This is a genomic window from Arenibacter flavimaris (genome assembly GCF_030291335.1).
Lineage (GTDB): Bacteria > Bacteroidota > Bacteroidia > Flavobacteriales > Flavobacteriaceae > Arenibacter.
Genome location: NZ_JASWIM010000007.1, coordinates 115,344 through 159,161, shown reverse-complemented (window position 1 = coordinate 159,161; position 43,818 = coordinate 115,344). Strand labels below are relative to the sequence as shown.

The 43,818-nt window shown below is 39.9% G+C and carries 48 protein-coding genes (1 of these 48 cut by a window edge); 17 read left to right on the top strand and 31 right to left on the bottom strand.

The genetic code is table 11. The features are described 5' to 3' along the window. Positions 1–153 precede the first annotated feature (153 nt). A complete protein-coding gene (locus QSE00_RS08580; protein ID WP_110355276.1) occupies positions 154–549 on the bottom strand; it encodes an acyl-CoA thioesterase in 396 nt (131 codons plus the stop codon). 361 nt (positions 550–910) lie between these two features. On the opposite strand from QSE00_RS08580, the gene QSE00_RS08575 reads away from it, so the two are divergent. After that, entirely contained in the window at positions 911–1,324 is a 414-nt protein-coding gene (locus tag QSE00_RS08575; RefSeq protein ID WP_110355500.1) for a glyoxalase, read from the top strand. Positions 1,325–1,329: 5 nt separating this feature from the next. On the opposite strand, the gene QSE00_RS08570 is transcribed toward QSE00_RS08575, so the two are convergent. Continuing rightward, the gene (locus tag QSE00_RS08570) at positions 1,330–2,019 is read right to left on the bottom strand and encodes a DUF2461 domain-containing protein (protein WP_286105618.1); all 690 of its coding nucleotides are present in this window, start codon (positions 2,017–2,019) and stop codon (positions 1,330–1,332) included. A gap of 91 nt (positions 2,020–2,110) precedes the next feature. Here QSE00_RS08570 and epsC point away from each other — a divergent pair, with 91 nt between their 5' ends. Next, positions 2,111–2,905, top strand: coding sequence for a serine O-acetyltransferase EpsC (gene epsC / locus QSE00_RS08565; RefSeq protein WP_110355501.1), 795 nt, complete (start codon positions 2,111–2,113; stop codon positions 2,903–2,905). Next, positions 2,895–3,779 carry a cysteine synthase CysM gene (gene cysM / locus QSE00_RS08560; RefSeq protein WP_286105617.1) on the top strand — a complete coding sequence of 295 codons (885 nt, stop codon included), beginning with the start codon at positions 2,895–2,897 and terminating at the stop codon, positions 3,777–3,779. The genes epsC and cysM overlap by 11 nt, the downstream gene beginning before the upstream one ends. A 21-nt stretch (positions 3,780–3,800) precedes the next feature. Here the strand turns inward: cysM and corA are convergent, their stop codons facing one another. After that, on the bottom strand, positions 3,801–4,895 hold the full coding sequence (corA, locus tag QSE00_RS08555) for a magnesium/cobalt transporter CorA (protein WP_110355279.1): 1,095 nt from the start codon (positions 4,893–4,895) through the stop codon (positions 3,801–3,803). A 142-nt stretch (positions 4,896–5,037) separates the two neighbouring features. Beyond that, on the bottom strand, positions 5,038–5,823 hold the full coding sequence (gene truA, locus QSE00_RS08550) for a tRNA pseudouridine(38-40) synthase TruA (RefSeq protein ID WP_286105616.1): 786 nt from the start codon (positions 5,821–5,823) through the stop codon (positions 5,038–5,040). Positions 5,824–6,075: 252 nt separating this feature from the next. Between truA and QSE00_RS08545 the strand changes: the two genes are divergently transcribed. Continuing rightward, the gene (locus QSE00_RS08545; protein ID WP_110355281.1) at positions 6,076–6,558 is read left to right on the top strand and encodes a hypothetical protein; all 483 of its coding nucleotides are present in this window, start codon (positions 6,076–6,078) and stop codon (positions 6,556–6,558) included. Between the two features lie 11 nt (positions 6,559–6,569). Here the strand turns inward: QSE00_RS08545 and QSE00_RS08540 are convergent, their stop codons facing one another. Both QSE00_RS08540 and QSE00_RS08535 read right to left on the bottom strand, forming a co-directional pair. Next, positions 6,570–8,039: a magnesium chelatase gene (locus QSE00_RS08540; RefSeq protein ID WP_110355282.1), complete on the bottom strand. Its 1,470-nt coding sequence runs from the start codon at positions 8,037–8,039 to the stop codon at positions 6,570–6,572. A gap of 89 nt (positions 8,040–8,128) precedes the next feature. Next, the gene (locus QSE00_RS08535; protein WP_286105615.1) at positions 8,129–9,271 is read right to left on the bottom strand and encodes a vWA domain-containing protein; all 1,143 of its coding nucleotides are present in this window, start codon (positions 9,269–9,271) and stop codon (positions 8,129–8,131) included. A 78-nt stretch (positions 9,272–9,349) separates the two neighbouring features. On the opposite strand from QSE00_RS08535, the gene QSE00_RS08530 reads away from it, so the two are divergent. Both QSE00_RS08530 and QSE00_RS08525 read left to right on the top strand, forming a co-directional pair. Next, positions 9,350–10,165, top strand: coding sequence for a DUF1853 family protein (locus QSE00_RS08530; protein WP_286105614.1), 816 nt, complete (start codon positions 9,350–9,352; stop codon positions 10,163–10,165). 127 nt (positions 10,166–10,292) lie between these two features. After that, positions 10,293–10,682 carry a hypothetical protein gene (locus tag QSE00_RS08525; protein WP_146216276.1) on the top strand — a complete coding sequence of 130 codons (390 nt, stop codon included), beginning with the start codon at positions 10,293–10,295 and terminating at the stop codon, positions 10,680–10,682. Positions 10,683–10,799: 117 nt separating this feature from the next. Here the strand turns inward: QSE00_RS08525 and QSE00_RS08520 are convergent, their stop codons facing one another. The 20 genes from QSE00_RS08520 to QSE00_RS08425 all read right to left on the bottom strand — a co-directional run bounded on the left by QSE00_RS08520 (position 10,800) and on the right by QSE00_RS08425 (position 31,328). Beyond that, positions 10,800–12,212 carry a Gfo/Idh/MocA family protein gene (locus QSE00_RS08520; RefSeq protein WP_286105613.1) on the bottom strand — a complete coding sequence of 471 codons (1,413 nt, stop codon included), beginning with the start codon at positions 12,210–12,212 and terminating at the stop codon, positions 10,800–10,802. Between the two features lie 124 nt (positions 12,213–12,336). Then, entirely contained in the window at positions 12,337–12,972 is a 636-nt protein-coding gene (hisIE, locus tag QSE00_RS08515) for a bifunctional phosphoribosyl-AMP cyclohydrolase/phosphoribosyl-ATP diphosphatase HisIE (RefSeq protein ID WP_258364785.1), read from the bottom strand. A 7-nt stretch (positions 12,973–12,979) separates the two neighbouring features. Next, positions 12,980–13,735, bottom strand: a complete 756-nt coding sequence (gene hisF / locus QSE00_RS08510) for an imidazole glycerol phosphate synthase subunit HisF (RefSeq protein ID WP_110355287.1) — start codon at positions 13,733–13,735, stop codon at positions 12,980–12,982. A 96-nt stretch (positions 13,736–13,831) separates the two neighbouring features. Continuing rightward, positions 13,832–14,560, bottom strand: coding sequence for a 1-(5-phosphoribosyl)-5-[(5-phosphoribosylamino)methylideneamino]imidazole-4-carboxamide isomerase (gene hisA / locus QSE00_RS08505; RefSeq protein ID WP_286105612.1), 729 nt, complete (start codon positions 14,558–14,560; stop codon positions 13,832–13,834). Positions 14,561–14,593: 33 nt separating this feature from the next. Next, positions 14,594–15,190, bottom strand: a complete 597-nt coding sequence (gene hisH, locus QSE00_RS08500) for an imidazole glycerol phosphate synthase subunit HisH (protein ID WP_110355289.1) — start codon at positions 15,188–15,190, stop codon at positions 14,594–14,596. 104 nt (positions 15,191–15,294) lie between these two features. After that, complete coding sequence (gene hisB, locus QSE00_RS08495) at positions 15,295–16,467, bottom strand: bifunctional histidinol-phosphatase/imidazoleglycerol-phosphate dehydratase HisB (protein WP_286105611.1); 1,173 nt, start codon at positions 16,465–16,467, stop codon at positions 15,295–15,297. A 4-nt stretch (positions 16,468–16,471) separates the two neighbouring features. Further along, positions 16,472–17,530, bottom strand: coding sequence for a histidinol-phosphate transaminase (gene hisC, locus QSE00_RS08490; RefSeq protein WP_110355290.1), 1,059 nt, complete (start codon positions 17,528–17,530; stop codon positions 16,472–16,474). 68 nt (positions 17,531–17,598) lie between these two features. Then, a complete protein-coding gene (hisD, locus tag QSE00_RS08485; RefSeq protein ID WP_286105609.1) occupies positions 17,599–18,882 on the bottom strand; it encodes a histidinol dehydrogenase in 1,284 nt (427 codons plus the stop codon). A 2-nt stretch (positions 18,883–18,884) separates the two neighbouring features. Beyond that, positions 18,885–19,316, bottom strand: coding sequence for a GNAT family N-acetyltransferase (locus tag QSE00_RS08480; RefSeq protein WP_286105608.1), 432 nt, complete (start codon positions 19,314–19,316; stop codon positions 18,885–18,887). A 7-nt stretch (positions 19,317–19,323) separates the two neighbouring features. After that, the gene (hisG, locus tag QSE00_RS08475; protein WP_286105607.1) at positions 19,324–20,181 is read right to left on the bottom strand and encodes an ATP phosphoribosyltransferase; all 858 of its coding nucleotides are present in this window, start codon (positions 20,179–20,181) and stop codon (positions 19,324–19,326) included. Between the two features lie 241 nt (positions 20,182–20,422). Then, complete coding sequence (locus tag QSE00_RS08470; RefSeq protein ID WP_110355294.1) at positions 20,423–21,238, bottom strand: prohibitin family protein; 816 nt, start codon at positions 21,236–21,238, stop codon at positions 20,423–20,425. A gap of 12 nt (positions 21,239–21,250) precedes the next feature. Beyond that, positions 21,251–23,284, bottom strand: coding sequence for an ATP-binding cassette domain-containing protein (locus tag QSE00_RS08465; RefSeq protein WP_286105606.1), 2,034 nt, complete (start codon positions 23,282–23,284; stop codon positions 21,251–21,253). Between the two features lie 144 nt (positions 23,285–23,428). After that, positions 23,429–24,178 carry a 3-oxoacyl-[acyl-carrier-protein] reductase gene (gene fabG, locus QSE00_RS08460; protein ID WP_110355296.1) on the bottom strand — a complete coding sequence of 250 codons (750 nt, stop codon included), beginning with the start codon at positions 24,176–24,178 and terminating at the stop codon, positions 23,429–23,431. A gap of 187 nt (positions 24,179–24,365) precedes the next feature. Then, entirely contained in the window at positions 24,366–25,238 is an 873-nt protein-coding gene (gene sucD / locus QSE00_RS08455; RefSeq protein ID WP_031444162.1) for a succinate--CoA ligase subunit alpha, read from the bottom strand. Positions 25,239–25,311: 73 nt separating this feature from the next. Beyond that, positions 25,312–26,244, bottom strand: a complete 933-nt coding sequence (locus tag QSE00_RS08450; RefSeq protein WP_110355297.1) for a UDP-3-O-(3-hydroxymyristoyl)glucosamine N-acyltransferase — start codon at positions 26,242–26,244, stop codon at positions 25,312–25,314. 48 nt (positions 26,245–26,292) lie between these two features. Beyond that, a complete protein-coding gene (gene efp, locus QSE00_RS08445) occupies positions 26,293–26,859 on the bottom strand; it encodes an elongation factor P (RefSeq protein ID WP_110355298.1) in 567 nt (188 codons plus the stop codon). A 6-nt stretch (positions 26,860–26,865) separates the two neighbouring features. Then, a complete protein-coding gene (gene lpxA, locus QSE00_RS08440) occupies positions 26,866–27,651 on the bottom strand; it encodes an acyl-ACP--UDP-N-acetylglucosamine O-acyltransferase (RefSeq protein ID WP_110355299.1) in 786 nt (261 codons plus the stop codon). 4 nt (positions 27,652–27,655) lie between these two features. Then, positions 27,656–29,056 carry a bifunctional UDP-3-O-[3-hydroxymyristoyl] N-acetylglucosamine deacetylase/3-hydroxyacyl-ACP dehydratase gene (locus QSE00_RS08435; RefSeq protein ID WP_110355300.1) on the bottom strand — a complete coding sequence of 467 codons (1,401 nt, stop codon included), beginning with the start codon at positions 29,054–29,056 and terminating at the stop codon, positions 27,656–27,658. A gap of 2 nt (positions 29,057–29,058) precedes the next feature. Then, complete coding sequence (lpxD, locus tag QSE00_RS08430) at positions 29,059–30,075, bottom strand: UDP-3-O-(3-hydroxymyristoyl)glucosamine N-acyltransferase (protein WP_110355301.1); 1,017 nt, start codon at positions 30,073–30,075, stop codon at positions 29,059–29,061. Between the two features lie 23 nt (positions 30,076–30,098). Further along, the gene (locus tag QSE00_RS08425) at positions 30,099–31,328 is read right to left on the bottom strand and encodes an HD domain-containing protein (RefSeq protein WP_110355302.1); all 1,230 of its coding nucleotides are present in this window, start codon (positions 31,326–31,328) and stop codon (positions 30,099–30,101) included. A 37-nt stretch (positions 31,329–31,365) separates the two neighbouring features. Here QSE00_RS08425 and porX point away from each other — a divergent pair, with 37 nt between their 5' ends. The 6 genes from porX to QSE00_RS08395 all read left to right on the top strand — a co-directional run bounded on the left by porX (position 31,366) and on the right by QSE00_RS08395 (position 36,071). Further along, positions 31,366–32,910 carry a T9SS response regulator signal transducer PorX gene (porX, locus tag QSE00_RS08420; protein ID WP_286105605.1) on the top strand — a complete coding sequence of 515 codons (1,545 nt, stop codon included), beginning with the start codon at positions 31,366–31,368 and terminating at the stop codon, positions 32,908–32,910. Between the two features lie 60 nt (positions 32,911–32,970). Beyond that, positions 32,971–33,381 (top strand): tRNA (adenosine(37)-N6)-threonylcarbamoyltransferase complex ATPase subunit type 1 TsaE, encoded by a 411-nt coding sequence (gene tsaE / locus QSE00_RS08415; RefSeq protein ID WP_286105604.1) that lies wholly within the window; start codon positions 32,971–32,973, stop codon positions 33,379–33,381. 211 nt (positions 33,382–33,592) lie between these two features. Beyond that, complete coding sequence (locus QSE00_RS08410; RefSeq protein ID WP_146216277.1) at positions 33,593–33,781, top strand: hypothetical protein; 189 nt, start codon at positions 33,593–33,595, stop codon at positions 33,779–33,781. Between the two features lie 91 nt (positions 33,782–33,872). After that, positions 33,873–34,430, top strand: coding sequence for a hypothetical protein (locus tag QSE00_RS08405; RefSeq protein ID WP_110355306.1), 558 nt, complete (start codon positions 33,873–33,875; stop codon positions 34,428–34,430). 57 nt (positions 34,431–34,487) lie between these two features. Next, a complete protein-coding gene (locus tag QSE00_RS08400) occupies positions 34,488–35,687 on the top strand; it encodes an alanine dehydrogenase (protein WP_110355307.1) in 1,200 nt (399 codons plus the stop codon). A 3-nt stretch (positions 35,688–35,690) separates the two neighbouring features. After that, complete coding sequence (locus tag QSE00_RS08395; protein WP_286105603.1) at positions 35,691–36,071, top strand: DUF4258 domain-containing protein; 381 nt, start codon at positions 35,691–35,693, stop codon at positions 36,069–36,071. Here QSE00_RS08395 and QSE00_RS08390 read toward each other — a convergent pair. After that, positions 36,068–37,234: a proline dehydrogenase family protein gene (locus QSE00_RS08390; protein WP_110355504.1), complete on the bottom strand. Its 1,167-nt coding sequence runs from the start codon at positions 37,232–37,234 to the stop codon at positions 36,068–36,070. The genes QSE00_RS08395 and QSE00_RS08390 overlap by 4 nt on opposite strands. Positions 37,235–37,326: 92 nt before the next feature. On the opposite strand from QSE00_RS08390, the gene aroB reads away from it, so the two are divergent. Next, complete coding sequence (gene aroB, locus QSE00_RS08385; protein ID WP_286105601.1) at positions 37,327–38,388, top strand: 3-dehydroquinate synthase; 1,062 nt, start codon at positions 37,327–37,329, stop codon at positions 38,386–38,388. 116 nt (positions 38,389–38,504) lie between these two features. Next, positions 38,505–38,831: a hypothetical protein gene (locus QSE00_RS08380; protein ID WP_286105600.1), complete on the top strand. Its 327-nt coding sequence runs from the start codon at positions 38,505–38,507 to the stop codon at positions 38,829–38,831. Between the two features lie 2 nt (positions 38,832–38,833). Here QSE00_RS08380 and QSE00_RS08375 read toward each other — a convergent pair whose 3' ends face one another. The 3 genes from QSE00_RS08375 to QSE00_RS08365 form a co-directional block, all read right to left on the bottom strand. Next, positions 38,834–39,349: a DinB family protein gene (locus tag QSE00_RS08375; RefSeq protein ID WP_286105599.1), complete on the bottom strand. Its 516-nt coding sequence runs from the start codon at positions 39,347–39,349 to the stop codon at positions 38,834–38,836. 126 nt (positions 39,350–39,475) lie between these two features. After that, a complete protein-coding gene (locus QSE00_RS08370) occupies positions 39,476–39,955 on the bottom strand; it encodes an Lrp/AsnC family transcriptional regulator (RefSeq protein ID WP_031444145.1) in 480 nt (159 codons plus the stop codon). A 112-nt stretch (positions 39,956–40,067) separates the two neighbouring features. After that, complete coding sequence (locus tag QSE00_RS08365; protein ID WP_286105597.1) at positions 40,068–41,168, bottom strand: M14 family metallopeptidase; 1,101 nt, start codon at positions 41,166–41,168, stop codon at positions 40,068–40,070. Between the two features lie 300 nt (positions 41,169–41,468). Between QSE00_RS08365 and QSE00_RS08360 the strand changes: the two genes are divergently transcribed. The 3 genes from QSE00_RS08360 to QSE00_RS08350 are packed head-to-tail and all read left to right on the top strand — an operon-like array spanning position 41,469 to position 43,092. Beyond that, entirely contained in the window at positions 41,469–41,852 is a 384-nt protein-coding gene (locus QSE00_RS08360; RefSeq protein ID WP_286105622.1) for a helix-turn-helix transcriptional regulator, read from the top strand. A 50-nt stretch (positions 41,853–41,902) separates the two neighbouring features. Beyond that, positions 41,903–42,283 carry a DNA topoisomerase IV gene (locus QSE00_RS08355; protein WP_110355314.1) on the top strand — a complete coding sequence of 127 codons (381 nt, stop codon included), beginning with the start codon at positions 41,903–41,905 and terminating at the stop codon, positions 42,281–42,283. A gap of 2 nt (positions 42,284–42,285) precedes the next feature. Next, complete coding sequence (locus QSE00_RS08350) at positions 42,286–43,092, top strand: TerC family protein (protein WP_286105596.1); 807 nt, start codon at positions 42,286–42,288, stop codon at positions 43,090–43,092. A 336-nt stretch (positions 43,093–43,428) separates the two neighbouring features. Here QSE00_RS08350 and QSE00_RS08345 read toward each other — a convergent pair whose 3' ends face one another. Next, positions 43,429–43,818, bottom strand: the 3' portion of a protein-coding gene (locus QSE00_RS08345) for a sterol desaturase family protein (protein ID WP_110355316.1). It continues 567 nt past the right edge of the window; the window shows 390 of its 957 coding nt (coding positions 568–957); its start codon lies beyond the right edge, outside the window; its stop codon occupies positions 43,429–43,431.

Below are 43,818 nucleotides of genomic sequence, written 5' to 3'. Positions count from 1 at the left end.
CCCATCAGGAACTGGGGCATTATTTTAAATCAGTTCCTTACGATCTATGAAAAAAGGGTCAGACTTTAGATAAAGGTCAAACCCTGGTTATTTTTAACTTACACAGTTTACGGGATAGTGTCTACAGGAGGTGGCGAAAACGTATTCCGTTAACTAAACCTCCGAAGCCAAACGGTCCCTTACAAATTCAATTCTGGTTTTTCCATGTGGTTTTGGTTTTCCATCTGCCCCTAGATTTACCATTATGATATTGTCTACCGTTACAATAGTTTCCCGGGTCATTTTGTTACGAACCTCACAGTTAAGGGTCAGGGAGGTCTTTCCAAATTTGACCACGTCTATGCCTATTTCAACTATATCACCTTTTAATGCAGTGCTCATAAAGTTTATTTCGGACATATACTTGGTAACTACCCTTTTGTTTTCCAATTGTATAATGCTGTAGAGCGCGGCTTCCTCGTCTATCCAAGCAAGTAATTTGCCTCCAAATAGAGTACCATTGGCGTTCAAATCCTCTGGTTTTACCCATTTTCTTGTATGAAATCTCATAGTATCTAATATTTTTCAGCAAAATTAGCAAAGAAATTTGCCCTAATGCACTCCTCCAAGAGAAATGTAATCCGATTTAGATAAATCTAAATTACATCTTAATTTTTTGTTCAATTTGGGAATTAATACGGGTTATAATCATTAGATTCCTATAATCCACAGTTACCATTTCAATAGGAATATTCCTAAATGGGTTGTGGTCCAATTATTATGGTGGATAGTTGAACTTATTGCTTATTCGATATTTTCAAGGTTTTGGCACCCGTTTAAAGTATCACTGTTCATAACCTCGTTAAAAACTATATGGAATTGGCCCATTAGTACAAATGCTAATACCTACCTTTATAAAAACACCAATGATATGAGCGATAGGTCCCATAGTCTTTTGGAAATTCGTCCTATAATCCCTTCAGCCAAAGTAACGGAAAATATGAGCAGTGATGAGAGGTTTCAGAACCAAACCTTACGTCCTGTAATTAAAATGCAAAACGCCTTACTTCTCTTGGTTTTTCAGAATTACATCGCTAAGCACAAAAATAGTTTTTATGGGCTGGGGCAGAACAAACGACTCATTTTCATAGAAAATGCGATCCAAAAGGACATTAAGTTTAGAAATTCGCTTAAAGGCATTATCATAGGGCAATTTACTGCGGAGGAGTATGAACTGTACATACTTAATTCCTCCTCTTTAAACAAACGCATGATGCAAATGGTCATTGAGCGTATTAAGGATCAGGTTCAATTTTTTGAAAAAGCCTCGCTTCAAGCAGTATAGTACTTTTATTCCACCAGTGATTCCCCATTGAGGTTGGTGGTAAGTATGTCGCTCATCAGGTTGAAATAAGGCCTTATCTCTTGGTAAGCAGAGTCGACATTCGCCATAAAATCGGGCGACATAACTTCCTTGTCGGAAAAATTCTTCACAAATATGAATTGTTTTCTTTTGATCAGATCAATATTGGGATGGTCTTTATGGAAGCCCGAGGGAGCGGTTTTTAATTCATCACCTTGCATTCCGCCCCAGACTTCCTTAAAACTTTTCTGGTTCATTATAGTGCGTATTTCGGTGGCATCGGTTTCAAACTCCTTCCTAATTCTAAGGAGGTCTTCCTTGTTGGGACCCCAAAACCCCACGGCAATAAAAGTTTCATTGGGTTTTAACCGCAGATAGTAGCCGCCCCTCAGCCGTTGGCCAGCCCTGGAATAGGACCCGGCAAAATGGGTCTTGTAGGGTGTTTTGTCCTTGGAGAAGCGGACATCCCGATAGATACGAAACATCTTTAATTTTTCAATGTCGTCATGAGCCTTCAATTTATCCATTAACGCGGTATAAAAACCCTTGACCTCGGTTTCCAGCGCCTTGAATTCGGTTTTGTGCTCCGTAAACCATTCCCTGGAATTGTTTTTTTTTAGATTTTCCAAAAATTGAAATACATCTTTCGTAATTAGCTGCTGTTGTATACGACTCATAACACATTATCTTTGTGCTAAAGTTAACCAATTTAGCACAAGCTGATTTTGAAATAATGGTTAATTTTGAATGTATAATCAAAAAGTGCAAATGGATAAAGCATCTATAATAAAGAATATTAAGGAACATAAAAATCAGCCTAACCTGAGGTTTGAACTTAAGGAAAGGACTGAGCTGTTTACCAATCGTTTGTTTTACACCCTGTTCGATATAGATACACCGGTAGATGAAAATCTGGACCTATTGGAAAAGGAATTTGATGCATTGGTAGACCTGGCCTGTTGGCAGGTAGACAAACCCTGCCAAAGGATTTGGGCAAATTATGTGGTGCGACTACCGGAAATTCTGGAAAAATTGAATCTGGATGCCGAGGCCATTGTCAATTGCGATCCCGCTTCCCTATCCATAGAAGAAGTATATATGGCCTATCCCGGTTTTTATGCCATTGCCATTTACAGGCTGGCCCATGAACTTTATATTGATGGCTTTCCCTTGGTTCCCAGATTAATGACAGAATACGCCCATAGACAGACGGGTGTGGACATTAACCCAGGTGCGCAAATAGGAAATTCTTTTTTCATTGATCATGCCACAGGGGTGGTCATAGGTGAAACAGCGGTAATAAAAAATAATGTAAAAATCTACCAGGGAGTAACCCTGGGAGCTTTATATGTTGCCAAAAAATTGCAGAAAACAAAACGTCATCCCACCATTGAAAACAACGTTACTATCTATGCCAATGCCACTATTCTAGGAGGGGATACGGTAATTGGAGAGAATTCCATAATTGGAGGAAATGCATGGTTAACAGAATCGGTGCCTGCCAACTCCACAGTCTATCATTCTCCAGTAATCAAAATAAAAACACTTCCACATGTCTCATAGTATTTTGGATATTATAGGGAATACTCCCTTGGTAATATCAAAAGTTATCAATACCAATCCCAAGGTTAAACTTTTTTTTAAATTGGAGGGTAACAATCCCGGAGGTAGCGTTAAGGACCGGGCCGCCCTCAATATGATAAAGGAAGGTTTGGAAAGGGGCGATTTTGATGTAGACTCCAAACTGATAGAAGCAACCAGTGGAAACACGGGAATTGCGCTGGCCATGATAGCTGGAATTTATGGCTTGGATATAGAATTGGTAATGCCGGAAAATTCCACCAAGGAAAGGGTACAGACCATGAGGGCCTATGGCGCCAAGGTAACCCTTACCCCTGCCGATGTAGGCATTGAAGGTGCAAGGGATTATGCCGAGTTGAAGGTAAAGGAAGAAGGTTACATCATGATCAACCAGTTCTCCAATGATGATAATTGGAAGGCGCATTACAAGAGTACCGGTCCTGAAATTTGGAGGGATACCCAAGGGGAAATAACCCATTTTGTGTCGTCCATGGGCACTACCGGGACTATAATGGGGACATCCACTTTTTTGAAGGAAAATAATTCCAGAATTCAAATTGTGGGGGTGCAACCTGCCGACGAGGCCAAAATACCAGGGATTCGCAAATGGCCCCAGGAATATCTTCCTAAAATATTTGATCCCACGAAAGTGGATACTGTTATGGAGGTTAACGAGCAGGAAGCTAGGGATATGGCGAAGCGTTTGGCCAAGGAAGAAGGTATTTTTGCAGGTATGAGCAGTGGTGGCGCTGCCGCTGCCTCAGTAAAATTGGCCGAAAGTCTGGAAGAAGGAATAGTTGTTTCCATTGTGTGCGACCGCGGCGACCGATATCTTTCCTCCGATCTGTTCGATTAAAGGGAAGCATTAGGTTCTAATTTACAGCCATCCCTTCTTTTTAAAATAAAATAGAAGGCCTATAAAGATTGCAATCATGAGCCCCCAAACATAGAAATACCCATTGGGGTACTTTAATTCTGGGATATATTCAAAATTCATTCCATATACCCCAACAATAAAAGTAAGGGGGATGAAAATAGTGGCCATTATGGTCAGTACCTTCATCACCTCGTTCATTTTATTGCTCATATTGCTCATATACATTTCCATGAGGCTCATGGACATCTCCCTTAATATATTTAGACTTTCGTTTATTTCTATACAATGGTCCAAGGCATCCCTTAAAAACAACTGGGTGTCTTTTGTAATCAGGACGTGTTCACTATCTATCAATTTATGGATCAACTCCTTCATAGGGTAGATATATCTTCTAATCCTCAGGACTTCTTTCTTCAGGTCTTGGACGGCATGGGCTGTTTTTGGAGTGGGGTTTTCATAAACTTCTTCCTCCAAGGCGTCTATTTTGTGGTTAATGTTTTCCAGAACCACAAAATAATTATCTATAATGGCGTCCAAAAGAGTGAAAAACAAATAGTCCGCAGGCTTGCTTCTTATTCGTCCGGTTTTGGCTCTTATCCTATCCCTGATACTATTGAAAACATCGTCCTGCATTTCCTGAAAAATGAGAACCGTATTCTTCATTAAAACAATGGCCACATGTTCGGTCACCATTTCATTGTTTCCATCCAAATAAAGCATTTTAAAAGCCCCAAAAATGTAGTTGCCGTATTCATCGATCTTTGGTCGCTGATGGGTGTTTACGGCATCCTCCATAGTAAGGGGGTTTAAGGAAAAGGCTTTTCCTAGGTTCTCTATAAACTTTTCATCACTTATTCCAATAACATTGATCCAGGAAATTGAGGGCGATTCCTGGAAGGCAACGATCTTGTTAAAACTCTCGGTGGAGTAAGCATCATACCCTGATTCCAAAACGCCATTTTCATCGTACTCCATTACGTTTACAGTACTCTTGGCTCCTTCCCTATTACCTAGGTAGGTTACGGTTCCCGGAGCCTTCCCGGTTTTGGCAAGTCTTTTTGACTGTCTTTTATGTGTGGATTTTTTTTTGGTCATTGGTTGGAATCTTAATAATACCCTTGCTGAAATTATGTTGTTGCTACTAATTTATGCATTCCAGCCCGTCCATGAATGAACTCCTTGAAAAATTACCTAATTTTTTTTTTGGGTTTTTCTTTCGTAGGAAATGGGATTGCCACTATTGGAACTGTAGATCATTTAACACCAGTCCGGATCCTGGGGCAACATAGGTTAGTAAAGTATTGTTATCCTTTTTCAAAGATTCTTTAATGTCCATTGCAGTAAGTTCTCCCTTGCCAACCTGAATCAAAGCCCCCATAATCATCCTAATCTGATACCGCATAAAACCTTCCCCCGTAATATGCAGGGCGTAACTTGCCTCAGGAAAAAAATTGGCCTTTAAGAGTTCATTCTCTTTTATGACACACGATTCTATGGTCCGTACCACTTTGGTGTTGGGTTGTAGTCGGGCCGTATACGACGAAAAATCATGGGTGCCAATAAATATCTGGGCACAATCCGACATTAAATCCAGATCCAGTTCGTCTATAATGTTTGCTAAAAAGGGCGCACAAAAGGGATGGTTTTTTTGTCCAAAGGAAAAGAGATAAACATATTCCTTTAGTTTACTTTCTTGGATGATATTGAAGTTTTTATCGACCTGTTCTATACTGATGATACGGATGTCCTGGGGTAGGTTTACATTAAATTCATGCATAAACTCCCGAAGGTTCTCCAAGGGATCCTTATCCAGGAATAGTTCAAAGGCCGTGTTTAGGGCCGATACTTTGGCATCTGTACGTCCGGCACCCAAGACTTTGAATTTGGAATTGGGCAAAACAAATTTTAAGGTCTTTACCAACATACCCTCCACCGTCTTTTGATCGGGTTGCTTTTGCCAACCGCTGTAACGGAAGCCCAAAAATTGAAGGTGGATTAAATAGTAAAAACGGGGTGTTTTCATTTTATTCTATATGTTGTTTTATCAAATCCTAAGAAAACCTAGGCAAAGATAGGTAAGGAAGATCGGTTTTAGGATTGATCCCTGAATGCATTTAAAAATATATTTGGCATGAGTTCATCGTACTTTTCGGTACTTCGTCCGAGCCCCCTTTTTTCTATCTTAAATTTCTATATGTTCAACGAAATTTTGTTTAACGAATATGATTTTAGTTGTAATTATGTTGAAAATTATCCGAAATCTTAAACCTTAATTATGGAAAATTCCGTTAGAAGAACCACTCCCCAAATTAATATTGTCCTCACCATTATTTCACTGGTATCCTTAATTATCCTTGGCTTTTATAGCATGTATGGAAATATCTTTATTTTCAATAGGGTAGAGAGTTATATTTTTCCCGTACTATCATTGATCCACTTTCTTTATTTATATGTACTCTGGTTTAAGATAACGGAAAATGAATATCCGGATATGATCATGAAAAATATTGAGTATATCATGTATGGAATCTTACTGGCCTATGGATATAATATTTATGAAACTTTTTTAATTCTTGGCTCCCAAAGTGAATTTCAAGGCCATGTTATACCAAGTTCCTTCGTACCTATGGGCTTTTTGATTATCGCATTACAAAGTCTATTGGTGGTTCTTACTGTTTGGTCATTTGTAATTAGAATACAACGGGTGGGCAAATATGATTTTGATTACCTAAATAATCATATTGATGCCTGGGAGTAAAATATGCCATTTTACAATCCGCTTATAAAGCTACCGTAAACATCTTTTATTTGATAGCCTATAGTGTAACGTTGCTTACTTAGTTTTTTATGGGCAACCAGTCCCCACAACACCAATTCCTTCAAAAAATAGGTATCTTCCTTTTTTATGTCTGGTTGATATTTTGTGATCAATTGTTGAAGTGGAACAATGCTATCCAGCTTTTCCTTGTAGTCCTTATCGGTGGCATCATCCAACAAATCAAATCCTTCCCCATCAAAGAACCAACTAACCAATTCATCATAAGGACTTTCGGCATCCTTGCGTTCCAATTTATCTATCTTTGGAAAATAATTTAGGAAGAGCGACTTCACTGCATCATCTATCAATATTTCCGCAACGCTGCCCGAACCTTCCTGTTCCCCTTCGTAAACTAGTTCAATCTTACCGATTATGGACGGAATGACCCCCATAAAATCGCTCAGCCTTACCATAGTGGTTTTTTGGCCATTCTTCAATACCCGACGTTCAGCGGTACTCATTAAATTTTCGAAGGAAGTAATGCTCATCCTGGCGCTTATACCACTTTTGGCATCTACATATTCACTTTCCCTAGCCTCCCTGCTAATTTGTTCTAGGAGATCTTTGGCCAAGTCGGGCACATAAACGACTTCACTTTGACGCTTGTCCAATTTGGATTCCTGCTCCGTAATTTTACGGGCGGTTTCTATATCCTCAGGATAGTGTGTTAAAATCTGGGACCCGATCCTGTCTTTTAACGGAGTTACTATACTGCCCCTATTGGTGTAATCTTCCGGGTTTGCCGTAAATACAAATTGCAGGTCTAGAGGTAAGCGAAGTTTAAATCCCCTTATTTGAATGTCGCCCTCCTGTAAGATATTAAAAAGGGAGACCTGTATCCTTGCCTGTAGATCAGGTAATTCATTGATTACAAAAATACAACGGTTGGCACGTGGGATCATTCCAAAATGTATAACCCGGTCATCGGCATAGGACAACTTTAGATTGGCAGCTTTAATGGGGTCAACATCGCCTATTAGATCGGCCACCGTAACATCTGGGGTAGCTAATTTTTCATAAAATCGATCATTTCTGTGGAGCCAGGAGATGGGAGTCAGATCCCCGTGTTCCTTAATAGTTTCAGTGGCATACCGAGAAATGGGACTAAAGGGGTCATCATTTATCTCGGAGCCGGAGATGATTGGAATATACTCGTCCAATAAATTTACCATTAACCTTGCCAAACGTGTTTTGGCTTGTCCCCTAAGCCCAAGTAGATTAATGTTGTGTCTAGACAATATTGCCCTTTCCAGCTCCGGTACAACGGAATTTTCATAACCCCAAACCCCTGGAAAGGTAATTTCATCCGACTTTATTTTGTCAATAAGATTTGCTCTTAACTCATCCTTTATTTTTTTTGTTTTGTACCCTGCCTTTCTAAGCTGTCCTAGATTGGTAATTTCCTTATGATTCAATTTCATCTGTAAGTTTTTATAATTTGGCCATCCTGTCTACTTTGGTCGACAGGGAGTGGTGCACAACGGCTTATTCCAATTTTTTTTATCCTTAATTATCCCTTTAATCTTTTTCTTCTATTCTGTTCGTAATCCTCAAAAATCATTTCACCAAGTCCCTTTAGGCCGGTAAAGAAAGCCTTTCCCTTATTAGCTTCTGTAAAATGCCTCACAAACTGTGTTAAATACGGATCTTTGGCAATCATGAAGGTGGTTATGGGAATATGGAGTTTTCTGGCCTGTCTGGCCATGTTGTAGCATTTTTCCACGATATAATCGTCCAGGCCTACACTATTTTTATAATAGGTGCCATCGGCCAATTTAATGCAGCTGGGTTTGCCATCGGTAATCATAAAGATCTGCTTGTTCGTATTTCGCTTCCTACGGAGCATATCCATCGCCAATTGCAATCCTGCAACGGTATTGGTATGATAGGGTCCTACTTTTAGATAAGGCAGGTCCTTAATAGGAATGGGCCAGGCATCGTTGCCAAAAACCAAAATCTCCAAGGTGTCCTTAGGGTATCGGGTCGTGATAAGCTCTGCCAAGGCCATGGCGACCTTTTTTGCCGGTGTAATGCGGTCTTCGCCATAGAGTATCATACTATGGCTGATATCGATCATGAGGACCGTGCTCATTTGGGCTTTGAATTGGGTGTCCTCCACCACTAAATCCTCCTCGCTTAAATGGAAATTGCCAATACCGTGGTTTATCTGGGCATTTTTTAAACTTTCGGTCATGGAAATCCGCTCTAAACTGTCTCCGAATTTATATTCCCTGTATTCGCCCATATGCTCATCGCCCCTACCCGATAAGCCGGTTTTGTGATTCCCCGAACCACTTCTTTTGATCTTGCCGAATATTTGATTCAAGGCCGCTTGCCTAATAATCCGTTCCATCTTGGCGGTTATGGACAAATCTGCCTCCTTCCCCCCCGTGCCATCGCCATCACCTTCTTTGGGATCTTCTCTCAGATATCCTTTGGCCTTAAGGTCTTCTATAAAATCGTCAATGGTATAATTCTCATCGGTAAGTTCGTATTCATTGTCCAACTCCCTTAGCCAATCCAAGGCCTCATCCACATCTCCCGAAGTATGTGTAATCAGTTCCTTGAAAATATCAAAAAGCTTTTCGAAAGGAGTTTGCTCGGGGGCTTCATAGGTAGAAAACCTAAACCCTTTTCTTTTATTAATACCCATACTATAAAATTACTTAATTTGGTCAAGACCTTTTCCTTTTTAAAGAAAACTTAACGGTTTACCTAATATTAGCATCACTTGGATCATAAAAATCTTTCATATTACAGGGCATTTTTTAAAACTCCTCCACTTTGGATAGGGGAATTGGAAGGTTTGAGGCAATTTGTGCTTCCAGAATTAAATTTTGAAAACCTGGAGATGGGGCGGTTACCTTCCAATGTAAGGTTAGGACATAAAATAGAACACATTTTTCTAAAGCTGATCCAACACTCAGCCCAATACAATGTTATTGCTCACAACATTCCCATAAGGAAGGAAAAAACAAGTTTGGGGGAAATAGATTTTTTATTGCAAGATGTTGATAGTCATAAATTTATGCATGTTGAGTTGACGTATAAATTCTATGTGGTAACAGGGGAGGTAACAAAGATTGAATGCCAATTGATTGGGCCAAACAGGAGCGACTCCTTCCTGGCCAAGAAAGAAAGGATTGTAAATCATCAGATTCCGCTTCTGAGAACTCCTGAAGCTACCTCTGTTTTGCAAGGGTTACATATAACGGCTTCGGAATTATTGCATCGGGTGTGTTTTAAATCCCAAATATTTATCCCATTTACGACGCGTGAAGTGGATTTGGCTCCCTTTAATTCCGATTGTATTTGTGGCAGATGGATTCCTTTACAACAATTTAAGAGCCCTTGGTTTTTGGAACAACGTTATTATCTACCATCCAAGCCCGAATGGCTTTTGGAGCCGCATCAAGGTGTTGATTGGTTAGGCCATAATGAAATACTGGATTTGATTTCAATTGGGTTGGAAAATAAAAAATCTCCCTTATTATGGATGCAATCAGCTGATTTTACCATTGAAAAACTTTTCATTGTATGGTGGTAGATCCAATTAAAATGGGGGAGTAATAATGGGGTATGTAACCTGTGTAAAAATAATAGAAATAGGATGTCCCAACAATATAGGCAATAATGATTCGTTTTCTTTAGACAAATCTTATAAACCCACACCTATGAAAAAAGTTTATTTGTTGTTTTTTTCATTGTTTGTCTTTTCCATGGCACAGGCAAAGGACGACTGTGAATTAATTTATTCTACCGCATCCTATGCCCTTAATCATGCTAAAAGCGCTTTAAAGGCGAACAACTTTGATCATCAGAAATACTATTCGGGCAAGGCCTTGGAGTCTTACGAAAAACTATTTAAGCTATTGGAAGGGAGTCAATGTGAAGGACTGTCGGAAAAAGTTCAGGACATTATAGCAGATGCTTTAAAGGCTGCGGAACCCGCTGACTGGGATAGAGGACGTTATTACAGTAAAAAGGTGTTCACCAGTACCCAGGACCTTATAAGTTATATGGATGGTAGGACCGAGGTTGCAGGAGTAGACGGCACAGAGTAATTATCCGGGAACAATACCTTTACCTTAATAAAAAAAAAGTCATTGCTTTTCCGGTCAACAAAATACTAAGTTGAACAGGTAAACAATGACTTTCCTTTTTTTTATGCAGTAGGGCCTTTAGCCTACAATATCCAAAGGTGCTGTGGTTTTCCAATTGCCCCTGGTAAAATCCGGAAATTCTTGTGGTGCTCCATTTTGGGCCACGGATGCTTCGCTCAAGGTACCTACGGCACTCCAATAACACCCTTCATAAACGTTCTGATCCAATGGTTGTCCATTTCTAAGGCACTCGATGATTCTATACCTCATTATAAAGTCCATTCCGCCATGTCCGCCCATTTTGGTGGCCAATTCTCCCAATCGCACGTATAGTGGATGTTCGTATTTTTCGAAAATCTTTTGCAATTGCTCGCCTTCTGCCCACTCATGGTGGTTGTCCGGGCCACCTTCCACTCCACCTTCCAAGGCAATCCGGGTAGGGAAACCTGTCAAGGTTCCTTTTGTGCCTTGTATCAGGTTGTGTCTGGTATAAGGTCTAGGGCTAGTTTCGTCCCATTGTACCATAATTGTCCTACCCATGTGGGTTTTAACAATGGATGTATTTATATCCCCACCCTTAAAGTCCAACTTATTCCACTTGTGGTCTGCCGGAAAATTCTTGGCAGCATATAGATTACGACCTTTACCTGGAGAAGAAAAGGAATTTATAAATTTGAAATTATCCTCTCCCCTGGCCAAATTCATGTATTGTGCTACTGGCCCCAGTCCGTGGGTAGGATAGAGATTGCCATCGCGATTGGCATAATGATAGGTACGCCAAGACCCCGTTCCGCGTTCCACTTCCTTCATTTGTGATCTTAATTCGTGGATATAGGCAGCTTCTCCGTGTAGCAATTCGCCAATAACACCTTTTCGGCACATATTTAAGTAGAGTAGTTCTTCCCTGCCATAGTTGACGTTTTCCATCATCATACAATGCTTTTGGGTTTTCTCCGAGGTATCCACTATGTCCCACATCTCTTGGATGGTAAGGGCCAGTGGTACTTCAACAAAAACATGGGCCCCACTTTTCATAGCTTCTATGGCCATAGGTGCATGCAATTCCCATGGGGTACAAACAAAAACGGCATCTGGCTTTTCCTTTTTCAACATCTTTTTCCAGTCGTTCTCCCCATCGGTGTACAAGGTTATTTTCTTGTGCCTGGTGCCACCACCATTTTCCTTGCATATGTTTGCCGATTTCTCGGCAAGATCTTGGTACAAATCACTGATAGCTACTACTTCTGTCCCCTCAATGGCCGCAATTTGATGTGCATGTCCAGAACCTCGAGCACCTACACCTATAAAGGCGCATTTTACGGTTTCCAATTTAGGGGCTGAAAATCCGCCCATATACTTGGCACCATATAATGGTTCCGGGGTATTATAGGGGCTGTTACCGGTGATTGAATTGGACCATGCCGGGGTCATTGCCAAACCCACACCAGCAATGGATGTTTTTCTAAGAAAATCCCTCCTATTTGATTTCATACTTTAAACTCTTGATGTTATTGATTATTCCTTGGAATTTTTGAAGATAAGTTAATTTATTTTACCAAAACAAATCAAGTTGGAAATTGCACAATTTTCGAGTCATATGAAAAATATTTAAAAACTAATGCCGAGACTCTAGAACCTTAACGATGTCCTGAAGTTTAAATCCTTTTGCCTGTAACAAGATTAGGTAATGGAACAAGAGATCGGCGCTTTCCTCCTTGAACAGTTGGTCGTTATCGTCTTTGGCCTCAATGACGACCTCTACAGCCTCTTCGCCTACTTTTTGGGCAACTTTATTAATCCCGCTTTTAAAGAGTGAGGAAACATAGCTAGGTTTAACTCCCTCGGGAATCCCGACCTTTCCCTCTGCTTGTTCTTTTCTATTTTGAATAATGCTTTCCAATTCTGATAGAAATCCAAAGGAGGTATCGTTTCTTTCGCCCCAGCAGGTATCGGTTCCCTTGTGACATGTTGGTCCTACGGGAGCCACCATTACCAATAGGGTGTCATTGTCACAATCCAATTTAATATCCACTAGATTCAAAAAGTTTCCGCTTTCCTCCCCTTTGGTCCACAATCTGTTTTTAGTGCGACTAAAGAAGGTTACTTTACCACTGTCCACAGTTTTTTCGTAGGCCTCTTGGTTCATATACCCGAGCATAAGTACATTTTTTGTAAGTGCGTCCTGTATTATGGCCGGTACTAGGCCATCGTTGTTTTTGTTAAAGTCTATGTTCATGATTTTGGATTCCATTAGGGTTTTATAATCTAACCGGTATATTATTTCTTTTCAACTCTGCTTTCAAGTCCTTGATCTCGATTTCTTTGAAGTGAAACACGCTGGCCGCCAAAGCGGCATCTGCCTTGCCCTCCATAAATGTATCCGTGAAATGTTGCATATTTCCGGCACCGCCCGATGCTATAATGGGTATATTCAATTCGGTGGATAATCGGGCCAAAGCTTCATTGGCAAATCCGTCCTTAGTACCATCGTGGTCCATGGAAGTAAAAAGGATTTCACCGGCCCCACGGTCTTCCACTTCCTTTGCCCAGGTAAAAAGATTTAGGGTTGTAGGTACCTTCCCTCCTACCAAGTGAACAATCCATTCCCCATTTATTTGTTTGGCATCTATGGCAACCACTATGCATTGTGATCCAAATTTGGCAACCAGGTCGTTGATCAATTGAGGATTTTTTACAGCCGATGAATTTATGGATACCTTATCCGCTCCATTATGCAGTAATATATCTACGTCTTCCACAGATGAAATACCACCGCCAACAGTAAACGGAATATTTACTTTTTCAGCCACACGCAGCACTAAATCGGCCAATGTTCTCCTTCTTTCCTCCGTTGCGGAAATATCTAGGAAGACTAGCTCGTCCGCTCCTGTTTTTGCGTAAATTTCGGCCAATTCCACGGGGTCCCCTGCATCCCTCAGGTCTACAAAGTTGATTCCTTTTACCGTTCTCCCGTTTTTGATATCCAAACAAGGGATTATTCTTTTTGTTAACATGGGGTATTTACGTTTTTGTATTTGGAGGCGAATCCAATTAATATCTTCAATGCCATTACTAGGCTGTCCCTATTGAACAGCAATAGGTTTTAAGGGTTAAATATCGAGAATAAATTTTTCCAATTGTTTTAGGCTAATTCTGTTTTCATAAATGGCCTTACCAATAATGGTTCCTTCACAGCCCAATTCGGCCAGTTTAGGGAGTTCGTCAAAAGTTGAAATACCGCCACTGGCAATTAGTTGTAATTTTGGTCCACATTCAGCCAAAATCTTGCGATACAAATCAAATGAAGGGCCTTCCAACATGCCATCCTTACTAATATCGGTACAGATAACCCCTCTGATTCCTTCTTTTTGATACACCTGTATGAAGGGAACCAACTCCTCCTTGGAATCTTCCATCCAGCCAGAAACGGCAACCATCTCATTTTTGGCATCCGCTCCTAGAACAATCTTCTCTGGACCGTATTTGTTGATCCATGAAATAAAGGTTTCCCTGTCTTTTACAGCAATACTTCCTCCGGTAATTTGATTGGCCCCACTTTCAAAGGCTATCCTTAATTCCTCGTCGGTCTTGAGTCCACCTCCAAAATCTATTTTTAAGTTGGTATTGGAAGCTATTTTTTCCAACACCTTATGATTTACAATGTGCTTGGATTTGGCTCCGTCCAAATCTACTAAATGTAGGTATTGTATACCATGGGCCTCGAACTCTTTTGCCACCTCCAAGGGATTCTCATTGTAAATTTTTTTGGTGTCATAGTCTCCTTTGGATAGTCTAACACATTTTCCTTCAATGATGTCTATGGCGGGTATTATTCTCATTTTGTTTTTAATTAAGTCCCAATGGGCATTTATTTAATTGGGAGTATGTATGGTTTCGATAAAATTTCTAAGAATCCGTTCCCCTACCTCACTGCTCTTTTCTGGGTGGAATTGGGTTCCATAAAAATTATCTTTTCTCAAAGCGGCACTATATCCCAAACCGTAATCCGCTTCTGCTATGGTTTCCTTGCACAAAGGGGCATAAAAACTGTGTACCAAATAAATATGCTCTTTTTCATTGACGTTTTTGAAAAGATCGGATTTTAAATTTGTAATTTGATTCCATCCTATTTGTGGAACTTTTACCTCATTGGAAAACTTAACCACGTCAACATCAAAAATACCTAGGCCCTGCGTATTGCCTTCTTCCGAAGAGTGACACATTAATTGCATTCCGAGACAAATTCCCAGTACCGGCTGTTTTAATTTGGGTATAATCTGGTCCAATTTACTTTCGCGCAACTTTTTCATGGCGCTACTGGCTTCCCCAACACCTGGAAAAATAACTTTATCGGCCGTCATAATCCCCTCAGCATCCTTGCTCAGAATAGCTTCGTATCCCAAGCGTTGAAAGGCAAATTTAATGCTCTGTATATTTCCGGCTCCGTAATCTATTATTACTATTTTCATTTTCTTTGTCCTTCGGACAGATTTTTTGCTCACTAAGTGAGGTTTGAATATTCCGACACTTGTCTACCCCTTGCTTTTGGACAGGGCCTTGAGGCATAAGACTTCTATAATACTCCTTTGGTACTTGGAAGCACCATTTTATCCACATCCCTTTTCACGGCCATCTTGATTGCCTTGGCAAATGCCTTGAAAATGGCTTCGATCTTATGGTGTTCGTTGTTGCCTTCGGCTTTGATATTTAGGTTGGCCTTGGCTCCGTCCGTAAAGGATTTAAAGAAATGATAAAACATTTCCGTTGGCATTTTTCCTATCATTTCCCGTTTGAATTCCGCTTCCCATACCAACCAGTTTCGTCCACCAAAATCAATGGCTGCCTGTGCTAAACAGTCATCCATGGGCAAACAGAAGCCGTATCGCTCTATACCTAGTTTATTGCCCAAAGCTTTATGGAATACCTCTCCCAACGCTATGGCGGTATCCTCAATAGTATGGTGCTCATCCACTTCCAGATCTCCCTTGACCTTGATTTCAAGGTCCATTTGACCATGGCGCGCCAATTGATCCAGCATATGATCAAAGAAATCCAATCCGGTACCGATATCACTTTTTCCGGTACCGTCTAGATTGAGTTTTATAAAAATATCGGTTTCATTGGTTTTGCGCTTTATCTCCGATACCCGATCTTTCAGTTTTAAAAATTCGTAAATTTTTTCCCAGTCATTACTTTCCAGGGCTATGTAGTTATTTAATTCTTCCCTTTTAACGGATATTTCCCCTGTTCCCAAATTGGTGTTGTCGTTGATAAAGATGCCTTTGGCCCCTAAATTCTTGGCTAGTTCCACATCGGTCAGCCGGTCCCCTATTACAAAGGAATTGGCCAGATCGTATTCTTCGGAAAAGTATTCGGTAAGTAATCCGGTTCCCGGTTTTCTGGTATTGGCGTTCTCATGTGGGAAGGTCTTGTCCAGAAATACCTTATCAAAAACTACTCCTTCATTTTCAAATGATTTTAATATAAAATTATGGACCGGCCAAAAGGTATGCTCGGGAAAAATATCGGTTCCCAATCCATCCTGATTGGTGATCATCACCAATTCATAATCCAATTCCTTGGCTATTTTACCCAAATAAGTAAAAGCTTTGGGGTAGAACACCATTTTTTCAAAAGCGTCTATTTGCTCGTCGATGGTCTCTTTAATAATGGTACCATCCCTATCTATAAATAGAACTTTTTTACCTATTTTGTTTCCCTTGGTGGCATTTGTATCCGGACTCATAGTATTATGTGGTTGTTATATTCTGCAATGCATTTATTAATATCTCATTTTCCTCCTTGGTTCCAACGGTAAACCTTAAGGTATTTTCACAAAGGGGTTGGGTGGTCCTATTGCGGACAACGATACCCATTTCCAACAGTTGATTATATCTTTTGGTAGCGTCATCCACTTTGGCCAATATAAAATTTGCGTCCGTGGGATATATTTTCTCTACAAATTCCACTTGGCGCAGTACATTATAAAGGGCCTCCCGTTCCGTTAAAATATCTATTATCTCCAGGTTGACCGCATTAACATCCAAAACCCTTTCCAATGCCCGTTGTTGGGTTAGTTCGTTTACGTTGTAAGGCGGTTTAATTTTATTCAGTACGGAGATTATTTCTTCTGAAGCATAACATGTCCCCAATCTTATACCGGCCATTCCATAAGCCTTGGATAAGGTTTGGGTTATTACTAAATTGGGATAGTTCTTCAATTCCGTAATCCAACTCACTTCGCCGGAGAAGTCTATATAGGCTTCATCCACTACTACCAATCCGTTAAAATTGTCCAATAATTCCCTTACGCTGCTATTTGAAAAACTATTTCCAGTAGGATTGTTGGGGGAACACAGAAACAGCAATTTACTTCTGTTGTCGGCGGTTTTAAGAATTTCGGGCACATTGGGTTCAAAGTCCTTTGTTAATAGCACCTCCCTATTCTCTACATTGTTAATACTGGCAAGTACCTTGTACATACCGTAGGTTGGCGGCAGGCTAATTATATTGTCTTCCTTTGGTTCACAGAAAGCCCTAAAAATTAAGTCCAATACTTCATCGCTACCATTGCCCAATAGAAGTTGCCGGGAACTCACTCCTTTTCTTTCTGCCAAAACCTCCTTCAATCGTCTTTGGTGTGGATCGGGATATCTGTTTACCCCAGTTTCAAACGGATTTTCATTCGCATCCAAAAAAACCATTTTGGAACCATCCGAAACATATTCGTCCCGTGCGGAAGAATAGGGGCTTAAGCCCTTTACATTCTCCCTTACAATATTGTTGATATTGAATATTTTAGTTTTCATTCTTTCGCTGCTTTTCGCTATTTGGAAACATAGATGTCATGGTGTGCTGTACGTTTACCGCGCTTTTATCATTTTAAACTCTCCAATCTAAGGGTTACGGCATTTTTATGAGCCTGCAGCCCTTCGGCTTCAGCCATCAACTCTATGGTCTTGCCAATTGCCTGAATGCCTTTTTCGGATATTTTCTGAAAGGTCATACTCTTCATAAAACTATCCAGATTTACCCCGCTATACTGCTTGGCAAACCCGTTGGTTGGCAGGGTATGATTGGTTCCCGATGCGTAATCCCCTGCACTTTCCGGAGTATAATTTCCTATAAAAACTGAACCGGCATTGTAGGTCTGTTCCAAATAAAACTCCTCGTTTTCAACACATAGAATATAATGTTCCGGCCCGTATTCATTAATCAGATCTATGGCGGTCTGTTGGTCTTCCACGAAAATAAGTTTGCTATTGCCGATGGCCTTTACGGCTATATCCTTTCTTGGCAGGTCCTTTATTTGCTTGGCAACTTCCGTTTCAACAGCTTCTATTAGCTTTTTGGAAGTGGATACCAGAATAACCTGACTGTCCGTACCGTGTTCGGCCTGACTCAATAGATCCGAGGCTACAAATGCCGCGTTGGCAGTATCATCGGCCATGACCAAAAGTTCACTGGGACCTGCAGGCATATCTATGGCTATTCCGTATTTGGTGGCAATTTGTTTGGCAACGGTTACAAATTGATTTCCAGGGCCAAATATTTTGTACACGGGAGGTATGGTTTCCGTCCCAAAAGTCATACTTGCAATGGCTTGGATACCACCCACCTTGAATATTTTGGTAACCCCACATAGGTTGGCCGCGTATAATATGGCCGGGTGTACTTTTCCTTCCTTGTTGGGAGGGGTACATAGAATAATCTCCTTACATCCGGCAATGTTGGCAGGAATGGCCAACATTAAAATAGTGGAAAACAAAGGGGCCGTACCGCCTGGTATATACAATCCTACTTTTTGAATGGGCCTTTTTTCCTGCCAGCATTGCACGCCATCTGCAGTTTCTACCGTAATTCTTTGGGTTTTTTGGGCCTTATGGAATTTTTCAATATTGTTTTTAGCTTGTTGAATAGCTATCTTTAAGTCCTTGGAGATTAATTGATTGGATTCCTCTATCTCCATGGGAGCAACCAAGGCGTCTTGTAGGTCTACACCATCAAATTTTTTGGTGTAGCTCCTAACCACGGAATCCCCACCGGACTGTATTTCCCTAAAGACTGCATTGACAATTTCCTCTATATCGGCTACAGATTGTGTAGGCCGTTTTAAAACAGTCTTCCATAGTGCCCTTTCCGGATTGTATATCTTGTTCATTCCTATAATACTTTTTGCATGTGGTAACCTATAGCCTGATAACCTCGGTTGTTCCAAAACTGAATACCTTTCCCATTATTTATATAGCAGTTGATCTCCGAGGTATTACATCCGATTTCCAACGCATAAATTAAAACCTGATCCATCATTAATTTCCCCACCCCGGAACTTCTATATTCAGGTAATACAAATACATTGTCCGGTTCCAGATGTTTACCAACGTAAAACTTATTTAAAACCCATATGCCACATATACCTATTAACCCTTCTTTATTATAGGCGCCCAAACATTGATATCCGTCCGTGAGCATATCCTGCAGTCGATTCTCTAGGGTTTCAACAGGAATTTTATAATTGTTGAGCATTTGTACCAAGGGCAAAATTTCATTCATATTCCCCTTGGGGATGAACCTTATTTGAAATTCGGTAGCCATAGTACTTTTACAAAACCATTTTTTCTATGGGGCAAACCAATATTCCCTCTGCTCCCGCTTTCTTTAGTTCCTGAATTACTTCCCAGAACTTATCCTTGTTGATTACCGTATGCACAGAACTCCATCCCTCTTCGGCCAAAGGAAGTACGGTTGGACTCCTCATGCCTGGCAATAATGCAATAATTTCGTTCAGCTTTTCGTTCGGTGCGTTCAAAAGAACATATTTGGACTGTCTAGCACGTAACACGGACTGAATTCTAAATCTTAAGTCTTCCAACAAGACCGTTCGTTCCTGGGAAATTTGTGGAGAAACGGCCAGTACGGCTTCACTTGTCAGCATTACCTCCACTTCCTTTAAATTGTTTTTGAACAGCGTACTACCACTGGAAACAATATCGCAAATGGCATCTGCCAACCCTATATTGGGCGCAATTTCTACGGAACCGTTTATAATATGCAGATCTGCTTTTACCCCCTTACTGTCCAAATAATTCTTTACGGTATTGGGATAGGAAGTGGCAATCCTTTTACCTTCAAAATCGGTGACTGATTTGTACTTGACCGATTTGGGAACTGCCAGGGATACTTTACATTTGGAAAAACCCAGTTTCTCTGCGATGGAGATATCCTCACCTTTTTCAATTAGGACATTCTCACCAATAATGGCAATATCTACGACCCCATCCCTAAGATATTGGGGAATATCCCCATTTCTAAGATAGAAAACCTCTAAGGGAAAATTTCTGGAAGAAGCCTTGAGTTGATCTTTTCCGTTGTCTATGGAAATACCACAGTCCTTTAATATTTGAAGTGAGTCTTCGTTTAAACGGCCGCTTTTTTGGATCGCAATTCTAATTTTTTTCATTTTTGGTATTTTGTTTTTGGCCTGAACAAATCTAACAGGTTGTTAAATACAAAACCCGTTTGATTGCTCAAACGGGTTAGAATATAGTTTAGATACAACAATACATTCCTAGCTCGCTTGACTGCAAGTGAAGAAATGATGATGATGTGTCCTGTTGTTTTTCATGATAAGACAAAATTAAAACTATTTTTCAACCTTGGAAAATTTATACGGAACAATTTATTTTAAAATTGTTAAATTATTACTGATTACCTAAAATAATGGGCATGCCCGACTCTCCACTTCCAATAACAATAACCTTGGCATTGGGGGATTCGGACAATTTGATGGTTGCATCAATACCTTTGTCCTGCAATATTTTGTCTGTCAGGGAAGCACTTAATATGGTATTGGCATCTGCCTTACCCTGGGCCTCTATTATCACTTTTTGGGCTTCCTTTTGTGCGGTAACCAATCTAAATTCATATTCTAGGGATTCTTGTTCCTGCTTAAGTTTACGCTCAATAGCTTCCTTAATTGTGGGTGGTAAGGTAACATCCCGAACCAAAATTTCATTGAGCTGTATATATTGTCCATCTACAATTTTTTCGGTCTCTTCAAAGATTTCTTGCTGAATGGCATCCCTTTTACTGGAATAAAGCTGTTCTGGGGTATATCGCCCAACAACACTTCTTGCTGCGGATCTAATGGTTGGCAATAATACACGCTGTATATATTCAGTACCTTTTTCTTGGTGCAATTTTCCCAAAAATTCTCTTTTTGGTTCAAACCAGGCCGAAGCTTCCAACTTAATTTCAAGACCGTTGGAGGATAATACCTGCATTTTTTCCAAAACTTCCTGTTGCCTTACCTCATATATAAAAACCTTGTTCCATGGGGCTACAATTTGGAACCCCTCTCCCATAGGGGCCTCATCGGTGACCACTCCTCCACCAAAAGTCTTGTAAAGCACTCCGGCTTCACCGGAGCCAATGGTAACGGCCGATTTTGAAATTAATATTACAAGAACTATTAAGGCGAATACGGCCGGTAGTGCAATTTTTGGTAATTTGTCCATTTATTATATTTATTAGGTTAATCCGTTATACTTTCTGATAAACCACTCAAGTGATAGGGCTGCAACGATAATGCCCAAAAGAAATTTAAAATCGATTAAAGGTACGACAATTTGTTTGCTTTTTTGAACCGGTACAAACTTAGTATCGGTTTCCAATGCCGTTACCAGGGAGTCCATTTGATCTGGAAAGTAAAGTTTTCCTGTCGTATTGTTTGCCAGTCGATTCAGTTTGCCATAATTGCTTGAGGAGAATTGTTTTTCGGCATCAAAATCCAATACGGAAAAGCTACCTGATCTGCTCAGATTTTCTTTGGTTACGGTAGCAATAAAATCATATGTTGCAGGGGTTAAATGGCTTAAATCTGCTTCGTAGTATCCATCTTTTAATAACATTGGAAATTCCAAGGAGGTATTGGTGGATTTATTCACCACTTTTATATTAATGGAGGCGTTGGCATCAAAGACAAAGGCCTCATCAAAATAAGTAGCCTTTATTTTTGTTTCGTTGCTGTTATTGTAAATGGAACTATAATCCAGTACAAATCTATTTTTACCTTTGGAGGTGGTAAGATAAAGGATCAGTTTTCCAAGGAATGCATCAAATTCCACAAATGCTTGATCGTTCCGGTAATTTTGAACCCTCCATTTCCAAATATTTTCCCCTACCAATATGGCATGTTTTGAAGCGTCCTCCTCTACCGTGGACAATAAGGGTTGGTCCATATCCACCCCTTTGATACGGATTTTGAGCAAGGGTTCGCCATGGCCCAAAATAGTCACGGGCCCTGCATCGGATAAAAGGGGAGGAAAATCTTGTAGGGAGAAATCTGAAATATCGAATTTTGAAAATGCGGCATTGGGGCTTGCAAATAATTCTTGCACCGGATAACCTGTTTCCACAAGGAAGCTATTTTGAATGTTGTTCAAAAAATTAAAGTCGGTATTAGTACCTAATACGGTAAAGGAATTGGAATTTCGCAATTGTATTTGTTGATACACTTTAGCAAAAGTGGCATCGGGCTGATAAAGTATATAAACATCAACTTCCTGTAATTTGCTTAAATCGGCATCGGGCCTATAAATGGATACCAACCTTTGCTCGTTGCTCTCTATGGATTTCTTAAGTGCGCCAATATCTGGGTGTTGGACATTAGAAATAATGGCCACATTTGTTTTTTCGTCCAGTACTTCCAAGGCCATCAATTTTTCATTGTTGGCCGAATTTTTTTCATTGGGCAATGGGGATAAAGTCACCTTAATGTTTTTTATTCCTACCGTATTGGCCTCTATCTGGGTATTGATAATCTTGGTGTTGGAAACGTTGGACAATGCAACTTTTTCTTTGTACACCAAATTATCGTCCATAAAAACTTTTAATTCCGGGGAGACTTCTTCCTTACCGTCATAAGAAATGAAAACTTCCAGGGGGAATTTGTTTTTTAAAAAGGCATATTTATTGGTATTTATTTGGCTTATTGCCAAATCATCATATTTGGTGGTGTCTCCGAGAACTACCGGGTATATAGGTAGTTTTTGTCGTTTCCCGTAAAATTCATAGTCTTCCCCTATGGTCTGATTGCCATCGGACAGCAGAATAACTGCCGTTGTAGTTCCGGTGAATATTTCGTTTAAGCCTGCCAGGGCCTTTGAAATATTGGTGCTCTTTTCTGTAAGGCCAAGAGTATCGGAATTGGATAACTCCCCTCCAAATTTGTATGTGAATATATTAAAATTATCAGATAATGATTCCACTTTATCCTTTAGGAAAGAAAAATGGGAGATCGCCTGCGCCTTACCCTCCAATGCCAAGGAAGAGGAATTGTCTGCTAGTAGTACCAAATTGGTCTTTTGCAAGGTATATTCATTCTTGGTAAATTTTGGATTTATCAGAAGCAATAGCGTTCCAAATATGGCCAAGAAACGCAAAAAGGAAAGGATAACCTGAAGTTTCCCCTTCCTTTTGCTTTTATAGTAGTATTGAAACAGTACAACTGTCAGTGCCATAATGGCTGCGAGCAATATAAAAAGTACTGTTTGTAGTTGCATTATGTATGTTCGTTGGAACTATTCTTTTGTAGTAGGCCAGAGTTTATTCGGTATGTATCACGGAGCTTTTTCAGTACGCTGCCAAGTCCTAACTGGGCACAAGTATCGCTTTAACTTCGAGGCCTACCTGGCTAAAAAGCAGTCCTATGTAAGCATTCCTCCATCCACATTTAGAACTTGTCCTGTAATATAGGCCGAAAGATCCGAGGCTAAAAACAGACAGGCATTGGCAACATCTACTGGTTGCCCTCCCCTTTTTAACGGAATTCCATCTCGCCAACCCTGTACCACCTTTGCATCCAACTTATCTGTCATCTCTGTTTCAATGAAGCCTGGTGCAATGGCGTTACATCTTATGTTTCTGGAACCTAGTTCCAGGGCGATGGATTTGGTAAACCCGATCATGCCGGCTTTGGAAGCCGCATAATTTGCCTGGCCAGCGTTGCCCTTCACCCCTACTACACTACTCATATTAATTATAGAGCCGCTTCTTTGTTTCAACATGGTACGTTGTACGGCCTTTGTCATATTAAAAACCGATTTTAAATTTATTTCTATAACAGCATCAAAATCATCTTCCCCCATTCTCATTAACAGATTGTCTTTGGTAATCCCGGCATTGTTTACCAGAATATCGATTACTCCCCCAAAATCTTCCAAAACCTGTGAAACCAATTTTTCCGAATCCCCAAAACTGGCTGCATTGCTCTTATATGCCTTGGCTTTTACCCCATAGGTACCCAACTCTTTTTCCAAGGCCAAAGCGGGGGCTTCACTGGAACTATATGTAAAGGCAACATTGGCACCGTGCTTGGCGAAGACATGTGCTATTCCAGTTCCAATTCCCCTACTTGCTCCGGTGATTATTGCATTTTTTCCTTCTAGTAACTTCATCTGTCTTTAGTTTCTTAGTTGATAATCAAATATAAGTTATGTTTTAGCTGTTTTAAAATTTTTACCCTAAATGCTGGTAGAAAATTTTAGTGCCTTGGTAGTTCCAAGCAAAAAAAATCCCGCTTATCCTGAAAAATTCCGAACAGATCGGTACAGTATAAACGGAATAAAATTTATTGACAAGGAATTATCCCAATACTTGTTTTACTTTTAAACCAATTTCGGCAGGGGAATCAACTACGTGGATACCACATTCCCTCATAATTCTCTTTTTGGCCTGGGCCGTATCATCACTACCACCCACTATGGCACCTGCGTGTCCCATAGTTCTTCCTGCTGGAGCTGTTTCACCGGCAATAAACCCAACAATAGGTTTCTTACTTCCACTTGCCTTGTACCATTGGGCCGCATCAGCTTCCAATTGTCCACCTATTTCCCCGATCATAACCACACAGGTGGTTTCTGGGTCATTGATCAATAACTCCACGGCTTCCTTGGTAGTCGTACCAATAATTGGATCGCCACCTATCCCAATCGCCGTTGTGATTCCAAGACCTTGGCGTACTACCTGATCTGCAGCTTCATAGGTTAAAGTTCCTGATTTGGAAACAATTCCTACAGTACCCTTTTTAAATACGAAGCCTGGCATAATGCCTACTTTGGCTTCCCCTGGAGTGATTACCCCTGGACAGTTGGGGCCCACCAATCTGCAGTCCATATGTTTAATATAGTCATAGACCTTCACCATATCTGCAACGGGTATGCCTTCTGTAATTGTAATTATTACTTTAATTCCAGCGCTAGCAGCTTCCATAATTGCATCGGCAGCAAAAGCTGGTGGTACAAAAATGATGGTGGTATCGGCCCCAACTTTTTGAACGGCTTCTTCAACTGTATTGAACACAGGTTTTCCCAGATGTTCCTGTCCACCTTTACCCGGTGTTACACCGCCAACCACGTTGGTGCCGTATTCGATCATCTGTTCCGCATGAAAAGTACCTTCACTACCTGTAAAACCTTGTACAATAATTTTGGAATCTTTATTTACTAAAACGCTCATTATATATTTGGTTTAATTGATTCTTGCAAAAATAAAGTTTTGAAAAGGAATTCTAAACTATTCTCCTGCATATTTATTTTTCTAATTTTTTTAAAATGAAAGGGATTTGCTTAACATAGGCCAGCTGTTTTAATTTTTCCCTTGATTCCTCTGCGGGACTACCAAAATAATTCCCGCCTCCTTCCAAGGATTTGGAAACTCCTGTTTGTGCCATCACAACTGCTTTTTTTCCAATGGTAACGGCGCTTGTTATGCCAACCTGTCCCCAAAGGGTAACCTCATCTTCTATGATTACGCAACCAGCAATCCCGGTCTGGGAGGCAATTAGGCATTTTTCCCCTATTACCGTATCGTGGCCCACTTGCACTTGGTTGTCCAATTTAGATCCTTTTTTTATGGTGGTATCGCCCGTAACACCCTTGTCTATGGTGCATAGTGCACCAATGTCTACGTTATCCCCAATCACGACCCTTCCGCCAGAGATTAGTTTATCATATCCTTCCGGCCTTTTTTTGTAATAAAATGCGTCCGAGCCCAATACCGATCCCGAATGTATGGTAACGTTGTTTCCTATTACCGAATTATCGTAAATGGATACATTGGAATGAATTAGGCAGTTGTCCCCAATTACCACATTGTTCCCAATAAAACAATTGGGTTGTATTATGGTATCCTTGCCAATTTTGGCAGAGCTGGCAATATTGCTTTGGGACCTACTAAATGGTTTGAAAAAAAGAGTGAGGATGTTAAAATCCCTAAACGGGTCGTTTGAGATCAATAAAGCCTTGCCCTCTGGACAGTCTACCTTTTTATTGATCAAAACAATGGAAGCTGCACAATTTAGGGCCTTGTCGTAGTATTTTGGATGATCCACAAAAACGATGTCACCTTTCTCAACAACATGGATTTCGTTCATCCCCAAAACGGGAAAATCATCATGGCCCACATATTCCGCATTGATGATGGTAGCAATCTGGTTAAGTGTATAAGGAGATGGAAATTTCATAATAAGGTTCTTATGCCATTAAGCAGCAAAAAGCGTCGTGCAACTGTATTATTCCTTAACACGCTCCATATAAGAGCCTTTTTCCGTGTCAATCTTTATCTTATCGCCTTCGTTGATAAACAAGGGAACATTTACAGTAGCTCCTGTTTCAACCTTGGCAGGTTTGGTAGCATTGGTAGCCGTATTGCCCTTAACACCAGGTTCGGTATAAGTTACTTCCAAGATAACACTTGCCGGCATATCTACAGAAAGTGGCATGCTGTCCTCTGTATTGAAAAGTATGGTAACCACTTCCCCTTCCTTCAATAAATCGGGCGCATCCAAAGAGCTTTCTTGTAGCGCAATTTGGTTGTAGTCGTCCGTATTCATAAAGTGGTAGTTTTCTCCCTCCGCATATAAAAACTGATAAGAGCGGGTTTCCACCCGAACATCCTCAATTTTAGCACCTCCGGAAAAAGTGTTGTCCAATACTTTTCCAGTGCTTATACTCTTGAGTTTGGTCCGTACAAAAGCAGGACCCTTTCCCGGTTTAACATGGAGAAATTCAATTATTTTGTAAATGTCGTTGTTGTACCTAATGCACAATCCTTTTCTAATATCTGATGTTGATGCCATAAAATTCTAATTAGTACTGAAATAACCTTTCATGATTCCTCTTTGGGAATCCCTTATAAATTGTAAAATTTCATCCCTTTCCGGGGTAGCTTCCATTTCTGCTTCAATAATTTGAACAGCTTGGGAATTATTGTAATTCTTTTGATATAGAATTCTATAGATGTTCTGTATCTCCCGGATTTTATCGGAGTCGAAGTTTCTTCTCCTCAGTCCTACGGAATTGATACCTACGTACGATAAGGGTTCCCGTGCCGCTTTTACAAATGGCGGTACATCTTTCCTAACCAAGGAACCGCCCGTAACAAAGGCGTGGCGACCAATGGATACAAATTGATGTACAGCTACCAATCCCGCCAATATTACATTATCACCAATGGTTACATGTCCGGCCAAGGTGGAATTGTTGGAGAAAATACAATTGTTGCCCACCAGACAATCGTGGGCAACATGGCAATAGGCCATTATTAGACAATTATCCCCAATAACAGTTTTCATCCTATCGGATGTGCCCTTGTGTATAGTGGCACATTCCCTTATAGTAGTGTTATTGCCTATTATGACCGTGGTATCTTCGCCTTCATATTTCAGATCCTGGGGTGGTGCCGATATGACGGCTCCAGGGAAAATATTACAGTTTTTGCCAATACGTGCACCTTCCATAATGGTAACATTGGAACCTATCCAGGTACCATCCCCTATTACCACGTTATTGTGTATAGTTGTGAACGGTTCTACTACAACATTTTTGGAAATTTTAGCTCCAGGGTGAATATAAGCCAGTGGTTGATTCATCCTTCTATTTCTTTTTAACTATTTGAGCCATCATTTCAGCTTCGCAAACCAATTTACTATTGGCATAGGCATAGGCCTGCATGTGACATATACCTCTTCTTATAGGTGTAATTAAACTACAGTGGAAAATTAACGTATCTCCCGGAAGTACTTTTTGCTTAAACTTTACATTATCTATCTTCATGAAAAGCGTAAGGTAATTTTCAGGATCGGGAACGGTACTCAACACCAATATCCCACCGGTTTGTGCCATCGCTTCCACTTGAAGTACTCCCGGCATTACGGGAGCTCCGGGGAAGTGGCCCACAAAGAATGGTTCGTTCATGGTAACATTCTTCATTCCTACCACGTGCTGATCGGACAGTTCCAGTATTCTATCAATAAGCAGGAAAGGAGGCCTGTGTGGCAACATGTCCATGATCTGATGGATATCCATCAAGGGGGGCTTGTTCAAATCATATTGGGGTACATGGTTCCTTTTTTCCATCTTAATGATTTTGGACAATTTTTTGGCGAACTGTGTATTCACAAAATGTCCCGGCTTATTGGCAATTACCTTACCTCTGATCCTTGTCCCCGTCAGGGCTAGATCGCCTATAACATCCAATAATTTATGCCTGGCAGCTTCATTGGGCTGGTGCAGCGTTAGGTTGTCCAATATCCCGTTGGGCTTTACCGATAATTTCTTCTTATTAAAAGCCTTTTCCAGCCTTTTCATGGTTGAATCGGAAATCTCTTTGTCTACATATACAATGGCATTATTTAAATCGCCACCTTTAATCAAACCGTTTTCCAACAACATTTCAAGTTCGTGCAAGAAACTAAAAGTTCTGGCATCGGCTATTTCCGACTTAAACTCGGTTAAATTCTCCAGGGTGGCATTTTGGGTACCCAGCACTTTGGTACCAAAATCTACCATGGTGGTTACTTGGTAGGTGTCGGCAGGGATAATGGTGATTTCGCTACCGGTTTCCTCATCTTTGTACGAAATTACGTCCTTCACCACAAACTCGTCCCGCAGTGCATTTTGATCAACGATTCCGGCCTCTTCCAGTGCCTCCACGAAATACTTGGAAGATCCGTCCATAATGGGAGGTTCCGGGGCATTCAATTCAATTAATACATTGTCTATTTCCAGTCCAACCAGGGCGGCCAGAACATGTTCCGAAGTTTGGATCTTTACCCCGCGTTTTTCCAGATTGGTACCCCGTTGGGTATTTACTACATAATTGGCGTCAGCTTCAATGATGGGCTCACCTTCCAGGTCCACGCGCTTAAAAGCATATCCAAAATTTTCAGGGGCGGGAACAAACTTCAATGTTACATTTTCCCCTGTGTGCAATCCTACACCCTTTAGTGTAATTTCCTTTGCAATTGTCCGTTGTTTTGTAGTTGTATTACTCACCGTCAATCCTTTTTTTCAATGTGTTCTAATCTATTTATTATTTTGGGCAGGTTTTTAAAATGTACATAGGATTTATTGTAATCCCCGTAATTTAATGCTGGGGAACCCTGCAGTATTTCATCGTCCTTAACATTTCTTCCAATACCGGACTGTGCCTGTATTTTAACCCTGTCCCCTATTATAATATGACCAACAATACCTACCTGTCCCCCTATCTTGCAATATTTTCCAATTTTGGTGGATCCGGCTATCCCGGTCTGTGCAGCTATTACGGTATGTTCTCCGATTTCTACATTGTGGGCTATCTGAATTTGATTGTCCAATTTAACCCCTTTTCTTAATATGGTAGATCCCAAGGTGGCGCGGTCGATAGTAGTTCCCGCCCCTATATCCACATTGTCCTCAAGAACAACGTTTCCAATCTGGGGGACTGCTATGTATTCCCCATTTTCACTAGGGGCAAATCCAAAGCCATCGGCTCCCAAAACCACTCCACTATGAACCACACAATTGTTGCCGATTAAAGTTTCGGAATATATTTTGGCCCCTGCAAATATGACCACATTATTGCCTATGGTAACATTGTCGCCTATATAGACATTGGGATAAATTTTCACATTATCCCCAATTTTCACATTATTGCCCAAATAGGAAAAGGCACCCAAATAAAAATCCTTGCCGTAAGTAGCGGTATCCGCGCTAAAAACAGGTTCCTCGATGCCCACTTTATTGTTTTTAACCTGATTGTAATATTCCAAAAGCTTGGAAAAGGATTTGTAGGCATCATCTACTTTTATCAAAGTGGTTTCCAAATGATGGTCTGGAACAAAGTCCCTATTTACAATGGTTATAGATGCTTTTGTAGTATAAATAAACGAAGTGTATTTTGGGTTGGCCAGAAATGTAAGTGCTCCTTTTTCACCTTCTTCGATCTTCGCCAATTTATGTACAGCTATCTCTGGATTGCCCTCCACATCCCCTTCCAAAATACCCGCGATTTGGCTTGCTGTAAATATCATGGGGACAAAAGTAAGAAAAATAGTTAAACGGAAACTTTAGGATAGCACATATAATATTTGGTAACGGTCTTGGACAGCGTTTTTAAATATTGTTGATCCGAGGCCTTGGCAACATCCGTAATTCTACCATTATTGCGCAGAATGTTTATATTCTGACTTTTAGAGTTGTAAGCTTGGTTTTTTATAACCCCGGAAAATACAAAATAGGCAGTTTCCACATCCGTTAACTGATGTTGGTTCTTAAAGTTTAAAAAGTGTTTGTTGAGTTTGGCTTCATTAATGGGCTTGTTCTTCAGTTTTACGTGTAATAGGCTGCGATTAATAATCATCTTACATAGTCTTGATAATACAAAATCGTCGTGGTCTTGCCAGCCTTTTATGGCCCATAGTATATCTACATCATCCAATTGGGCAAATAAATCCAGCTTTTCCCGGGAAAATTTTTCTTTTGGAATATTATTTTCCATAAAGTATTTAAGGGCGCCGTTAAATTGAATATTTTCACCCTTGGCCAATAATTCCTTGGCCCTTTGTAATATTTTTATCAAAAGCTGTTCTGCAACCAATCCGGTTTTGTGCAAATAAACCTGCCAATACATAAAGCGCCTTGCCATCAGGAATTTTTCAACAGAATATATCCCTTTCTCCTCTATCACCAATTCGCCATTTAGAACATTCAACATGGTAAGAAGCCTTTCGGAATTTATATTACCTTCGGCAACCCCGGTATAGAAACTATCCCTTTTTAAATAATCCATCCTGTCCATATCGAGCTGACTGGAGACCAATTGGTTTAAAAATTTCTTTGGGTATTGACCTTTAAAAATGGCAATGGCCGTACTTAACTTACCTTTATATTTTTGATTAAGGGCTTCCATAAACAATAGGGATATATCCTCATGACTTACCCCCTCCACAATACTGTGTTCCATGGCATGTGAAAATGGACCGTGCCCAATATCATGCAATAATATGGCACATAAGAGTCCATCTTCCTCATCCTTGGTGATTTCGATAGATTTAAAGCGGAGTACCTGAATGGCCTGTTGCATTAGGTGCATACTACCTAGGGCGTGGTGGAAACGGGTATGGTGGGCACCTGGATAAACAAGATAGGACAACCCCATTTGGGAGATTCTCCTTAACCGCTGAAAATAGGGTTCAGCAATTAGATTAAAGATTAGTGCATTGGGTATTCCGATAAATCCGTAAATTGGATCATTGAAAATTTTAAGCTTATTTGATTTTATCAAAACCAGAATTCTTTACGCGGACAAATATAAGGACTAAATGAACAAGATAACAATACTTTGGGTAGATGATGAAATAGATTTATTAAAACCCCACATCCTATTTTTGGAGGGGAAAAATTATAAGGTTATTACATGCCTAAGCGGTCGGGAGGCATTGGATGAATTAAAGGAAACACATGTAGATATTGTTTTTTTGGACGAAAACATGCCGGGCATTTCCGGTTTGGAGACGCTGAACGAAATAAAGGTGATCAATAATTCGCTTCCAGTGGTAATGATAACCAAAAGTGAGGAAGAATTGATTATGGAGGAGGCAATAGGTTCCAAAATAGCGGATTATTTGATTAAGCCTGTAAACCCCAATCAAATTCTATTATCGCTTAAAAAGAATCTGGACCATTCCCGTTTGGTCTCGGAAAAGACTACCGCCAACTATCAGCAGGAATTCCGAAAAATTGCTATGGAATTGGCAATGGTAAATAGCTACGCGGAATGGGCGGAACTATATAAAAAACTTATTTTCTGGGAATTGAGATTGGAGGAAATAGAAGATTCTGGAATGTTTGAAATTTTGGAGTCCCAAAAAACGGAGGCGAACCAGCAGTTTGGGAAATTTGTGGAAAAAAATTATACCAGTTGGTTTACGGATAAAGATGGACCCATTATGTCGCACACGCTCTTTGGACAATTGGTCAAGCCAGAATTAAAGGACAGCAAAACATTATTGGTAGTCATTGACAATTTGAGATATGACCAGTGGTTGGCATTTGAAGACAGCTTGAACTCTTTCTATAGGAAACGCAAGGAAGTTCCCTACTTCAGTATATTGCCTACGGCCACCCAATATGCAAGGAACGCCATTTTTTCAGGGCTTACGCCATTGGATATGGAGAAAAAATATCCTCAATGGTGGAGAAATGACACTGAGGAAGGAGGCAAGAATCTTTTTGAGGCGGAGTTTCTTGAAGCACAGTTAAAACGGTTGGGGCTGGAGTTGAAGTGGGAATACCATAAAATTAGTAGCCTGAAACAAGGGAAGCAGCTTTCCCAAAATTTTAGGTCCCAGAAAGACAATGATCTTACGGTAATAGTATACAACTTTGTGGATATGCTCTCCCATTCCAAAACGGAAATGGATGTTGTTAAGGAATTGGCCGCAAACGATAAAGCTTATCGCTCCCTTGCCCAAAGTTGGTTTAAAAACTCCCCATTGCTGGAAATTATACAGCAGGCACAGGGACTTGGATTAAAATTGATCATAACTACGGACCACGGCACCATAAATGTAAAACAGCCTTCCAAAGTAATCGGCGATAAGGAAACGAGTCTTAACCTTCGGTACAAAACGGGTCGGAGCCTGACCTATGAAGAGAAGGATGTATTGGAGGCAAAAGATCCAAAAAAAATATTTTTGCCCAATATAAATGTTAGTAGTTCCTATATTTTTGCCAAAAATGATCTCTTCTTTGCCTATCCCAACAATTATAACCACTATGTTGGCTATTACAGGAATACATATCAGCATGGAGGGGTTTCAATGGAGGAAATGATAATTCCTTTCGTAGTTTTGGAACCAAAATGATACTTGTATTTTAATAAGTGGGGAATAGGATTTAACTTGCGCAAATTTTAATTTTTTTAAATGACCCTTTCCTATAATATTTCGCAAATATCCGATGTGGCCAAGCAATTGATTGCCAAGGTATCGTCTAAAACGCTCTGCTTTTACGGGGAGATGGGAGCTGGTAAGACTACGCTCATCAAAGCCTTGGTAAGGGAGTTGGAAGGTGGGGGTTCTACAAGTAGTCCCACTTTTGGTATCGTGAACGAATACCATAGGGAGAACGGGGAGTTATTGGGGTATCATTTTGATTTTTACCGCCTGAACGATGAATCCGAAGCCTGGGACCTTGGCCTGGAGGAGTACCTAAGTGGAGATACATGGGTTTTTATGGAATGGCCAGAAAAAATAGCAGGATTGCTCCCGCCCACCAGAACGGAGATTAGAATAGAGATTCTGGATGAAAAAAACCGCCAACTTTCAGTTGCGTAATTTCCTTGTAAGCAAATCTTTCCAAATAGTAGCCTTTTGTCCGAGTCAAGTGCCATAATTCCGTTGGCCATCTTAAGATAATGGCTATGGGGCTAGACTCATTTATTTCGATGAAATGTACAGTTTAATCGATGTAATGCATGCTATGTGATTTTTTTTTATATTTTTGTTTTTATGTTAAACCCTTTATCGAACTTAAAATTTAAAAACCATGAACATTAAAAAAGTCTCCCTGGGCCTTGCTTTTGCGGCCTGTATTTCACTAATGAGTTTTTCCTGTACCCCTAGTAGCACGGCGGAAGACGATTCATTATATGAACAGAATATCGACATATTAAAAATAAAGGTACCGGCGAACGGTATAGATATTTTAAAGGTAAAAGTGCCTAAAAACGGTTAAGGCATATCTTACATATTTAGATGGGCTTCTATATACTAGAAGCCTTTTTTTTATGTTATAATAGGGTAAAACAATTACCTATTTGATCAAAATGTTTAAACCGTTTAGCAAACTCGACCAAAGCAGTAAAACAAAGAAATCGAGAAGTCTACTGATTGGCAGCATTGTAGCGGTGATTATTGCCTTGACCCCGTTAATATTTTATTCTTATAAGTTCTTCCCTTCCGGTAGTACCCTGAATCTTTATTTTTACACATACGAAAGTAAATATCAGTTGAGCATTATTACTGTGATGTGGTTGTTTATGGCAAAGTTTGTACCTCTATTGCTCTTGGTTCTATGGTTTTTCACTTGTAAACATTGGTGGTATCACGTGTTGTTAATTCCAATTGCCATGTACATCTTTCAAGCTGTTTCCCTAATTTATGAAGATCGTTTTATAGATGAGGTCGAAATATTTTGGTTACTCCCCATAATGATAATAATAATACCCTTTGTTTATTTTATTCGTTTGAAATTGTTCGACAAGCATGTTCTTGGCATTGATTTGGAGGCAATGGACCGGGAATTAAAGGCCTACAAGGAAAAAGAACTTAAGGAAAAGGAGCGTCCGCAAAAAGACGAAATGGCAAAAGAAAAATTATTGTAATTTTGATTTTGGATAGCCTCGATACATATCGGTATATATCTGACAGATTTACAGCATATGAGCCAACATTCCTCACCGTTTAGCAAGCAGCAATTACTGCCCCAAGAAGAAACTTTGGAAATCCTGAGACAAAAAGGAGAGCTTTTTATAGGGATTCCAAAGGAAAATCAATATCAGGAAAAGAGAATTTGCCTTACTCCCGACGCTGTAAATGCAATTACGGCCAACGGACATAGGATTCTAATTGAATCGGGTGCTGGCGATGGTGCCAATTATTCCGACGTGGATTACACCAATGCCGGTGCGGAAATAACAAGGGATACCAAGAAAGTATTTGCCTGTCCCATAGTTCTGAAGGTGGAACCTGCTACCTTAAAGGAGATCGAGTTTATCAACCCCCAATCCACGATCATTTCAGCCCTTCAGATCAAGACCCAAAGCAAGAAGTATTTTGAGGAATTGGCCAAAAAAAGGATTACTGCCATTGCCTTCGAATATATTAGGGACGACGATGGTAAATATCCGGCAGTTCGATCCCTGAGTGAAATTGCAGGAATATCTTCCGTGTTGATCGCCTCCGAAATTATGGCTGCCACCAACAAAGGAAATGGACTTATGTTTGGAAATATAAGTGGTGTGCCCCCAGTGGAAGTTGTGATTATTGGAGCGGGTACTGTGGGTGAATTTGCTGCCAGATCGGCCATAGGACTAGGGGCCAATGTAAAGGTTTTTGATAATTCCATTACTAAATTAAGGAGTATCCAGACCAATTTGAGACAGACCGTTTACACCTCTACCATACAGCCCAAGAATTTATTAAAGGCGTTAAAGCGTTGCGATGTGGCCATTGGGGCTACCCGCGGTAAGGACCGGTCTCCCGTAGTGGTGACCACTACCATGATGGAGCAAATGAAGAAAGGGGCCGTAATCATAGACGTGAGTATTGATATGGGCGGGTGTTTTGAATCCAGTGAGGTTACCACCCATGACAAGCCCATAAAGGTTAAAAATGGGGTATTGCACTACGGAGTGCCCAATATCCCTTCAAGATACCCAAAAACAGCTTCAATTTCCATTAGTAATATTTTTACTCCCTATTTGCTTAAGATTGGAGAGGATGGTGGTTTTGAAAATGCCTTGCGGTTTGATAAGGGTCTTCGCAACGGTCTATATCTATATCACGGTATTCTGACCAATAAATCTGTAGGCGAGTGGTTCGACCTTTCTTACAGCGATATTAATTTTCTTATTTTCTAGTATATGGCTTTTTTAAAGCGTTTGGGCTTCTTTCTTTTCGGCTTATCCATTGGTTTGGTTTTTTTGACGATTTTTCTAAAGAAAAAATCACAGGAAACGGGTACGGAATTCTGTTATTTCCCTAATTGTAGGACATTAAAGGATATCAGGTCCAAGCAGATCTCTTATTCGGACGCCATCGATCAACTAATCCGCCAACAGGAAATGGACAGTACCGATATAAACGGTTTTTTATATAATGGAGAGGTCGATTTTGGCAAGAGCGAGACCAAGACAAAGCCCTGTAAAACCTATTATATTGAGGGTTTGGTGAAAGATAGGGCAGCCACTTTAAAAGTGAGGAATTGTTCTGAAAAGGCTGTAGTTGAGAGTGTTGCTTTTTAAATTTTTCTTCGCTTCCGTTCTTTTTTCAATAAGGTAAGTTCCCTGCTGGTTTGTCCTGCTACCGAGGTATTCTCCTCGGCCCGTCTTATAAGATAGGGCATAACGTCCTTAACCGGTCCAAAAGGCAGATATTTGGCTACGTTATATCCTTCCTTGGCCAGGTTAAAGGAAATATGGTCGCTCATGCCGTAAAGTTGTCCAAACCAAATTCGTGGATCGTTGTGGTCAATATTTTTGACCTCCATTTGCTCTATTAAACGGTAGCTGCTTATTTCATTGTGGGTTCCAGCAAAAAGTGACATGGTTTCCAAATTATCTACCATATAGGCTACAACATTATCAAAATTTTCATCTGTGGCTTTTTTGGAGGCACAGATCGGGGAAGGATACCCTTTCTCCTCGGCGCGGTCGTTTTCTTTTTCCATATAGGCTCCACGAACTACTTTCATCCCAATGAAATAATTGTTCTCTATGGCGTCCTTATGGAGTTTTTTTAGATAATCCAGTCGATCCCACCTGTAGGTTTGCAGGGTATTGTATACAATGGCCTTCTTTTGGTTGTACTTCCGCATCATTGATGCGATTAGCTCATCTGCGGCCCCTTGCATCCAACTCTCCTCTCCGTCTATCAGAATTGAAACTTCCAGGTCGTGTGCTTTTTTACAGACCTTGTCGTACCTATTTACAACACGTTGCCATTCTTCTTCTTCCTCTTTGTTAAGGCGCTGGCCTTCCGTTATCTTTTGGTAAAGTTTAAAACGTCCAAAACCTGTGGGTTTAAATACAATGAAAGGTATAGCGGCATTTTCTTTAACAAAATCTAAAGTTTTCAAGGCTTTTTCATAACAGGAATCCAGCTGATTCTCCACTTCCTGCCCCTCCACGGAATAATCCAAAATAGTGCTTACCCCCTTTTCGTACATTTTATCGGCAACCACTAAACACTCTTCTTCGTTTACCCCGCCACAGAAGTGATCAAAAACACTGGCCCTGATAAGTTTTTCAACAGGTAAGTGTGCCTTGATGGCAAAGTTGGTTACTGCAGTGCCAATTTTGACCAAGGGCTCATTTGCTATGAGTTTGAACAAAAAATAGGCCCTTTCTAATTCTGAGTCGGTTTTAAGTACAAATGCAGTTGCAGTATCCTCAAAAATTTCCTTCATTTCCATAAAATTATTACGGATTCAAATATAAGTACAGATTTTATATTCTTATCATTTAAAATAATGTTTATTTTGCCAAAAATAAATCGATAATGAATTCTATTACGACACCCTCCTACTCTGTCCATTTTAATGAAAAGGCCTATGTGGCCCTCAATAGCCACTTAGCAAAATCCAATTATTCCAAAGTATTTATTCTGGTGGATGAAAATACCCATAATTGTTGTTTGCCCATTTTTATGTCGAAAATCGAAGGTGAGTACGATTTTGAGATTATAGAGATAGAAGAGGGTGAAGTAAATAAGAACATAGCCACTTGCACCCAGGTATGGGAAGTTTTGTCCGAATTGGATGCGGACAGGAAAAGTGCAATGATAAATCTTGGGGGTGGTGTAGTTACAGATCTGGGAGGCTTTGTGGCCTCCTGTTTTAAGAGGGGTATAGACTTTATCAACGTACCCACTACCCTCCTATCCATGGTAGATGCCTCTGTGGGAGGAAAGACCGGAGTTGATCTAGGACCTTTGAAAAATCAGGTGGGGGTTATCAATCAACCCCAAATAGTGGTTGTGGATACCGATTTTCTTGACACCTTGGACCAAAGGCAGTTGAACAGTGGTTATGCCGAAATGCTAAAGCATGGCCTTATCACCGATGCTAAATATTGGGAGACATTAAAAGCGCTAACCGGTTTTGTTAAGCTGGATGAGTATATCCTTAGGTCGGTGGCTATAAAAAATGAGGTTGTACAACAGGATCCCACAGAACAGCATCTTAGAAAAATACTGAATTTCGGACATACCTTGGGGCATGCTGTAGAATCCTATTTTTTGGAAAGCAAGGAACACGACCTGCTATTGCACGGGGAGGCTATTGGCATTGGAATGATACTGGAAGCTTATCTTTCCTTTAAATTGACAGGACTAAGTCCGAGTGCCCTGGAGGATATTAAGAAGACCTTTTTAGAGAGGTACAAAAAAATAGATTTTGAAAAAAAGGATATCGATACCATACTGACCTTATTGAAATTTGACAAGAAAAATTCTCATGGGAATATAAATTTTGTATTGTTGAAAAGAATAGGTGAACCGGCTATAGACATAAAAGTAGCGCCCAATTTATTGGAACAGGCCTTTGCTTACTACGCGGAATAAAGGATACATATACTAATTATCCAGTTTTACAACTCTTTATGGTGTTGACTTGGAAAATTATTTAGTTTAGGTAGCATAAATAACCGCCCTTATTTTTGGGAAATAAACCACCTGCTATGTTACGTAAACTTGTAGATTACAAAAAATTGAGTCATGAAGTGGCCGCACGCCTAATAGAATTGTATCCGTATGGTTATGGCGATGAAGATATTATTATGTTCAAAAATGTTCATGGTGAAATAATAGAAGCCGTGGAGGTTAAAACGGAGGATACCATTTATCTAGTAAAGATCAGTAAAAGTCTGGCCAGTTTCATTTCAAATTTTGAGGATAATATGGAAAAGGAACTGGACGGTCAGTTGGAATCCGAAACATTTGAATCCCCTACAGATGAAATGGAGATGGAATTAAACCACGAAGAGGAGGAGTCTGAATTTGATTAAACCTATAGATATCTATTGAGAACAATCTGTTGATGGTGTTTAAGATGCCCACAGATTACAAATCCAAGAGTTCCTACGCTCCATTCAATATTGCTGGCTATTCCCGTGCGCATTAGATCTTCGTTGTCCAAATTTTGGAAAAGGGAGATGGATGCCTCCCGAACTGCCTTAAATTCCTTGATCAGATTCTCCTTCCCCCTGGTATTGGCATTCGAATGCTTCACAAATAAGTCCTGGTCAAAACCGGGCAAAGGTGTTTTGTCATTTCGCAGGAATCGCAGGGCCCTATACTGAAAAACACGTTCGGCATCGATAATATGCAAGATTACTTCCGCTATGGTCCATTTACCTATTTCGTAGGAGCTGTTTAGTTTATTATCCGGAATAGTATCAATAAACTTAATAAACTTGGTTTTGCCATTGGTCAAGAGGGTATTTAATTCGCTATCGTCCAATACGGATAAATAAGCTGCATAAAACTGATCGTATGCCTCCTTGGGTACATTGGATTTTCTCATAGTTCCAAACAATTAAACTTAGCTCAAGGCAGAAAGAGCCATCCTTGATTTTGATACGCTCTAAAATAAAAAATCCCAAACAAAATTTGCTCGGGACTTTCGTATTTTTTTGCCTTTGGTAATAAATTACATTTCGTTGAAGATGGTGTGCATAAGACGTTTTTTGTCGTTGATGCTTTCTTCCAATGAAATCATGGTCTCTGTCCTATCGATACCATCTATATCATCTATTTTAAAAATAATATTTTTGGCATGATTGGTATCTTTTGCCCTAATTTTGCAGAAGATATTAAATTTTCCAGTAGTAATATGGGCTACTGTAACATTTGGAATCTGATTTAATCGTTCCAATACAAACTTGGTCTGATGTGTCTTTTCCAAAAATATACCTACATAGGCAATAAAGGCATATCCAAGTTTAACATAGTCCAATGTTAGCGATGATCCCTTGATGATCCCGGCTTCCTCCATTTTCTTTACACGAACATGAACAGTTCCTGCAGAAATAAGAAGCTTTTTTGCTATATCGGTAAATGGTGTTCTGGTGTTGTCGATTAACATATCCAGAATTTGATGGTCTATTTCGTCTAATTTTACTTTACCCATTAGTGTTTTATTTAGCTGCAAAAATAATAAATAATCGAATTAAATGTAAAGAATCAATCATTTTTTTATGAAAACCGTAACATTTTTAGATTTTTTGAAAAAATATTCCAATTTAGAGGAGTAGTTCAGCTAGGTTGGGATTGTTTTTTAACTCATTTAAGTCCTTAGAATATAGACAATTATATGTTTTGTGTCCGAATTTGCCTTGTAAACCCCCTGTTTCTTCCAGTTTACCTTTGAATTCGATCTTCCCATCCATCAATGTTTCCACATATTGTATCGCTGCACTACTGGCAAATTCAAATTTGGAATCCAGAATATGGATATTCCTTATTATGATATCAAAAAATAATTTGTTGTTGTCAGGTATGTCAAAATAGGAATCCATAGCATATTGGTCGATGGACCTTTTTGAAATTACCTCAATACCTTTGAGCATTGCTAAAAAAATATATTTTCTTGTTACTTCCCTGTCATAATCTCCAGGGAAATGGCCGGATTCAAATAATATGGTGGGGATATTCAACATTTGAAAGGTGTCACCAACACAGTTGCTGTTAAACCCATCATCATATCTTCCCACCTGTCCTGGAATGTACTTTTGGAGTTCTTCGTTCATGGCGGCAATTAACTGCATACTGACCCCCCTGGTTTTGGAAATGCTGCGTTCAAGATCATGGGCAGGTGCCAAAAAAGAAACGGTTGCGGGTTTTGGCGTATTTCCAACATTAAAAATGGTACGCTGGTCATGAAGGTTGAAACAATAATTGGGCTTAAAACCCTCGTATATTTTTCTTAAAACCACACTCTCGGGTTGGGTTCGTTCTTGGGCATCCCGATTTAAATCCACTCCGTTGGCGTTGACCCTAGTGTAAGCCATGGCTCCATCCGGATTAAGTATGGGTACAATTTTAAGGGTGCAGTTCTTTAAAATGGTTTTGGCCAAATTGGAATCCGATTTAAAATAGTTGATCAAATCCATTACAGCCTTGGTTGTGGTGGATTCGTTTCCGTGCATTTGGGACCACATTAAAATCTTCAGTTCGCCCTTACCCAGCACTATACTTTTTATTGCCCTGCCTTCCACTGAAACCCCTTCTGTTTGGGTTGTAAAATTTTTACCCAAAGTCTGCAGAAACAGATCAATGTCCTTGTCCGTAACGTATCTGCCCTTTATCGTAACTTCTTTTATATCCTTATAATTTAATGGCATGCGAAAAACTCTTATATAAATTGAATCGTGCAAAGGTAACTTCAAATTAAATTACAATTGTAAATCTTAAATGTTACAATTGTAAACAATTCGAATTGGAAGGTAGTTGGGTGTTTAGGGATAGGCATGGGGTGTTGGCGGCAAAATATATCTTTTCTATTATCATATTATATAACCTTATCAATCATAATAGTCAATTGCTTTATATAAAGTAATAGTTTATCAATTATGGCCATGGGGGGTAATGCATGTTCAGTGGATATGCTAATAAATCATTACTTTTGTAAATAAAAATTTACAATTGTGAATACTTCTGAATTTATAAAAAGAATAGATCAAATTTTGAAGTTCTATGATTTATCAGCCTCGGCATTTGCCGATACCATAGGGGTTCAACGTTCTAGTATATCCCATCTATTGGCGGGCAGAAACAAGCCGAGTCTGGAATTTGTTCTGAAGGTTGTTTCCTCTTTTCCGGATGTTGACCTGTATTGGTTGTTGTTTGGTAAAGGTTCCTTTCCAAAGAAGATAAAGACCGCCTCCCCTATTGTTGAAAAGAAGGTGCAAATGGCAGCGGGAAATGAGGTGTTGGCTGATGCAAATCCGCGATCGCATGCCATAGATAAAATTATTATTTTTTATGCTGATGGAAGTTTTAAATCCTATACGGAAAAAGGTGGTTGAAATATTTGTTTTTTGGCCGATTTAAACATCAAATTTCTTTATTTTGTGGCATGACTAAAAATATTACCTTCAGTATGGTGCTCCTCTTGCTGGTTGTGTGCTCTTGTTATCAGCCAGAGCGCAATTGCACCGATTTTAAAAATGGAAAATTCTCCTTTACGGCGGAAATCGACGGAGAAAAACATACTACTACTTTTGTTAGGAACGACAGTATTGAATTGGACTATTTTCAAGGAAAAGTGGATACCTCCTCCGTCAGGTGGTTAAATGACTGTGAGTACATCGTTAAAAAACTGCACCCCAAGAACATGGCCGAGGAAAAATCGATCCACATGAAGATTTTGTCCACAAGCGATAATTCCTATACATTTGAATATAAGGTCGTGGGCAGTACCAAAAAATCCAAGGGAACCGCAATTAAAATACAATAGCTATGTTTGAAATTTTATCTAGTCCGGATGCATGGGTAGCACTGCTTACGTTAACGTTTTTGGAGATTGTCCTAGGGATAGACAATATTATTTTTATTTCCATTATCGCCAACAAATTGCCTCGAAAGCTACAGGCCAAAGCGACCAATCTGGGACTGCTTTTGGCTATGGTTCAAAGGATTGTATTATTGTTTGCCGTTTCCTTCTTAATAGGGCTTAAAAATCCGTTCTTCTATATAGAGAGCTCTTGGGTTTATATGGGTATTAGTGGGCAGGCATTGATTTTGTTTTTGGGGGGACTGTTCCTGTTGTACAAGAGTACCTCTGAAATTCACGAAAAGATAGAAATGCCGGAACATGATGAGAAGGAGATCAATGCAAAGGGGATTACAAGCATGTCCAGTGCCATTGTACAGATTATCCTGATCGACTTTATTTTTTCCATAGACTCTATTCTTACAGCAGTGGGTATGACCAATGGAATAGGTAACAAACCGGGGGATGCATTGTTGCTTATGATTATTGCTGTTGTTATTTCCATTATTATCATGATGGTCTTTGCGAATCCGATACGACAATTTATAAGTGCCCATCCATCGATGCAGATTCTGGCACTTTCTTTTCTGATCCTAATCGGATTTATGTTGATAATGGAAGCGGCACATCTGAGTCACGCTAAATTTTTCGGAAATGAAGTAGGCGCAATTCCTAAAGGGTATCTATATTTTGCCATAGCATTCTCCCTATTTGTGGAATTTCTCAATATTCGCATGCAGAAAAATAAGGATAAGCCTGCTGAAATAAAGTAAAGAGGTTGCTGGTTTAAGTTGGTGTTTTGTGGTTCCGTATCATTTAAATGCAGATAAAAACACACCTATTGGTTCTCGACTGTTGGGAAGCGACCAACTTCCGGTCAAGGAATTGTTCGTGCAATTGAGGAGTGCTAAAAGGTGATACATGCAATAAATTTGGTAAATACACCCGGTTGTTAAAGGGTAATAATACCATTTTCGACCAATACTTTAGATGGTTTCTTAAAGTCTATTGATTAAAAGTTTTAAGATTTTTTTCTTAAAAACAATTGTAGGATCCCAAGGGTTGTCACTGATTTAAGGCTGCTGCAGTTTGTACGTAAGGCCTGATATTTAATTGGGCCTACTAAAGGCTGCCTCGGGATTTGAGGTCTTTTGCTCCTTAAACAGTCGCTGTTGTTGTTTTACGGTAAGGGTGCTTCCGTCCGGACTCCATCCCGGTGGGCCAAAAATATACATCAGGGCGTGGGATAGTTTTTTCGATTTCTTTACATCGTTAAAAATGTCCTTAAACTCATGTGTTAGGATGACTACCGGATTGTGTGAGTTGGGTGCATGGATAACCCCGTACTTAACATCAATATCATCATCCAGCTCTTTCCATGTTCCAAATATTTTGTCGAAAATATTTAAGAAACCACCGTGGTTTTTGTCCAAGTATTCCACATTTTGGGCGTGGTGCACTTGATGCATTGTATGGGTATTGAATATTTTTTCAATGAA

Excerpts from the sequence above, each read along its gene's own strand:
- QSE00_RS08580 (WP_110355276.1), bottom strand. The coding sequence starts at position 549 with ATGAGATTTCATACAAGAAAATGGGTAAAACCAGAGGATTTGAACGCC.
- QSE00_RS08575 (WP_110355500.1), top strand. The coding sequence starts at position 911 with ATGAGCGATAGGTCCCATAGTCTTTTGGAAATTCGTCCTATAATCCCT.
- QSE00_RS08570 (WP_286105618.1), bottom strand. The coding sequence starts at position 2,019 with ATGAGTCGTATACAACAGCAGCTAATTACGAAAGATGTATTTCAATTT.
- epsC (WP_110355501.1), top strand. The coding sequence starts at position 2,111 with ATGGATAAAGCATCTATAATAAAGAATATTAAGGAACATAAAAATCAG.
- cysM (WP_286105617.1), top strand. The coding sequence starts at position 2,895 with ATGTCTCATAGTATTTTGGATATTATAGGGAATACTCCCTTGGTAATA.
- corA (WP_110355279.1), bottom strand. The coding sequence starts at position 4,895 with ATGACCAAAAAAAAATCCACACATAAAAGACAGTCAAAAAGACTTGCC.
- truA (WP_286105616.1), bottom strand. The coding sequence starts at position 5,823 with ATGAAAACACCCCGTTTTTACTATTTAATCCACCTTCAATTTTTGGGC.
- QSE00_RS08545 (WP_110355281.1), top strand. The coding sequence starts at position 6,076 with ATGGAAAATTCCGTTAGAAGAACCACTCCCCAAATTAATATTGTCCTC.
- QSE00_RS08540 (WP_110355282.1), bottom strand. The coding sequence starts at position 8,039 with ATGAAATTGAATCATAAGGAAATTACCAATCTAGGACAGCTTAGAAAG.
- QSE00_RS08535 (WP_286105615.1), bottom strand. The coding sequence starts at position 9,271 with ATGGGTATTAATAAAAGAAAAGGGTTTAGGTTTTCTACCTATGAAGCC.
- QSE00_RS08525 (WP_146216276.1), top strand. The coding sequence starts at position 10,293 with ATGAAAAAAGTTTATTTGTTGTTTTTTTCATTGTTTGTCTTTTCCATG.
- QSE00_RS08520 (WP_286105613.1), bottom strand. The coding sequence starts at position 12,212 with ATGAAATCAAATAGGAGGGATTTTCTTAGAAAAACATCCATTGCTGGT.
- hisIE (WP_258364785.1), bottom strand. The coding sequence starts at position 12,972 with ATGGAATCCAAAATCATGAACATAGACTTTAACAAAAACAACGATGGC.
- hisF (WP_110355287.1), bottom strand. The coding sequence starts at position 13,735 with ATGTTAACAAAAAGAATAATCCCTTGTTTGGATATCAAAAACGGGAGA.
- hisA (WP_286105612.1), bottom strand. The coding sequence starts at position 14,560 with ATGAGAATAATACCCGCCATAGACATCATTGAAGGAAAATGTGTTAGA.
- hisH (WP_110355289.1), bottom strand. The coding sequence starts at position 15,190 with ATGAAAATAGTAATAATAGATTACGGAGCCGGAAATATACAGAGCATT.
- hisB (WP_286105611.1), bottom strand. The coding sequence starts at position 16,467 with ATGAGTCCGGATACAAATGCCACCAAGGGAAACAAAATAGGTAAAAAA.
- hisC (WP_110355290.1), bottom strand. The coding sequence starts at position 17,530 with ATGAAAACTAAAATATTCAATATCAACAATATTGTAAGGGAGAATGTA.
- hisD (WP_286105609.1), bottom strand. The coding sequence starts at position 18,882 with ATGAACAAGATATACAATCCGGAAAGGGCACTATGGAAGACTGTTTTA.
- QSE00_RS08480 (WP_286105608.1), bottom strand. The coding sequence starts at position 19,316 with ATGGCTACCGAATTTCAAATAAGGTTCATCCCCAAGGGGAATATGAAT.
- hisG (WP_286105607.1), bottom strand. The coding sequence starts at position 20,181 with ATGAAAAAAATTAGAATTGCGATCCAAAAAAGCGGCCGTTTAAACGAA.
- QSE00_RS08470 (WP_110355294.1), bottom strand. The coding sequence starts at position 21,238 with ATGGACAAATTACCAAAAATTGCACTACCGGCCGTATTCGCCTTAATA.
- QSE00_RS08465 (WP_286105606.1), bottom strand. The coding sequence starts at position 23,284 with ATGCAACTACAAACAGTACTTTTTATATTGCTCGCAGCCATTATGGCA.
- fabG (WP_110355296.1), bottom strand. The coding sequence starts at position 24,178 with ATGAAGTTACTAGAAGGAAAAAATGCAATAATCACCGGAGCAAGTAGG.
- sucD (WP_031444162.1), bottom strand. The coding sequence starts at position 25,238 with ATGAGCGTTTTAGTAAATAAAGATTCCAAAATTATTGTACAAGGTTTT.
- QSE00_RS08450 (WP_110355297.1), bottom strand. The coding sequence starts at position 26,244 with ATGAAATTTCCATCTCCTTATACACTTAACCAGATTGCTACCATCATC.
- efp (WP_110355298.1), bottom strand. The coding sequence starts at position 26,859 with ATGGCATCAACATCAGATATTAGAAAAGGATTGTGCATTAGGTACAAC.
- lpxA (WP_110355299.1), bottom strand. The coding sequence starts at position 27,651 with ATGAATCAACCACTGGCTTATATTCACCCTGGAGCTAAAATTTCCAAA.
- lpxD (WP_110355301.1), bottom strand. The coding sequence starts at position 30,075 with ATGATATTTACAGCAAGCCAAATCGCGGGTATTTTGGAAGGGGATGTG.
- porX (WP_286105605.1), top strand. The coding sequence starts at position 31,366 with ATGAACAAGATAACAATACTTTGGGTAGATGATGAAATAGATTTATTA.
- tsaE (WP_286105604.1), top strand. The coding sequence starts at position 32,971 with ATGACCCTTTCCTATAATATTTCGCAAATATCCGATGTGGCCAAGCAA.
- QSE00_RS08410 (WP_146216277.1), top strand. The coding sequence starts at position 33,593 with ATGAACATTAAAAAAGTCTCCCTGGGCCTTGCTTTTGCGGCCTGTATT.
- QSE00_RS08405 (WP_110355306.1), top strand. The coding sequence starts at position 33,873 with ATGTTTAAACCGTTTAGCAAACTCGACCAAAGCAGTAAAACAAAGAAA.
- QSE00_RS08400 (WP_110355307.1), top strand. The coding sequence starts at position 34,488 with ATGAGCCAACATTCCTCACCGTTTAGCAAGCAGCAATTACTGCCCCAA.
- QSE00_RS08395 (WP_286105603.1), top strand. The coding sequence starts at position 35,691 with ATGGCTTTTTTAAAGCGTTTGGGCTTCTTTCTTTTCGGCTTATCCATT.
- QSE00_RS08390 (WP_110355504.1), bottom strand. The coding sequence starts at position 37,234 with ATGAAGGAAATTTTTGAGGATACTGCAACTGCATTTGTACTTAAAACC.
- aroB (WP_286105601.1), top strand. The coding sequence starts at position 37,327 with ATGAATTCTATTACGACACCCTCCTACTCTGTCCATTTTAATGAAAAG.
- QSE00_RS08380 (WP_286105600.1), top strand. The coding sequence starts at position 38,505 with ATGTTACGTAAACTTGTAGATTACAAAAAATTGAGTCATGAAGTGGCC.
- QSE00_RS08375 (WP_286105599.1), bottom strand. The coding sequence starts at position 39,349 with ATGAGAAAATCCAATGTACCCAAGGAGGCATACGATCAGTTTTATGCA.
- QSE00_RS08370 (WP_031444145.1), bottom strand. The coding sequence starts at position 39,955 with ATGGGTAAAGTAAAATTAGACGAAATAGACCATCAAATTCTGGATATG.
- QSE00_RS08365 (WP_286105597.1), bottom strand. The coding sequence starts at position 41,168 with ATGCCATTAAATTATAAGGATATAAAAGAAGTTACGATAAAGGGCAGA.
- QSE00_RS08355 (WP_110355314.1), top strand. The coding sequence starts at position 41,903 with ATGACTAAAAATATTACCTTCAGTATGGTGCTCCTCTTGCTGGTTGTG.
- QSE00_RS08350 (WP_286105596.1), top strand. The coding sequence starts at position 42,286 with ATGTTTGAAATTTTATCTAGTCCGGATGCATGGGTAGCACTGCTTACG.